The following is a 57,671-nucleotide window of genomic DNA, read 5'->3' as shown; positions in this document are numbered from 1 at the left end:
GGATGGCCGCTTTACTGTGATGATGCCGCATGCGGAACGCGTCTTCCGTACGGCAATTCAATCTTGGCACCCAGATGATTGGGCAGAGGATTCACCTTGGATGCGCGTGTTCCGTAACGCACGTAAGTGGGTGGGGTAATCTGAACGTCCCTGTGTATGTTCGGGGTGAAAAAAGCTCTCATTCTGAGAGCTTTTTTTATTTCTGTAATGATTTTTATCGATGTAAAAAGAAGAGGTACGACGCCACTTCTTTTTACGTTGATCGATAAAATTTATGATTTCGCGTCGTTCATATCCACTTTGATTAGATTGTCGTCCGGTGTTCTGTCAATGTATTTGTTATCTGGATCGATGCCTGCTTTTGCAGGCTCGCCATGAACAAGTAATTTGAACGTCATTATTTTACGATCGATATAATGCCGTTCGCGAATGAGAGAATTGCCATCTTTGTCGTCAACCCCAATGTCAATCCATTCATGCAACAAAACTTCTTTTTCGGCACCAAGCTCATCTGCTTTGAACTTCGCTGCCGCTACCTCAACGTTGACTTCGTATGTGCCTTTACCTAATGGTTTTGCTGATGCGGACAATGCTCTGTTTTCAAACAGAATGATGGAGTTAAATAAATCATCAATTAAACCTTGTTTGTCAGCAGGAGTCACCTTACGAATAGCATCGACCAATACGCGGCTAGTTGGATAAGGTGGTCCTTTATAGGTATATTGCATCACCACTTCATGTAAGGCCTGATTGATCTTGTCTTCACCGATCTGATCCTGCAATAGATACATGACCAAACTGCCTTTTGCATAATGCAGGTATTGCTGGTTTTCATTGAGCGCTAATGGCAATTCCTTTTTGCGTTCTTGGCCGCGTCCCATTAAATAACGATCGAGCTCGAACTTCAAAAAACGACGCATTTTAGCTTCACCATAATGATGTTTCATGACCATCAGGGCGGAGTATTGTGCCAGCGTTTCAGAAAGAACGGTTTCTCCTTGAGAGTTCCCAGCAAGTACCTGATGCGCCCACCATTGGTGTGCTACTTCATGTGCCGTGACGTAAAATGGGTAGTCAATATCTTTCGGATCTTTATCATCTACTTTGGCAATAAAACCGATTGATTCTGAAAATGGAATCGTATTCGGAAACGCTTGTGCAAAGCTCTGATAGCGAGGGAATTCAATAATCCTGACCATTTTGTGCTGATATGGGCTGAAATTTTTTGTGTAGTAATCAAGCGATTCCTGCACGCCTTTGATCATTCGATCGAGGTTGTATTCATGGCCATGCTGATAGTCAATTTCGATATCAACGTCATTCCACTTTGCTGTCTTTACATCAAATTTTCCAGATTGGAATGAGTAAAAATTCCAGATTGGTTTGTCCAGTGTGTAGTGGAAATAGCGACGTCCATCTTTACTCCATTCACGATCAAATTTACCCGGCGCGATCGCCATCTGATCTGCAGAAGTAGAAACGGTTGCGTCAAAGTTAATTAAATCGGCATCGTTTGAAATGTAATTATTTTGTAGTGCTTTGATGTCGTCGCGGCTTGCCATCCGTTCTTTATCTTTCAGGCCGTGCTTGCGTCTATCTTTATCCTCTGTGATTTCGATATGGGATTGGTAACCGATGTGTGGCATCAGGCCACTATTAAAGAAAGTTCCATTGAATAGCACTGTCCCGTTTTTGCTCATACCTAAAAACGTTTTTGGATCCACGCTGAGATCGAAGTGGAGTTTTAGTGTTTCTCCTGACTGTAATGCTTGTTTTAGCGTAAAGCTGTAGAAGCCTAGTTGCTTGTCCTGTATGTCGGCATTACTCTCACGATCAAAAATGAAGTGATTAATCCCCATATCAGTGTCTTCGGTGATAAATATTTTTTGTATTGATGTACTGCTGCGATTGGTCAGGACGTACTCTCCTGAAATGTTGGCGCGGCGGACATTGGGAAAAATATCGACGTTTAATTTAACATCAGTGATACGTGGTTGAGGTGCTCTCTCGAACTGCTTATATTTCGTTTCGTAAGTTGCTTGTTCGCTTTGCTTGTCAAAGGTATTTTTGTAGGTGTTGAGAATATTGTTAAAGTAAAACAACGCGCAACCTGCACTTGCAAAACAGAGTAGACCCATAGCTGCGATGATTGTGATGGAGCGGCTGGTATTTAATTTCGCCAGCCTCAATCTACCCCGCCAGTCACTCGTGGTGCCGCGTACCCAAAACAACATGGACGCAGAAACAAGTATCAAAGCTATGCCAGACCAATAGGTTTGCGTCCAGCGTATTTCAGGTAAGAAGTGACCATATCCATTGATTGCGGAGTAGGTCAGACGAGGAACGTCGCCATAGACCAGCATTGGATGCTCAAAGCCGAGCCCTGGTAACGAGACTTGAGCAATGTAATACGCAATCATCAAAAAATAACCAACATATTTATTGTTGATGATGATTTGTATCGCCATTGCCAATACGGCGATTAGCATGTAATCGGGCCACTGGACCAGAAATAACTGGTAGCTATACTCCGCCAGCTCGTAGTGGTGATATCCCTTTATCGTCTGAAAGAGAATCCCAAAAATCATCAAAACGAATAGTAATAAACCCTGTAACAAAATGAGCGACAATAATTTAGATAGAAAGGGCAGGGAGTTGGGAATTGGTAAGGTATCAAATAATTGCGACATTCTCGCGTCACGCTCACGCCAGACTAACTCGCCAGCATAGAAGGTAGTGATGATTAGCATAAAGAGAGAGAAGGTACCACTCAATACTTCTAATACGGCATACGTGACGGGGTAGGTCGATGTGCCGAACATTTTGGTGATTACGGGCGCAGTTGACGCCATGAATAACACGCCGCAGAGTGCAATTGCTATAAAGTAAATATTCTTAATGGTTTCGCGTAGATTTAAGTTTGTTTGCGCAATAAACATGCGCAGCAAACCACTGGTCGAGAAGTTGGTATGCGCGGTCGTTACTCGTTTTAACGTTATTGCTGGGGCTGGACGCTCTTTTTTTTGCCTACCGGTGCTACTGATTGCGGCAAAATTGAAACGCCAGAAGCACGTTAGCATCATGATGAAACCAAACGCACTCCAAATTAGTCGGTTCGTTAAATAAATGCCGCTCAATGGAACCAGTTTCGTATTTTTATCAGCGACAGACCAATATTCAGTCAGTAGGCTGATTGCTCTGGATCCGAATGGATCCATGAGTGCCGCGAGCGTTTTGTTGTCCAGATCATGTAGCAATGGTCCTGATGCTAGATAACCGATCAGTAAAACGACACTGGCAACATAGACGGGTAGCATGCGTCTGAATAATGCGCCCATGGTGAAAAATAATGCGCCAAAGATAAGAAGATTGGGAATCAGAGAGAATAGATAAGGCAAAATGTAAGAGAGGGGCATGATGGGCCCGAGATGCACCGGTTCTATCCCAGGCAGATAACATCCTAGCCATGCACCAAGTCCGACACTGGAGAAGATGAATAGCAGTGTGAAAAAAGCGCCTAAAAATCGTCCCGCAAGATATTGAAATTTATTGATCGGCGAAGTGTAGAAAAAATGCCAGATATTATGCTCAGTATCTTGTTGTATCGCACGTCCCATCATCGCGGCGACGATGACTATGCCCAAATAACCGAGGAAAGTAATGGTTTGTGAAACAGAGGAGGGGGCGTTGATATGTGTCTTTCCGCCAAAGCTGATTGTCGCTCCTGCAAAAGCGCCACCAGCCGCTGCCATCCACAACATTGCGAGTGCGAAAAACATTAAAAAGTAAACATAAGTAGAGATGCTGCGGAATTTTTGCCGTAGCTCAAAAAACATAATCGTCAACATGGTGGCTCCTTATGCGACGCGAGCGTTGATGTTATGTTCTCTTGCTATCTTTGTTTCCGGAGCATCGAATAGTCCTGCCATGGCAGAAAAATAGACGTCTTCAAGGTTGCCATGCGCCGGCAAGAACCCGTCGGTTGGCTGTTGATCAGCGTAGATATGGATTAGTGTACGTCCAGAGGTCAATCGACTAGAAATGACACGGTAATCTTGTTGGAATTGTGAGAGATCGTTTTTTTCGATAAATCGTTTCCAGATTTTTCCTTGGATCGCCTCGATTAATGCTAATGGTTGTCCTTTTAGGATGACTTTTCCTTGATTAATGACCGCCATGTTATTGCACAGGTCTGCAACGTCTTCCACGATATGTGTCGACAAAATAACGATTTTATCGCTACCAATGTCGGAAAGCAGATTATGGAATCGTACACGTTCTTCTGGATCTAGGCCTGCGGTCGGCTCATCAACGATAATTAATTTTGGATTGCCAATTAATGCCTGCGCAATACCAAAGCGTTGGCGCATCCCGCCGGAAAAGCCACCAACATGTTTATTTTTGACGTTGTATAAATTTGTTTGGTGAAGCAATGCCTCAACAACCTGCTTTCTTTCCTTGTTATTGTCGATTCCCTTAAGTACGGCGAAATGTTCAAGTAAGTCATACGCACTGACTTTCGGATAGAGACCAAAATCTTGTGGGAGGTAGCCTAATGAGCGTCTTACGTCGTCTTTATGTGTGCGAATATCGATAGTGTCGAGATGCGCTGTTCCTGAGTCGGCGTCCTGTAAGGTCGCAAGTGTGCGCATCAGCGTTGATTTTCCAGCGCCATTGGGTCCTAATAGACCAAACATTCCCGCAGGAATAGTTAAGTTAATATCGTCTAAAGCCTGTACGCCATTACTATATCGTTTAGATAAATGTTCAATACAAAGTTCCATGTCGCGTCCCATCATTAATAGTTGGAAGAGGAGTCCCAGTAGCCTATAAAGCTTGTTGAGATATTGATAATTTAATATAAAGCAATAAAATTAACTATCAAATTCAGATCAAACTCATGTTTCAACCGCTTAACCCCCAAAAATTAGTGTTGAAATTCAATTTAATGCGGTCAACATGCGTCTAGAAAGTTATTTCAATCGCGAAATGACTGCACGATCACGGTGCTTTTACGCTATAATTGTGTCTGGCGGGCCCCTGCGCATTGCGGCATGGCCAATCTGGTCAGGTCGGGAACGAAGCAGCCACAGTCATTTACCGCAAGTGCCGCAGATCAGGCTCGCCAACCTTCACTTCTTCGCATCACCCACTTCATTCAATATTTCACCCTCTAGTCATTCGTTTATTTAAAAAATTGCTATCGTCAGTAGCGATCAATATAGCGCTCCTGTTTATTTGTTCTGTTGGTTGTGCAAATAACAATAAGCAATCAACAATCAACAATCAACAATCAACAATCAACAATCAACAATCAACAATCAACAATCAACAATAAGCGATCATTAAGATCTCAAAAGCATGTTTACATCAACGATGTAAAGACTAGGTGCGTCACACCACAATACAGCCGCTTATACTTTGGTATAAAAATACAAACCTGATGTTGGCTAAGCGTTATATCGTGATCCTCCGCAGGCTAGTTTTGGGGCTTTTTATGGCTGCGTGATTGTAGATGTCTGCGCTGTAAGTGCTCAACGTACTGAAAATAATTACCGAAAGCAATTTTGAAGGGGGTAGTGTGAAAAGAAAACGCAAACGTAATTCACTGGGAATGGATGTTTCTCTAATGACGCGGCAATTTTTTTCGTTTTTTTCTCGTCCACTTTTGTTGGCGGGGCTCGTGCTGTCCATTCCAGGGTTTTATTTGCTTTTGGAAGGGGGCTCTGACTTACTCCTTCGCCTTGGTAGATACTGCTATTGGGGAGCCTCGATTCTGATGGCCATTGATACGGTAATCCAATGGTATAAAAATCGTGTTGGACAACATCGTAGTGGTAAATTATTACTCGACGTGGGAATTATTATTGGTTGTATAGGGAGCGGTTGGCTGTCTTTTGTAGAATGGAATCTATTTGAGTGGGTCCTCCGTTTATCTCTTTGCGTCGCTATTCTCTTGCGGCTTGCAACCTTGGTTTTGCAGCACATTACGCCGGGTCACCTCGCACAAATGGTGGTGTTGGCATTACTGATGCTAACGACAGCTGGGGCAGGGTTTTATTGGTTGGAGCCGAATGTTGATAGTTATGCTAATGGCGTATGGCTAGCCTTTACCACCGTTGCGACGGTCGGATATGGTGATATCGTACCTTCAACGCCTGCGTCAAAAATCTTTGCCGTTTTCATTGTGCTATTTGGTTATGCGATGTTTTCCATTGTGACAGCCAATATTGCTGCGTTGTTTCTGGGTGAGGATGAGGCTGAACTTGAGCACGAATTGCATCATGATATCCGAGCCCTTGCCCGTGAGGTTGCAGCGCTGAGGGAGGAATTAAAAGCCCGCGATGCCATTGTTGCCCATCTCGCTCGGCAAGTTGGGTTGGCTCAAGGGATTAAGCAGGAGGGCCATCTTTGATGTTCATCCTGCTTGCCTAGTGATGGTGTGTTAGGGCGTATTTTACTAGTTAGCTTTTTCTTGGGTCGGAAAGGCTCTGTGAATAATGTTTTCTTGTAGTTCACTACTCACTGCGCTGCTTAATGTGCCGTAGACTTTGCCGTTGTGCATATCTGATCTACTGCGGGCAAAGGCTTCGGCAATCGTTGGCGGTGCGAGTTCATGCATCAGATGGCTTTGTGTTGCTAGAACTAATTTTTGCGTGAATCTCCGTGCATTCACTTCTTTTTGTTCCGCTGGTGCAGTGAGTTCGGTTTCCAGATCGCTTGCCATTTGTCTGACACTTGGTGATGAAGAACTGGTGAGTCCGTCAATTAAGAGTTGCATTCCTTCAGGATCCCTCTCGATGGCGCGCCACACGTCAAGGCACATAACATTACCTGAGCCTTCCCAGATCGAATTGACTGGAGACTCTCTATACATTCTCGCCATTGGTCCAGTTTCTACGTAGCCATTTCCACCCCAGACTTCCATGCATTCACCGGTAAATGTCACGGCACGTTTGCAAATCCAGAATTTTGCTGCTGGCGTCAGAATGCGCTTCCAAGCGCGCTGTAGCGGATCATCAGGATAGTCCAGTGCACTTGCCAGTCTTAGCGTCAAATAGGTCGCAGCTTCACTTTCCAATGCCAGATCGCATAGAACATTGCGCATTAAAGGCTGCTCAATCAAGCGTTTTCCGAAAGCCTGTCGGTGTCGTGCGTGATGAATTGCTTGTGTCAGCGCCTGACGCATTAATGCAGCACTACCTATCACGCAATCAAGGCGGGTAAGATTTGCCATTTCGATAATTGTCTGAATCCCTCGTCCCTCAATTCCAACCAGAATGCCGAATGCGTCCATGAGTTCGACTTCGCTACTGGAGTTGGACTTGTTGCCGAGTTTGTCTTTTAGCCTTTGGATATGGATCGTATTTTTACTTCCATCGAATTTCCAACGAGGCACAAAGAAACACGATAAACCTTTTTCAGTTTTAGCTAAGACTAAGTGAGCGTCGCACATCGGCGCAGAAAAAAACCATTTATGGCCGGTCAGGAGATAGCCCTCGCCACGACCTTCCGCGTCAATGGGGCAGGCGATAGTCGTGTTCGTACGAACGTCTGAGCCACCTTGTTTTTCTGTCATACCCATACCGATGAGTATCGATTTCTTTTCTGCAATTGGAAGGTCTCTGGGATCATGTTCACGACTAAATAACTGATCTTTAATACGCTCAAACAGCTTGGGTTCGTTTTGTAATAGAGGGATCGAGGCGAATGTCATGGTCGTTGGACACAGGGAGCCTGATTCAACTTGAGATTGTAAGAAGTAGCCAGCAGCTCTGGCGACGTGTGCGCCAGTTCGGGGTGTTTGCCAAGCGGCGGCGTGAAGGCCTTGCTGTCGCAATAGCCCTAGCAGCTCATGCCAACTTGGATGGAACTCGACCAGATCAATTCGTTGGCCAATCCTGTCATGGGTTTTTAACTCGGGTAAATGTTTATTAGCGAGTTCACCTAATTGCAAGATGCTAGCGCGGCCCAAATTAGCGCCGGCGTCGCTCAAGGTATCTAGTTGCCAATCCGCGCCAAAGTGACCCGTGGCATGAACTAATGCTTCGTCCTGACTAAAAATATTGTAGTCTTGCAGCTCTGGGGTCTGATTGACTACGTCGTGGGTGCGCCATTCCATGTTGTCTCCGTGAGTAATTTTTTTTTGCTTGTGTTAGTACTGCTGCCTAAGAGTGTAGCTGCTAACGCTTTCTGGGGTGTTCGTGTTTGGGGAATGAAAATTTGTGATGAATACAGAGTCTGAACCGTTGAAATCAAGGCGTAAGCCGGTGCAGCAGCGTTCTCGGATAACTCAGGGAGCTATTCTTGACGCTTTTGTTCGGCTTTTGGTCGAGAAGGGTTATGTGCGCTTAACAATCAGGGATATTGCCTTGGTTGCCGGAGTAGGAATCGGTACGCTGTATGAGTATTTTCCCGGTAAAAAATCCATTGCTGCTCATTGTATTGAGCAGCGATTTAGTGATGTCGGAAAGCGTATGGAGGATTGGGGCCGCGATGTTGACGGTCTGCCATTGCAGGTTGTTGTGGAATATTTGCTTGATCAATTGATTAAGATGCACAGCCTTCATAGCAACGAATGGTCTGCGTTAATTTATTTGGAGCGTCTAGTTTCAGATAAGCAGTCTTTTGAAGTGTTGTATCATAAAATAGCGCAAATCTGGCAGCAGGCATTTATCGTCAGTTCGGATTCTGCCGCTTATTCCGATAAATTACCTGAGGTGGTTCACGCTGCTGTGTACGGCGTGCTTTACCAGACGTTAATGTTGTCTCCGGAAAAGTTGATGTATCCGGCGTTTTCCATGCAGTTAAAGGCTTTGGTGATGGGATATTTGCAAATTCCATCGAGCTAAGCACTTTTCCGCTTTCTGAATAGGGTAAAATCTCAGAATGTCTTATCAAGTCCTCGCCCGAAAATATCGTCCCAAAAGCTTTGAAACGCTGGTGGGGCAAGAGCACGTCGTCCGTGCTTTAACTCATGCGCTCGAACAGCAGCGGCTGCATCACGCCTATCTATTCACTGGAACACGTGGGGTGGGTAAAACCACGTTGTCACGTATTCTGGCTAAATCTTTTAATTGCGAAAAAGGTATTACTGCGACCCCATGTGGTGTGTGCGATGCCTGTACCTCCATTGATGCTGGGCGTTTCGTTGACTATATTGAAATGGATGCCGCGTCTAACCGGGGCGTCGATGAAATGGCTTCTCTGTTAGAGCAGGCAATTTATGCACCATCAAATGCACGATTCAAAGTGTATATGATCGATGAGGTGCATATGCTGACCAATCATGCTTTCAATGCGATGCTTAAAACGCTGGAAGAGCCGCCGGAGCATGTTAAATTTATTCTGGCGACGACCGATCCACAGAAGATTCCGGTCACGGTGTTATCGCGTTGTCTCCAGTTTAATCTCAAGCAAATGCCTCCGGGGCACATCGTCGGTCATCTAGAAAATATTCTTGGTCAGGAACAGATCGATTTTGAACAGCCTGCCTTACGTTTATTAGCGCAGGGCGCACACGGATCTATGCGCGACGCTTTGTCTCTGACCGATCAGGCAATTGCTTATGCTGCTGGAAAAGTCAGCCTTGAGGCAGTGCAGGGTATGTTGGGCGCACTGGATCAATCCTATTTAATTCGTCTGCTCGATGCGTTGGCAGGTAACGATGGTAAAAGTTTGCTCGATGTCGCTGATGAAATGGCAGCCCGCAGTTTGTCATACAAAGCCGCATTGCAGGACTTAGGTACTTTGCTGCACCAGATTGCCATTGCGCAAATGGTACCAGTAGCAGTAGGCGATGATTTGCCTGAGCGTGAACACGTTGTGCGACTGGCCACGGTATTTGCCAAAGAAGAAGTGCAGCTCTTTTATCAGATTGCTGTGCATGGTCGCAATGAGCTGGCGTTAGCGCCAGACGAGTATGCTGGTTTTAGCATGACCTTGTTGCGTATGCTGGCGTTCCGTCCAATCGAAGGTGGTGCGTTGTCTTCAGTGGGTGGACCAGGAAATGGTGCCCCGGGTCAGCAATTGCCACGAACACCAGTAGCTGCACCAATGCCCGCAGCGGCGACGGCGCGAACTGTAAATACACCTGCATCAGCTGCGTTATCAGCCACGAACGTAGCCAAAACGACAGTTGCCTCAGTGAGCCCTGTTGCACAAGTTGCTCCAGTTGCGTCTGTAGCAGCATCGAAGCCGATGAGTCCAGCGATGGCGGCATTAGCTGCTGCGCGCGCAGCCAGCGCCGCAAGCGGAAAAAATACGGGGGGCAAACCCGCTGTATCAATACCGGTTGTCGAAAGCAAATCGCCGTCCGAGCCAGTTATACCTGTTGTGACGAATGTCTTGCCAAAAGTAAATACTGAAACATCGGCGCAGCAAGTAATGGAGAGGGCAGCAATAGATGTCGCCCCATCTCTACCTGCAACTCCATCGGCGCCAGTAGCACGAGTTGAGCGTGAACAGCGTCCTGCGACTGCCGTGCCAGAGATGCAGCCTGTTGGCATGGATGATATGCCACCGCCGTGGGATGAAGAGATGTTTGAGACTTCCTCAGTTAATGTTGCTCCGGCGCGGACAACGATGGCGGAGGTAAGGATGCCTGAGCCCATCGCACAGGTTGATGAAGTCAAAGTCACGGAAGTCGCTGTTGCTGATCGGACGTTGTGGCGTGGTCCAGTCCCCGAACTTGAATGGGATGGAAACTGGCCTGATCTCGCAGCGAGCTTGTCGCTACGTGGCGTGGCTCAGCAATTGGCGCAACAGAGTGAGTTAATTCACTGTAAGCAAGAAGGTAATCAATTTATTTTTGATTTACGCGTTCCCCTGTCGACATTATTGTCTTCCGGAAGCGTCGATAAATTATGTGCTGCTCTCAATGAGCGATTTGCTAAAAACACTCGCATTGAAACCAAAATCGGTGCAGTTGAGCAAACGGCTAATGCCAAAGCAATTGCTGATCGTGAAGTGCGCCAGAAACATGCAGAACAGGCGATTCAACATGACTCGTTCGTTCAAACCCTCATGCGGGAGTTTGGTGCAGTGATTGTGACTGGTAGTGTACGTCCAGCATAATCCAAATCCCTTTTTGCAAATTTAACTAATTTTTAACTTATTCCTTTCTTTTTAGGAGATATTTTTATGATGAAAAACCAACTCGCAGGCCTAATGAAACAAGCGCAGGCCATGCAAGACAATATGAAAAAAGCCCAGGATCAATTGGCCTTGATCGAAGTGGAGGGTCAGGCGGGTGCTGGTCTAGTGAAGGTGGTCATGACATGTAAGAACGACGTAAAACGTGTGACTATTGATCCCTCCTTGTTGGCAGATGATAAAGATATGCTCGAAGATCTGGTCGCTGCAGCATTTAACGATGCAGTGCGTAAAGCAGAAGCCACATCACAAGAAAAAATGGCTGGATTGACTGCAGGTATGCCATTGCCACCTGGCTTTAAAATGCCATTCTGAGTGTGAAAAAAACGGGTAGTCTTGAACAGTTGGCAGACGCGTTGAGGCGTCTGCCTGGCGTTGGTCCGAAATCGGCTCAACGTATGGCTTATCATCTCTTACAGCACGACCGTGTTGCGGCCTCTGAATTGGGATATGCGTTGTTAAATGCTGTTGATCGCATCCAGCACTGCGCTTCATGTAACACCTTCACTGAAATCGACGTCTGTGAAACCTGTCAGGATGCAGAGCGTGATCCGCGTTTGCTGTGTGTGGTAGAAACACCCGCTGATCAGATGATGATCGAGCAAACACTGACCTTTAAGGGTCTTTACTTCGTATTGATGGGACGCTTGTCCCCGTTGGATGGGATTGGTCCTAAAGATATTTATCTCGATAAATTGATTACCCGTGCGACCAATGGCTTGGTGGAGGAGGTTGTGCTTGCAACTAATTTTACAAACGAAGGTGAAGCAACAGCGCATTACATCAGTGAAACCCTCAAGTCACGTGGACTCAGAGTGAGCCGTCTGGCGCGTGGTGTGCCTGTTGGCGGTGAGCTTGAGTATGTCGATGCTGGAACAATTGCCCGCGCAATGTTAGATCGTCGGACGACTTGAGCATGCTGCTGCGTGGACTATCCCATCACACCATCCTGTCGCTCGGTTCCCCACGGTAGCAATATTAAGTCGAACATCGCTTGGTTTACTTTTTGACGTCAATTTTCTCAAAAAACGATGACAGCACATAAACATGGCCCATTGGCGGGTATTAAAGTTCTGGAGTTGGGTACCCTGATTGCTGGGCCATTTTGTTCGCGAATGCTGGCCGAATTTGGTGCTGAAGTAATAAAGATTGAATCTCCAGAGAGTGGCGATCCGCTTCGACAGTGGCGGATACTTAAGGACGGTACCTCTTTATGGTGGAGTGTGCAGGCGCGAAATAAAAAGAGCTTAACGCTCAACATGAAAACCGCTGAGGCACAGGAAATCGCTCAACAACTCGCCTTAGAGGCGGACATCATTATTGAAAACTATCGCCCAGGTGTTCTGGAAAAGTGGCATCTCGGATACGACGCGTTGAAGTTAATTAATCCGGCGACGATCATGGTGCGTCTGTCGGGTTACGGACAAACAGGTCCTATGCGCGATCAGCCAGGATTTGGCGCCATCGGTGAGTCAATGGGGGGATTGCGCTATGTTTCGGGTCATCCAGACAGACCTCCCGTGCGTGTTGGTATTTCTATCGGCGACTCTGTCGCTGCCTTGCATGGCGTTATTGGTGTCATGATGGCCTTGCGCCATCGTGACGTTACTGGTGGTCGATGGAACGGCAAGTTAGGCGCAGAGTGTGTTTCAGGTCAAGGGCAAATGGTGGATGTGGCTTTGTATGAGTCTGTCTTTAATTTGATGGAATCTTTAGTGCCTGAATTCGATGTCGCTGGTGTTGTGCGCGAGCGAACAGGTGGCGCATTGCCGGGTATTGTGCCATCTAATACCTACACGACTGGCGATGGTGAAAATATTGTCATTGCTGGAAATGGCGATGCTATTTTCCATCGCTTAATGATCGCCATTGAACGTAAAGACTTGGCGAATGATGCGCAATTAATGCGTAACGATGGGCGTGTTCCGCGGACTCTGGAGATCGACGCTGCGATTCAGGCATGGTGTAGTACGCAAACGATTGATTCTGCTTTGTCTATCCTACAGAAAGCAGATGTACCAGTGGGTAAAATTTACTCCGTTCGCGACATGTTGCATGACCCGCAATTTTTGGCGCGTAATATGTTTGAGCAGCATGCTTTTGACGATGGTACTTCTGTCAAGGTGCCTGCGATTACCCCTAAAATGTCCGAAACTCCTGGTGCTACTCAATGGCTCGGGCCGAAGTTAGGACAGCACAATCAAGAGATTTTGCAGCAACTGGGTTATTCTGAAGAAGAGATCGCACAGTTTGCTGATAAGAAGATTATTTGAAATTTGCTTGAGAGACAGCCAATTCACTCTCTCAACGCTTTAACATGATGAAAATCACGAAGTAAAACCGGGAAGGTAGAAAATGAACCGCCAATTTCTTAAACAATTTTTGTTGGCCATAGCATTATTTTTATTGGGCTATTTCACTTTCAATAATAAGTTGTTTGCTGCGGAAAAACATCATGTTTTACCGCAGCAGCAACAGATCAGTTAAGTGTTTTTAGGTATTCCCTGATACCTGCCAGCAGCATTTCGATTGACATCGCCGCAAGAATCAGTCCCATCAGTCGTTCGAAAGCTGTCATGACATGCGCACCCAGCACCCGTTGCATGCGCTCGGCCCCCAGCAATACTACCAGCCAGACAATCGCAACAGCAGTCAGCGCGCCAAGATGCACCATAATTTCCATATTGTTATCTGATGAAAATAAAAGTACCGTGGCCAGTGCTGAAGGGCCGGCCAGTGCCGGAATCGCAAGCGGAACGATAAACGGTTCATGATTTTCTTCTGTGTCGCCAAACACGCCACCTTCTTGCGGAAATACCATCCTCAAAGCAATCAGAAACAGAATCACACCGCCACCAATACGAATTGATACTTCAGATAGTTGCAGAGCAGTTAAAAAGCTTTTACCGAAGAACATGAACAGGAGCAGCAAAATAAACGCTATCGCACATTCTCGGACGATCACGCGCCAACGGCGCTCTGGAGAAACGTGGGATAGTGCGCTGACGAAAATAGGGACGTTGCCGAAGGGATCGGTCACTAAAATCAATAAAATCAACGTTTGTAAAAAGTCTTTGGCCATGAATTCAGTTTTCTAAAAGAGGTTGAGTAACTGCTATTGATGCGCTTTACGCGCCATCCTTATGGATTGTGCGTCGACACTTCATCAATATTTAGTATGATTGGAAAGCGATTTTGCGATGATGGCGGAAAAACAAACTATTCATCAATAGTCAACTTCGCAAAAAAAAAGCATATTGCAGCAAAAAATGTCCAATTTTCGTGCTTAAAGCTAATTATTGTCAATTATAGTGCAATCAGTGCTGAGAATTGAAACGCCTTATGCAAACGCAGATCAAAGAATTAGCGGTATGATCTCGTTTTTAAAGATGCGAACGTTCGTCTCTTTTGATGTTGATTGGAAATTTATGGTATTGCAAAATGGATAAGGTAAGCGAACGTCCAGATACACCATGTGTCGCGGTCTGTTCGACGACATTTGATGATATTTGCCGTGGTTGTGGCAGAACTGTGGCTGAGGTCGCAGAGTGGGTGTTTATGAGCCCCGATCAGAAAGAAATCGTTTGGGAGCGCATACTTGCTCAGGGATATCCTCGTAGAAACACATAGCAGATCTTATCGCCAGCCTTAGTTTGGTTTGAAAATAAGTTCTGACCCGATTCAGACAAAAATAATACGCAAAGCGGAGACCAGAAATGACTGAAGTGAAAAAACCAGCAAGACGGCGCTTTATTTTGGGCGGCCTTGGTGTTGCCGGAGCCCTCATTGTAGGATGGGGCATTATGCCGCCTCGGCAGCGACTGAATAGTGCGAGCGGCTTGCCAATCGAGGGGGATGAAGTCGCGTTAAATGGCTGGATAAAAATTGCAAAAGATGGCATGGTGACGGTCGCAATGCACAAAAGTGAAATGGGGCAGGGTATTCACACCGCATTGCAAATGTTGGTTGCAGAAGAGTTAGATGTGCCAATGGCTCAGGTAAAAACAATACCAGCCCCCATCGATAAGATATACGGTAACGTGGCAATGTTGGCTGATGGTCTTCCATTTCATCCTGATGATCAGGGAACGATCAAACATGTTGCTCAATGGCTGACATCGAAGACCGCACGTGAGCTTGGCCTGCAAGTGACTGGCGGTTCATCCAGTGTAAAAGACGCCTGGTTGCCGATGCGTGAAGCAGGGGCCACTGCGCGCGCAATGTTGGTCGCAGCGGCTGCGAGCGAATGGTCAGTCCCTGCAAGTGAATGCAAAACGGAAAATGGCTACGTCTTTCATGTAAATGGCAAACGGGTTTCCTACGGTGAGATTGCTGCAAAAGCGCTCGATTCTCGGCCCGGTACTGTCACATTAAAAGATCCTAAAGACTTCCGTGTTATTGGTAGTTACCAATTGCGTACCGATGCCTTAGCAAAAGTGAATGGAAGTGCGCAATTTGGGATTGATGCTCGTCCCGAAGGCCTGCTTTATGCTGCACTTAAGTTGAGTCCAACCATCGGCGGAAAAATCAAAAGTATTGATGATAAGTCGGTATCTGTGATGCCAGGTGTTTTGCATGTAGTTGACTTGTCGAAGCATCTGAGTGAGAGCGCGGTTGCTGGTGCCGCTGTTGTCGCTAACTCATATTGGACAGCAAAAAAAGCTATTGGCGTTTTGGCGGTTGAATGGGACGCCGGTCCGCATAGCCAATTATCCAGTGATGTAGTTTTTAAAGAATTGGCAGAGAAGCTCGACACGGAAGACGGTTTTACGTACTACCAGCGTGGTGATGCAGAGGCTGGATTGTCTGAAAAAAACGGCGGCAAAACAATTGCCGCTGAATATCGTGCGCCTTTTCTTGCTCATGCCACGATGGAGCCCATGAATTGCACGGCACAATTTAAGAATGGACAACTGGATTTGTGGGTGTCGACGCAAGTACCGAGTATTGCCGTTGACGTCGCTGCTAAGCAAGCAGGTATTGCCCGAGAGAACGTCCATTTGCATATGTGCTTTTTGGGTGGCGGCTTTGGGCGCCGTCTTGAGGTGGATATGGTGTTGCAGGCAGTTGTGATTGCAATGAAAACCAGTGGTGCGCCGGTTAAATTGGTCTGGAGTCGCGAGGAAGATATGGGGCATGACATGTATCGCCCTGCTGCCATGGCTCGTTTCCGTGCGACCGTGGATGAAAAAGGGCAGGTTTTGGGTTACCTGAATAAATCTGCTTCTGGCTCCGTCACGCATCAGGTATTAAAACGTACTTTTGGTGTTCCTGGTGCGGGACCTGATAAAACGACAGCGGAGGGCGAGTTCGATACGTCCTACCAGTTCGCGAATCAGAAAATTTCTCATGTCATCGTTCCCACTCCAGTGCCGCTGGGCTATTGGAGGTCCGTTGGTCACTCGCATAATGCATTTTTCAAAGAAAGCTTTATCGATGAATTGGCGTATGCTGCTCATAAAACACCCGCAGATTTTAGGCGTCAGTTACTAGGTACGAATCGCCGCCATTTGACGGTATTAGATACCGCGCTGAACATGGCGGGTAAAGCGCCCGAGGGACGCGCCCATGGTCTTGCATTGCACCGTTCATTTGGTAGCATTGTCGCCCAAGTGGCAGAGGTTTCTGTTGAAAACGGGCAGATTCGGGTGCATAAGGTCGTTTGCGCGATCGACTGTGGTATTGCCGTTAATCCAAATATCATCAAACAGCAAATGGAGTCGGCCATTATTTTTGGACTCAGCGCGGCGTTATATGGCGAAATCACGATCAAAGAGGGTCGTGTGATGCAGAGTAATTTTCATGACTATGCTGTTCTGCGTATGAATGAGGCGCCAGGCATCGAGGTTGAGATTATTAAGAGTGCAGAGCCACCTGAGGGAGTTGGTGAGCCTGGTGTGCCACCAATTGCTCCGGCCGTAGCAAATGCAGTGTTTGTATTAACTGGTCGGCGCTTGCGGAGTTTGCCATTAAAATTAACTTAACCTGATGAACTTACTGGTTGAGTAAAAGTTTCTTGTCTTGATCGCATTGAGATCAGTAATATGCGCTGGTGCCGCTGATGTCGATACTTAGACGGCGTATTCTAGTTTTAACGTTTAACTTCAGGTAATGGTTTTTTTTTGTTATTTTTAAGTTACAAATACGACTAACGCTATATTCACGCTTTATACTGCGAAGCGCATCGGTCCTGGGTCGGTGTCCTTTAATCGAATTTCATTTTATTAAAAGTATTTATGTTGAACTCTGAATCTATCACTGTCTGTGCTCCCCACTCGATGTTAAAACGCTACCGCTCTCGTGGTTTTACGTTGATCGAGATTATGGTAGTGGTGGTAATTATGGGTATTCTGGCCGCCTTAGTTGTTCCGAAATTGATGGGGCGTACTGATGATGCGCGCATTGCTGCAGCTAAGCAGGATATTTCTACCGTCATGCAAGCACTCAAGTTATACCGCTTGGATAATCAACGTTACCCCACAACTGAGCAAGGTTTGCAGGCCCTGATCGCTAAACCAACCTCGGGACCAGTTGCAAATGGCTGGAAATCTGGCGGCTATATTGATAAGTTGCCAAAGGATCCTTGGGGTAATCCTTATCAGTATTTGTCTCCAGGTATTAAGGGAGAGGTTGATGTATTTTCATATGGCGCAGATGGGCAACCTGGTGGTGTTGGAAACGATACAGACATAGGTTCATGGGATCTATAAAGTCAGTTGAATGAAAAATCAACAAAGTCAACGCGGATTTACACTTCTTGAATTACTGATAGTAATGGTAATTGCGGGTGTGATGCTTGGTGTTGTCAGCTTCAATGCATTGCCAAATTCTAGGCAGCGGCTTGAGAATGATGCAAAGCGCCTTGCTCTGTTATTTCAATTGGCAAGGGATGAGGCGATTCTACGTAATATGCCGGTGTCTTTTGATTCTGATCAGTTTGGATATCGTTTTATGGTTCGGGAGGATCGCGTCTGGACCCCCTTGAAAGATGATATGTTGCGGGAGCGTAGTTTTGAGTTATCTCCCCTTGAGCTTGGTATTGACCCACCTCAGAATCAGGCTGGAGTGCACATTGTTTTTGGTCGAGAGCCTGTTGATAAACCCTTTGTCCTTACTCTCAAAGTTCCAGACGCTAGTATAAAAGTCATGGCAGATGGTGTTGGGCATTACTCCGTCGAATGAGATGCGTTATCAATTTTCTTATCAATCTGGCTTTACCCTTCTTGAAGTGCTGGTTGCACTGGTCATTGTGGGTACTGCATTGAGTGCCAGTTTGCGTGCGGTGGGAAGCCTGACTCAAAACAGTAATGACCTTCGCGTCTCTCTAATGGCTACTTGGTCTGCCGAAAACCGATTGGCGCAAATTCGTCTTTCTCGTGAATGGCCGTCGCTAGGTGACAGTAACTTTGAGTGCCCTCAGACAGATTTGCATTTGCAGTGTCTTCAGCATGTTATTGCCACGCCAAATCCCTCTTTTAGACGAGTTGAAGTTGAAGTGTACGAAAATGACAAGTCGGAGCGGCGGATTATCAAGCTGACGCAGGTTGTGCCGAATGCTCTTTAAATCTCGTCGAACAGTTCGTCAGTTGGGGTTCACTTTAATTGAACTGCTGGTAGCCATTAGTATTCTTGGTATCGTGGCTGTGCTCGGTTGGCGCGGTCTTGACGCTATTGTACGTGCGCGCGAAACACTCAATGAGGAAATGTTGCAGACGCGCGGAGTGCAATTAGCCTTTGCTCAAATCGAAAACGATTGTGCGCATTTGATGGATCCAACAATGCTGTCTGGTCAGAGCGTCTTGACCGCTGCAGGTAGTAAATTAATGTTGATCCGATCATTTTTTGATGAAACTCAACCAGTGTTATTTCAGGTTGTTGTGTATAACGTAATCGATGGTGTGCTTGCTCGCCGCGAATTGACACCAACTCGAGAGAGATCTGTACTGCTAGCTGAGTGGCAGAGCGCCGCTCAGGATACGGATGGTACGCCTGTCATCCCACTTCAAAAGTCGACCAAGGCATTCACTTTTCGAACATGGAAGCAAGGTGAGACGGGTTGGCGAATGAATGGTGATGATACGTTAAATACGTCTGATACCAGCGGGCAAGCCGTTAATAATCCAACGGCGTTATCGCAAAAAACACCGACCCTTGCCGGCTTAGAAGTTTCTATGCAAATACAAGGTCGGGAAGGCTCGATGACAAAGATTTTTCTACTGGGGGCGAATTGATCTTGCCAGTAAATAAAATGAAAAGAGAGCGCGGAGTGGCAGTGGTCACCGCGCTGTTATTAACCACGTTGGCAATTACGATTGTCGCTAGTTTATTCTGGCAGCAACAAGTGCAGGTGCGTTCGATTGAAAATCAACGGATGCAACTGCAAAAAAAATGGATTTTACGTGGTGCAATCGATTGGGCGAGGTTGATTCTGCGCGAGGATGCAAGGCATTCCACGGCTGATTATCTTGATGAGCCGTGGGCCGTGAAACTCGAAAATACGAAGCTCGATCAGTACGTTGAAGAAGATAAGCAGGACGCTGAGAACAATGATGCGACACTTTCAGGACAAATTGTGGATGCACAGGCTTCCTATAATTTGAATAATTTGGCGACAAATGGTATTGCAGACCCACGCGAGGTTGCTGTATTTTCGCGCTTACTTACCAATTTACAGATGTCTTCAAGTCTTGCGGAAGCGACAGCGACGGTTATCGCGCAGACACAGGCAAAAGTGGCGAGCTCTTCCGCTTCCACAAACCCCAGCGTCCCAGCGAGTAGCGGTGCAGAAACAAATTCAGTGTCTTCTGGAAATAGTGCTAAAGTGCAATTTTTGCGATTTACTCAAGTTGACGATTTACTTGCGGTACCCGGCTTTACGCCAGATATGGTCGCAAGTTTACATCCTTATGTTGTTGTTTTGCCGCGAAATGGTAGCGTGACGCCAGTGAATTTCAATACCGCCACTGCCGAAGTGATTGCTGCGCGGATTGATGGTATTAGTATGGGCGATGCGGCACTAATTATTGCTAGCAGAAAGACGGCATATTTTAATAGTGTTCAGGATCTTCAGCAGCGATTTTCTAATAAGATTAGTAATCAGATGCTTCCTTACGTTGATATTAAAACAGGATATTTTATTGTCAATGGAAAGGTGAAAATGAATCGTTCGGCGCTGGACGTGAGTGCTCTTGTGGCGAGAACGAGTGATGGTGCAACAGCGTTACTTTGGGTAAGAGAAAATTAAACGAAAATGGCAAGCACACTTTTTATTTCTATGCCCGCAAGGGGAATGATTCACACGAAACCGGACTGGGTATCGGAAGCACTGCCTTTTGCGTTGTTTTCTATTGAGGGGCAATTGCTTGAGCAGGGGGAAAGGACACTTGCCGATTTGAAAAAGTTAGCGATCGACGTACGACAGCTGAGTCTGCTTATAGCAGCCAGTGATGTGAGCTTGCTAACAACAAAAGTACCCCCAATGTCGCCTTCTAAATTCAAGGCCGCTTTACCCAATTTACTCGAAGAGCAAATTACTGGTGATCCATCAAGCGTAGTGCTGGTGGCAAGTCCGGTTGTTGGGGGGGAGTCAACTGTTGCCGTTGCTGATCGTGAATGGGTGGAGCAACTTGCGGTGATCGTGAAGGATTGGCCGGTTAGAAAAATAGCCGCCTATCCAGCGCAACTCGCATTGCAGATGACCGTTGACAATGAACATGTATCCGCCATTGTTGAGAATCGCGATGAGTGCGCCAGCCTGACACTGAGGCAAGGAGTATCTCAGGGGCTTGGGTTTGATCTTGCATCGGCAGATCATGAGGATGTTATCCGTACGATCACTTTACTCGCGCCCGAAAAACAAATTGTTTTATACGTCGCCAATAATGAGAAGGATCGTTATGAGGCGTTGATCAGCGCGCAAAAGAAAGACGTTGAAATTACGATTCTGCCACTTTCGTGGCTTGAAAGAATCGGTGGTGTGAATGCGCAAACCCCGGATCTGATGTCGGAAGTTTCAGCAATTCATAAGCCTGCGATTGACTGGAACTTATGGCGTTGGCCTTTGCGTCTTGTTGCGATGATTTTACTAGTCAATATCATTGCATTAAATCTCGAATGGTTTAATTTGAAAAGAACAGCTAAGAGCCTTAACGATGTCTTGGTGGCGACTTATAAGACTAGTTTCCCAAAAGAAACTACCATCCTTAATCCGTTGGCGCAGATGAGGCAAAAAGTTAATTTGACGAAAAAAATGGCGGGACAGTTTGCTCCTGATGACTTTGTGGTTTTGGCGTCTGAGTTTGCTCAGGTATGGGATCGAGTTGTTGTTGGTAGAGCTGCGTCAGTCATGTCGGTCGATTATAAAGATCACGGATTAGAGGTGAGAGTGAAGTCATTAAGTACCATTCCGATGGATCAACTCAAGTTGGCATTATCGGAGCGATCATTGCGCTTAACGACGACATCCGATGGTGTTCTTCACATTACGCAATCAGAGGTGAAGTGATGAAACAACAATTAATGCAGCAATTTGGATTGTTTTGGAATGAGCGTGACACGCGCGAGAAGAAAATGCTCGTTTCTGCGACGCTAGTGGTTATTGCTGCTCTGCTTTACATTATTTTTCTCGATCCAGCCATCTCTGGGCGAGCAAAATTAGAGAAACAGATTCCTGAATTGCACCAACAGGTTGCGGAGATTTCCGCATTGAGTAGCCAGCAGGCTAGACTTGCTTCAAGTCTTAATCAAATTATCGATCCTGTCACGAAAGAATCAATAGAGACAAGTTTATCAGCACGAGGGATCAAGTCCCAAAGCCTGAGTGTCACGGATGATATCGTGAGAATTCAGATTCAGACAGTCGCTTATTCAAATATCATGGATTGGCTGCTCGAGTCTCAGCGGGCTTCTCGCCTTACAGTAGAAGAGGCGCGTCTGGTTGCATTGCCTGAAAATGGGCAGGTTTCTGTGACGTTAATGCTGAAGCAGCAACGTGGCGGGCTTTAATATGTTGCTGGAGGGGTTTTCTCGGAAATTATTATGGATAGGTACCGCGATACTGAGCCTGATATTGACGATACTTTTTTTACTGCCAGCAAGTTGGATGGGCGTTTTAATAGAGCGTCAGACTCATGGTCGTTTGTGTTTGGGGGATGTGCAAGGTTCGTTCTGGAGCGGGTCAGCGTTTGTCGGTGTGGCTGCAACTGCTAATGATCCCGTGACGCCGTTGTTTCCTGGTCGTTTCTCTTGGGAAATTTCGCCATTGATTTTGTTGACGCAGATAGATCTTGAATTGCAGAATAGTGAATCGTTGTCTGCTCCCCTTAAGGTCTCAGGTAATTTTTCTGAGTGGCATGTGAGTCCCGCTTCCATTGTTTTGCCAACAGAGCGTCTGGAAGGTTTGGGGGCGCCATTAAACACGATTGGGCCATCCGGTAATTTACATTTATCATGGAATAACTTGCAGTTCACTCGTGAAGGTACTTTATTGAGTGCGCAAGGGCAATTGCAGTTAGACTTGGCGGAAATGGCTTCGCGCCTTTCTCCTGTTCGTCCGTTGGGAAGTTATAAGATGTCGTTCGATTTGCATGGTACAAGCGCTGATGTCAACCTCATTACTCAAACGGGACCAATGATGTTGAGTGGGACGGGGGCATTGAATAGTGGACGTTTCCAGTTTTCTGGAAAAGCATGGGCACAAGAGGGGCAAGAAACAAAGTTGGCAAATTTGTTGAATTTGCTAGGGCAACGCCGTAAAGATGGCGATAAGGATGTAATCGCGTTAGAGTTCAAATGAAAACATTTCCATTAAAAAGCAGGGCAGCTATGATCCGCAATTCCTTAGGCAAACCAAGGTTTTACTTTTCCGTCATCGCAGGGGCGGTCATGTTGAGTACCGGCTGTTTTATCAGTAACGTCGCGGTGGCGCAATCACCAGATAAAAATACAGCTGATTTAAACTTTGTCGGTGCGGATATTGAATCTGTAGTGAAGGCAATTGGACATTATACTGGGACAACATTTATTATCGACCCAAGGGTAAAGGGGCAGGTGAATCTTGTCTCTGAAAAGCCTCTTACAAAAGAGCAGGCATTCAAGCTGCTGACATCCACGCTGCGCTTGCAGGGCTATGCGGTTGTTTCTGCCGATGGTTATTACAAAGTTGTGCCAGAGGCCGATGCAAAATTACAACCAGGCCCGACCAAGACGCTGCAAAATGATAAAGGCGAAACAGTCAAAGGCGATCAGGTTGCGACGCAGATATATCGCTTAAATTATGAGTCTGCGGCGAATATTGTGACGGTTTTACGTCCGTTGATTTCGCCGAATAATACGATCAATGCGAACCCTGGTAATAATTCGGTAGTCATTACTGATTACGCAGATAATTTAAAACGTCTGGATAAAATCATTGCGGGTCTTGACGTTCCAGCGAATGTCGATCTAGATGTCATACCTCTGAAATATGCGATGGCATCAGACATTGCTGCGATGGTCATTAAACTCACCGAAAATAACGTTGCTGGCGCAAACGATGCTGGTCACGCCGTTCTTATGGCTGACCCGCGGACAAACTCATTGCTGTTGCGAGCCCCATCGCAGGCGCGTGCAAATTTGATCAAATCGTTGATTTCAAAACTTGATCAACAAACAAGCTTACCTGGAAACGTACATGTCGTGTATCTACGTAACGCTGAGGCGGTAAAGTTGGCGCAGACGCTGCGATCCATCGTCAATGGAGATACTTCTGAGCAGCCCGCCAGTAGTGGATTGTCTAACACAAGCTCGACGACAGGTTCTACTGCAAATGGTTCTTCTCAGAATGGGTTTAGCATTGGCTCAAATAGTTCCGCTTTAGGAGGTAATACGTCCTCATCGGGCGCGAATGCGAAAACAAGTAGTTCTGGTGGTGGTGCGGCTGGCTTTATTCAGGCTGACGCGGCAACTAACACGCTGATTATTACTGCAAGTGAAGCTGTATATAAAAATTTAAGGACCGTTATTGACCAATTGGATGCACGTCGTGCTCAGGTCTATATTGAGGCATTAATTATTGAAGTAAATGCTGATAAAGAAAATGATTTTGGTGTGCAGTGGGCTGGTTTGTCAGGCAACTCAAATAGTGATTACCGAATTGGCGGGGGTACCATTTTCTCTTCCGGCGCTAATAATTTGGCCACGCTCGCTACGAGTTCAACGAGCTTGCCAAGTAATGGCCTCTCCATCGGCGTGTTTAAACAAATTGGTGGAAAACTCGGATTAGGTGCATTGGCACATCTGGTAGATAGCGGCAACGGAACAAATATTTTGTCGATGCCGAATCTGGTCACCCTCGACAACGAAGAAGCGAAAATTGTTGTTGGTCAGAACGTACCGTTTATTACTGGTTCGTACGCAACATCCGCGTCGACAAGTACCGCTGGTGTTAATCCGTTCCAAACCATCGAACGCAAAGACGTTGGTTTGAAATTAACCATTAAGCCGCAGATTTCAGAGGGGGGTACAGTAAAACTTGCCATCTACCAAGAGAGTTCGGCTGTGGTTGCAAGCTCTGCGACGAACTCTTCTGGACCGACCACAACGCAACGATCTATTTCTACGAATGTCCTTGTCGAAGATGGCGAAATCTTAGCGCTCGGCGGATTAATTTCTGACACAGTTGCTGATACGACAGAGAAAGTCACAGGTCTCGCTGATATTCCAATTATCGGCAACTTGTTTAAGTACCAGACTGCCACAAGAAATAAGACGAACTTGATGGTATTTTTGCGTCCAACGGTGATTCGTACTGCATTGGATAGTAACAACGTTTCAGTTGATCGTTACGATTACATGAGGACGCAAATGCCAGTTCCAAAAGGTGGTAGTGCCGCTGCGTTGTTGCCTGAAATGGAAAAGGGCAAGTTGATGACGACACCGATGACAATTTCTGCTCCAGCATCCAAGACAGTTCCTGTTGAAGGTAAGTAAGTTATGTTAGAAAACCGCTTGTTACCTTATGGGTTTGCGCGTGACTTTCTGGTGCTTGCGAGTCGGGATACCTCGATTCCTGGTGCACCAGTGGAAATATCTGTATCTCAAAAAACGACACCTTCTGCAATAGCTGAAGTTGGTCGAAAATTTGGAAAAATTAAACTTAATGTCATTTCACCAGATGCGCTCGATGAATTGATTGCCAAGGCTTATGCTGGCTCAGGCGGCGATGCGGCTGATGTTGTTGGGGAAGTTGAATCTGATCTTGATCTGGCAAAACTATTGATGGATATGCCAGCGATAGAAGATTTACTAGAGTCTGCAGATGATGCTCCTGTGATTCGGATGATTAACGCACTCTTGACGCAGGCATTGCGTGATGGTGCATCGGATATTCATATTGAGCCATTTGAACAAATTTCAGTGGTGCGTTTTCGCGTTGATGGTGCATTGCGAGATGTGGTGAGACCACGGAAGGCGATTCATGCATCGTTAATCTCGCGTATCAAGATCATGTCCCAGCTTGATATTGCAGAAAAACGTCTGCCACAAGATGGCCGCATTACATTGCGTATTGGTGGAAAGCCCGTGGATGTGCGTGTATCTACATTACCTACTGGGCATGGAGAGCGGGCTGTACTCAGGTTGCTCGATAAAGAGGCGGGACATCTGAATCTGAGTAACCTAGGAATGAGTGACGATGTGCTGCATAGTTTTGATAAGCTCATTTCACAGCCGCACGGTATTGTGCTGGTGACTGGCCCAACTGGCTCAGGCAAAACCACTACGCTATACGCTGCGTTGTCCAGATTGAACGCAGGCACCACTAATATTCTGACGGTTGAAGATCCGATTGAATATGAGCTTGCCGGCATTGGGCAGACTCAGGTGAACGCACGGATAGATATGACGTTTGCTAAAGCATTGCGTGCGATTTTGCGTCAAGATCCGGATGTCATTATGATCGGTGAAATTCGTGATCTGGAAACCGCACAAATTGCGGTACAGGCTTCGTTAACGGGTCATTTGGTTCTCGCGACGTTGCATACCAATGATTCAGCCGCCGCCGTCACGCGTCTGCTTGATATGGGGATTGAGCCATTCCTGTTGTCTTCTTCATTGCTAGGTGTAGTTGCGCAGCGCTTAGTGCGCAAGTTGTGCACACATTGCCGCGTGCAAGAGGCAGGGCGTTGGCATGCTGTTGGATGCGAACATTGTGGACATACGGGATATCAGGGACGACTTGGCGTATATGAGTTGTTGCAGACAACCGATGAAATTCGGGCGCAGATTCACCAGCATTCTTCTGAAGCTGATATTCGTATTGCGGCGCAAAAAAATGGAATGTTCACCATGCGAGAAGATGGAGATCGTTGGATCAGAAGCGGTGTCACGACGCAAGAAGAAGTTTTGCGCGTAACTAAGGAATAAAGCCGTGCCAGCATTTCGATATGAGGCGATTAGCGCCGAGGGTGTAAGCAGTAAAGGCGTACTCAACGCAGATAGTGCGCGAGCGGCTCGTAGTGAATTGCGTTCACAAGGACTTGTGCCGCTGAGTGTTGAATCTATCCGTAACCAGTATGATGCGGATGGTGGAAAAAAACGACCTCTGTTCGCAGAACGATTGTCTAGTGTGGAACTGGCATTATTCACGCGTCAGCTCGCAAGTTTGCTAGAGGCAGGGTTGCCGTTGGAGCAGTCTTTGTCTGCACTATTAGAACAATCTGAGCGGACTTTTATTCGCGATATTATCGCCTCGATCAGGTCGGAGGTTATTGCTGGTGCGGCATTATCTGATGCATTAAAGCAGCATCCGAATGATTTTGCTGAGATTTACTGTGCGCTTGTTGCGTCAGGCGAGCAAATTGGTCATCTTTCTCGTGTTTTATCTCGCTTGGCTGATTACATCGAACGTCGGAATGCATTGGTGCAGAAGGTGAAGCTAGCTTTCACTTATCCTGCCATTGTCACGGTAGTGGCATTTGCGATTGTGATTTTTCTTCTGACTTATGTTGTGCCGCAAATTGTTTCTGTGTTCGCGAACACGAAACAGAAATTACCTTTTTTGACGGTCATGATGCTGGCGATTTCCGATTTTGTGCGAAGCTACGGCTGGCTGGTTGCACTGATCTTCGTTGTCGCTTTCGCTGCTTGGCGTTCGGCGTTGAAAAACCCCGATGTGAAAATGCGCTGGCATAAATGGTTGTTAACTGCGCCAGTCTACGGAAAATTTGAGCGTAGTCTCAATACCGCCCGTTTCGCAAGTACATTGGCGATCACAACCGGCTCAGGGGTTCCGATTTTACGTGCATTGCAGACCAGTCGCGAAACCTTGTCCAATGTCGCAATGCGTGAGCAGGTTGAGGAAGCGACAGCAAGCGTCCGCGAAGGTGTAGGCTTGGCTCGCGCCTTGGCTGCTCATAAGCATTTCCCGCCTATGCTAATACACATGATCAGAGCTGGCGAAGTGACTGGTGAGTTGCCAACGATGTTGGAACGTGCGTCAAGTGCACAAGAACAGGATCTGGAGCGCCGAGCTTTAACGATTGCCGGTTTGCTTGAGCCGGTGTTGATTTTAGCCATGGGTGGTGTTGTGCTTTTGATCGTGCTGGCGGTATTAATGCCAATTATTGAAATTAATCAGCTGGTACGCTGACAGGGAAGAAGATGAAGCGATTACCTTTATTATGTGGTTTTATGGCGTTTATATTACTTTGTATGTCGCTGAGTTTTTGGGGAGTGCGTGTATTTAAACCCATGAATCGTAGCGTCGCCGATGTTCCGTTAAAGGGGCGTATTGAGCCTGGTTCAGGTCAATGGGGTGGCATATTCGGTGGCACACAGACAGCACAGATCAACGCAGCCAACTATGATCTCAAGGGTATTATTATTGCCAGGAAAAATGAAGAAAGCCTCGCCATCATCTCCGCCAACGGAAAGCCAGCGCAGACCGTTGCACTCAACTCCGAAATTGCGCCAGGGATTATTCTTAAGGAAATCCATGAGGGTTACGTAATGATTTCTGAGTCTGGAGTAATGCGCAGGGCTTCTTTGCCAGAAAATACGATAGCTAAAATTTCTTCCACGACTGCTCGTAATCCAAGTAATGAGTTACCTCAGGTGTCACCGGTGGCGCCAGTCGGGTTTCCACCACGTGCTAGCCAAGGAATTCCCCCCTCATCCAATCCGCCAATTGTACCGACTGCGCCAATTGTTTTGCCGGGTTTTCCTGGGCCATCAAATCCACAAACGGGATCGGTTGCTGAAAAATGAGTAGTGCAGTTTCCTTCTTGCCTACTGAGATCTGTAGAGGGCTGGATCTCGTCCATCCGTCTTGGTGCGATACGATAGTGACTGGACTGGCAGCAATGCATCAGGCGGATCCATCGTATTTTTCTCAATTATGTGTTGAAGAATTTTTGCCCTCAGAAGGTCGCTTATTTGCAGCCTTTAGTCTTCCAATGGATGAGGTAAGATTTATCTTGGTGGGAGAGGGGCCTTACCCCAGAGCGGAAAGTGCGACTGGTGTGTGCTTTATGGATGGCGCAGTCCAAGAAATATGGGCGAACGATGGTCGTGGTTTGTCCAAGCGGGTTAATCGTGCAACGTCTCTGCGAAATTTCGTTAAAATGTTGTTAGTGGCGGATGGTCAAATAGAAGAGGAAAACACGTCTGGTACAGCGCTGGAAAATATAGCATCAAGAGCTATTGAGCCTGGATCTGAATATTTACAGACATTGCCTGAGATGCAGCAAAAATTGCTTGATCATGGCTTCCTTTTATTGAATGCGTCGTTGGTTTTCAGAAAGCATGTTGCTCCGGTAAAAGACGGACGTTCGTGGCAGGTGTTTTTTCGCCATGTTTGTATTGCATTGCATAACCACCACTCGGTGGTGTCCGGATGCATGCCAGCTTTGATTTTGTGGGGGAAGATTGCAGAATCATTAAAAAAAGTTCCAGAAGTTGCATTATTTCCGCAAATTTCCTCCGAACATCCCTATAACCTGAGTTTCATTAAAAACCGCCAAATGCAAGAGCTTTTCAGGCCGATGAAGCTATTACTGAAGAGCGAGATAGAAAAAAATTGTTAGAGTGCATGTGTTTTTGATGGCGTAGTTGACGGCTTTGCTGAATAATTCATGTGTAGCGTTTGAGTAACGTCGCCTAACAGTATATTTCCTAAGTAGTTTATGCTAAAAAAAATTGATATTTCACAACTAATACTTGGTATGTACGTCCACGAGCTTTGTGGGTCGTGGATGGATAGTCCATTTTGGAAGAAGTCGTTTCTTCTCACTGAACAAAATGAGTTGGCAGAAATTCAAAAAACAAAAATAAAGGAAGCTTGGATTGATAGCAGTAAGGGGCTGGACGTCTATCAAGCTACTGAGAGTTCGCCGCTTGCACCGGAGGAGCCTGAAGTTCAGTTTGTGAAAACAGTCGTTGTTTCTGACATAGGACCGGTCTCCATGGGCGACGAACTCGGGCGCGCATCGCGAATCGTTAGCAAGTCGAAAGAAGCCGTGTTTTCCATGTTCTCCGAGGCTAGGATGGGAAAAGCCGTTGACGTGGGGAATGCAAAAGAGATAGTGGAAGAAATTGCTGATTCAGTCATGCGAAATCCCGGTGCCTTAATTGGGTTAGCTCGACTCAAAACAAAAGATGACTACACGTACATGCACTCCGTAGCGGTATGTGCGCTGATGGTGTCGCTTGCTAAACAGTTAGGTTTGGGTGAGGAGGATGCCCGCGAGGCTGGGCTCGCAGGCTTGCTGCACGATATCGGTAAAATGATGATCTCAAGTGACATTCTCAATAAGCCCGGAAAATTGACAGATGATGAGTTCGCATCTGTAAAACTGCATCCGACAGCCGGGTATAAAATGCTCCTAGCGTCAGATGGCGTAAGTCAAGTTGCGCTGGATGTATGCTTGCATCATCATGAAAAGATGGATGGCACCGGTTATCCTAAGGGTCTTAAGGGTGAGCAGATTAGTCTGCTTTCGAGAATGGGAGCTGTTTGTGACGTATATGATGCAATTACGTCAAATCGTCCATACAAACAAGGTTGGTGTCCTGCTCAGTCGATTCGTAAAATGGCTGAATGGAGCAAGGGGCATTTTGATGAAAAAATATTTCAGGCTTTTGTTAAAAGTATCGGTATTTATCCAGTCGGGACGCTGGTTCGTCTTGAGTCAGGTCGCTTAGGTGTCGTTATTGAGCAGCAAATTGGAAAGTCTCTTTTAGCGCCAAAAGTTAGAGTATTTTTCTCGGTCAAATCGATGGCGTATATTGTGCCAGAATTGTTGGATCTCGCTGGCCCCGGTTTGCAAGATAGAATTGCCAATCGCGAAGACCCAGGTAAATGGGGTATTAAAGATATCAACCAGTATTGGTTAGGTGACGCTGCCCCGTTCTGACAAACGACACAATCGCACCAAAGCGTTTGTCACCATGCCCTAAGTCTTAATAGAAACTCCACCTCGTTTAGGTGGTGTCTCTATAGGCGATGTTTTGTTATCTGTCTGGGTGAATAACAATTTTTCCAGTCACTTTTCGAGCGACCAGATCATTGAGTGCGGATGCTGTTTCTTTCAGCGCATAGGTTTTGGAAATATGAGGTTTAATTTTGCCATCATTGAGCCAGCCCATTAACTCTCTCATTGCCTCCAAATTATGTTTTGGCTCTCGCTTGGCAAATTCGCCCCAAAAAACACCGACTAATGATGCACCTTTAAGCAATGTCAGATTGAGTGGCAACTTGGGTATTTCTCCATTCGCGAAGCCAACAACGAGATAGCGACCGCGCCAAGCAATCGAACGAAATGCTGGTTCAGCGTAGATACCACCCACAGGGTCATAAATTACATCAGGACCTTTGCCTTCCGTTGCTGTTTTTATGGCTTCCCGCAAATCAGCTGTGGTGTAATTAATTAAGATATCGGCGCCATGCTGGCGGCATATTTCCAGTTTTTCGTCAGTAGAGGCGGCGGCAATAACTCTGGCGCCTAGTGCTTTACCTATCTCGATCGCTGCTAGACCAACACCTCCTGCTGCGCCAAGTACCAGCATGGTTTCGCCTGCTTTAAGTTGAGCACGATCTGCGATAGCATGATGTGAAGTGCCATAGGTCAGTGTGATGGCTGCTGCTGTGTCAAAATCCATTCCGGGTGGCATTGGCATGACGGCAGCAGCGGGCGCGATCACTTGTTGCGCAAAGGCGCCGTGACCAATGAACGCAATGACTCTATCGCCTTTTTTCAGGTGTGTAACGCCTTCGCCAACGGCGTATATCTCGCCCGAAAGTTCACTGCCCGGAGAAAAGGGAAGCTCAGGTTTAAACTGATACTTGTTTTGTATGATTAAAACATCGGGGAAGTTGACCCCTGCAGCTTTTACCTGGATGCCAACTTGCCCCGCTCCAGGAACTAAATCCGGCAATTCCATGATCTCGAGTGTATCTGGTATGCCCCATGCTTTACATACAGCAGCTTTCATTTTTTTTGGTCTCCGTTTTAAAAATAGTACGATCGTTTATTTTTATTATGCCGTAAAAAAGTCACATCGGTAGAAATTTGTTTTTGTGCTTCGGTTAGAATGTGGATTATGAAAATCTTAATTAGTAATGATGACGGTTACCTCGCTCCCGGAATTGTGGCTCTGGCGCAAGCTCTTGCTGCATTTTCTGATGTGACGGTAGTGGCCCCGGATAGCAATCGGTCTGGTGCTTCGAATGCCTTGACCTTGGATCGTCCATTGTCAGTCCAGCGTGCAGAGAACGGATTTTATTTTGTGAATGGCACGCCATCTGACTGCGTGCATGTTGCGCTCACTTCAATCTTGAAGGAAGCCCCCGATCTCGTTGTTTCAGGCATTAATCAGGGGCAGAACATGGGGGATGATACGTTGTATTCCGGCACTGTTGCTGCGGCTACCGAAGGTTTTTTATTTGGCGTTCCAGCGATTGCATTCTCACAGGTTAATAAAGGATGGGATCATCTAGATGCGGCAGCAAAATTTGCTGCCGATCTGGTTAGGTATGGCTTTCCTGAGTTGCCAAGACCTTTTCTACTCAATGTGAATATCCCTAATCTACCCGTTAATGAGATTAAAGGGGTGCGAAAAGCGCGCTTAGGGAAGCGGCATGCGTCTGAACCAGTGATTTCGATGCGTGATCCACATGATCGTGAAATATTCTGGATTGGACCGCCAGGTGCTGTTCGCGATGGCGGGGAAGGAACTGACTTTGATGTCACAGCGAAAGGATATGTTTCTGTGACCCCATTGCAAGTAGATTTAACCAACCACAAACAATTAGGCATGCTAGACATGACTTTCAAATGACAGAGCCAAAAGAGAAGCGGTTTCCGCTCACTTTATCCTCGGTCGTCGAAAGAAAAGAGAATGTCGGTAGAAATCGTATTGCGGCCAGTGTTTCCACGCAGACTGCGATGCAAAATCTCGGCCGTGACGCGAGCGCGCAAGCAAGATCTCATCAGGTTTCTGGATGGAGTCCTGCTAAAGAGCAAAAAACTGCCATTATTAATACCTCCCAGAGTCCTCTGGTTTCTGAGGCGGTACGTCGTGCCATGGTTGCCAGGATCGCTCAGCAGGGAGTGAAAGACCAAGTTGTTCTCGAAGCGATGAGGGTAGTGCCTAGACACTTATTTTTAGATTCCGGACTTGAGAGTCAAGCGTATATTGATGCGTCATTGCCCATTGGGCACCATCAGACCATTTCTCAACCCTATATCGTAGGTCGGATGCTAGAAATTCTTCGTAATCAGGTGAAGCTAGATAAAGTACTGGAAATTGGCACCGGTTGTGGATATCAGGCTGCGGTGTTGTCTTTGATCGCGAACGAAGTGTATTCAATTGAGCGTATAAAAGCGCTGCATGATCTTGCTAAAAATAACCTGCGTCCTATGCGTATCGGTAATATCCGCTTGCATTACGGAGATGGCATGTTAGGAATGCCTCAGGCGGCACCATTTGACGGTATCATACTAGCTGCTGCAGGAATGGAAGTACCACACACATTGCTGACGCAACTTAAAGTAGGTGGAAGATTGATTGCGCCAGTAGGCGGTCGGCATCAAGTTTTACAATTGATCGAGCGTATTTCAGATGCCGATTGGAAGAGTGTGGTTGTTGAGAGTTGTCATTTTGTGCCTTTGCACCCCGGTATTGTCTAAATATTGAGGTAATTGTGCGTGTTTTATATGGAAAAAAATTGAGACCAGAATTTACTGGCGATCTTGTAATGAGAATGAAAAAAATAAATGACGTAAAGAACTTAATTGGTCTTGGTTGTGTTGGCCTGATTTTGTCCGCCTGTAGTACGACACCAAATAAAGCGCCAGTTGTTGAGCGTGGCCCACTGCCAGTCTCAACAGAAGGGAATAAAGTGATCCCTGTCGCGAAGCCCGTAGCTAAGTTGCCAGAAAATACCAAAGGGAATTATGTCGTAAAACGTGGTGATACGTTGTACCGGATCGCGCTGGATCACGGTCAGAGTTACAGTGATCTTGTTGTATGGAATAATTTAAAAAATCCCAACGATATCAAGGTAGACCAGGTTTTACGAGTTGCTGCGCCGGATGTTGGTACTACGCAAACTTTGCAAGGGGCGCAAACGTTGGCAGTTGTGCCAGCTTCGGCGATCGAAGTAAAACCATTGGCAAATACGTTATCTGTCAATAAAAACGGACCCAAAGGGGATAAGCGCCCATATTCTGAAGGTGTCCTCGCAGAGCTGCAGAAGTCTGATAGTGGTGTCCCTGCTTTAGCTAAAAGCGATGCTGTTACCGCAGTCAAAATGCCGGAGAAGGTGGCTGACAAGAATGTGAGTGACACAGAAACCGTGGATTGGATGTGGCCAAGTGATGGTAAGGTACTAGCAGGCTTTGATGATGCTAAAAACAAAGGATTGGATTTGGCCGGCAAATCAGGGCAGGACGTCCAAGCAGCAGGTGCAGGTAAAGTTATGTACGCCGGTAGCGGAATTCGTGGCTATGGGAATTTGGTCATCATTAAACACAGTGCTAGCTTACTTTCTGCTTATGCTCATAATAAGACGATACTTGTAAAAGAAGGTCAGACAATTGCCAAAGGTCAAAAAATTGCTGAGATGGGGAACTCTGATAGTGATACTGTGAAGTTGCACTTTGAAATACGTTTGCAGGGAAAGCCAGTTGATCCCATGAAGTATCTGCCGCCACGTTAGTTTGCGCTCGATCCTATTTTTTAGGACGAACTGAATTTACAAATTGTTCGTAATAATTTGGTAATGGTTGTAAGATGAAGTTACGTAAGTGTAGATGTAGGTGTAGGTGAATAATAGTCGTTGATGCGCTTCGGGGTTTAAACATATTGAGTATTCACACCAGACAGAGCTATGCAAAAAAATGCGTTCAACCAAAAGTTAGACGTTCCCACATTCGGCAATGCTGAGCCCTCATCGTTGGAGGGTGTTGAGGGTGTTGATGATGGCATTGATGCTGAGGGCGTCACCGATACTGTAGATATTGATGTCGATGGTGGAGATGCTCAAGCAGTAGATCCTGTTTCGTTAATTGTTGCACCTATCGACGAGCTAAAAAACGTTCTTGCAGCAGAGTTATCGACAGATACGACGCAATATTATCTCAATCAAATCGGTACTCGACCGCTCTTTGATTCAAAAGAAGAGTTGCACTTTGCTACGTTGGCCAAGCAGGGTAACTTTGAAGCCAGGCAAAAAATGATTGAGCATAATTTGCGCCTTGTCGTCTCTATTGCAAAGCATTATATCAATCGTGGTGTGGCCCTCTTAGATATGATTGAAGAGGGGAATCTTGGTTTAATGCACGCAATTGATAAATTTGAACCTGAGCGTGGCTTTCGATTTTCAACTTATGCTACATGGTGGATTAGGCAAAGTATTGAGCGTGCAATCATGAATCAGGCGCGTACCATCCGTCTTCCTGTACACATGGTGCGTGAATTGAATCAGATACTCCGAGCAAAATATCACCTTGAGTCTCAACGTCGTGATGGTAGGGACGCAAATCTAGAAGATATTGCACTGCTAGTGGATAGGCCTGTTGATGAGGTGCAAGATATTCTAGCCCTGTCTGAGCATGCCACGTCGTTGGATACGCCGTTGGATAACGATCCGCAATCAAGTTTAATGGATATGTTGCCAGGTGATAATGAAGACGGTCCCGATGTACGTGCAGAGCATCATGAAATGACGGTGCTGGTCAGGGATTGGCTTTCTAAATTGCCTGATAAGCAACGTATTGTGGTGACCCGCAGGTTTGGGTTGGATAATGATGATCCTGCAACTTTAGAGACGCTGGCTGATGAAATGGGGATAACCCGAGAGCGCGTCCGCCAGATTCAGCAAGAAGCACTGATCAAGCTGAAGCGTTCTTTCTTGTCGCGCGGCGTCGGCAGAGACGCGCTTATCTGATTAAGTTTCCACTTTTTCGAGAATAGCTCGGGTCGACGCTTCAATTCTTTTATAATTCCGTTTTTGAATTTTTTCTTTTAGATGGCGCAACCTCGCTTGCCGCCGAAATTCCCATGAATAAAATAGAAATACGTTCTTTTGATATGGACGCACGCGGTGTTGGTCATTTGCAAAATGAAGATGGCACTCAAGGAAAAGTAGTTTTTGTTGAGGGCGCGTTGCCAGGTGAACTCGTCACCTTTAGTTCCTACAAGAAAAAGCCGAGTTGGGAAGTTGCAACTTTGTCTGAAGTTCACCGTAAGTCATCGCAACGCGTAGAGCCAAAATGTGAATTCTTTGGTACTTGTGGTGGTTGCTCCATGCAGCATCTTGAGCCGGATGCACAGGTTGCTATGAAACAGCGCGTGCTTGAAGATAATTTATGGCATATCGGCAAGGTGAAAGCTGAGACGATGATGCGTCCCATCTATGGTCCAACCTGGGGATATCGTTACCGTGCGCGCTTATCGGTGCGTCATGTGATCAAAAAAGGCGTGGTACTGGTTGGTTTTCATGAAAAAAAGTCGCGTTATGTCGCGAATATGGAAACTTGCAAAATATTGCCGCCACATGTGTCAGCAATGTTAATGCCTTTGCGTGAGCTGATTGCCTCCTTGTCCATTATTGAGCAGTTGCCTCAAATCGAGCTGGCGATTGGTGAGAGTGTGACTGCAATGGTCTTGCGTATCATGGCGCCGTTAAGTGCTGATGATGAAGTTAAACTAAAAATGTTTGCTGATAAACATCAGGTTCAGTGGTGGTTGCAAACTAAAGGGCCGGAAACCGCTGAACCATATTACCCAGCAACGAGTGATCTGCATTACCTGTTGCCAGAGTTTGGGGTGAAAATGCCTTTCAAGCCAACGGACTTCACGCAGGTGAATCATCATATTAATCGTGTATTGGTAGCCAAAGCACTGCGTTTGCTGGGCGCGAAAAAGAATGAGCGCATTGCTGATCTATTCTGCGGTCTGGGTAACTTTACGCTGCCAATCGCTACGATGGCAAAAGAGGTGGTTGGGATCGAAGGAAGCTCTACGTTGACTGACCGTGCGCTGGAAAATGCAGTTCACAATGGATTGTCTGAAAAAACGTCCTTTAGTACGCGTAATTTGTTTGAGGTAGCTGCTGACGATTTTGTTAAACTGGGTAAATTTGATCGCTTTTTGATCGATCCACCGCGTGATGGTGCAATGGCGGTGTGTCAGGCATTGGCTGATCTGACGCAGGTTGCGCCTGACTTGAAGCCGAAACGTCTGGTCTATGTTTCTTGCAGTCCATCAACACTGGCCCGTGATGCCGGCATTTTGATTCATCATGCGGGTTACCGTTTAAGTTACGCAGGTGTCGTTAATATGTTTCCACATACCTCTCATGTTGAGTCAATGGCGGTATTTGACTTAATTTGATTTCATTGCTTGGCGGAAAAATTCTTGGTATTTTTGATGTCTTTCTTTAAAGACATGTTGTGCCAAGTGTTTCATGCTAAAATCTAGGGTTAGATGAATTCTTGAGTTTTTGTCTTAACCCTTTCTTTTTATTGGAGTTTTTAGATGGCTATCGAACGTACATTATCTATTATTAAACCTGACGCAGTTGCAAAAAACGTGATTGGTCAAATTGTCAGCCGTTTTGAAACTGCTGGTTTGAAAGTTGTTGCTGCTCGTTTGACGCAATTATCCCGCGCTGAAGCTGAAGGCTTCTATGCTGTTCACGCAGCTCGTCCATTCTTCAAAGATCTGGTTGACTTCATGATCTCCGGTCCAGTATTTGTTCAAGCATTGGAAGGCGAAGGCGCGATTTTGAAAAACCGCGACCTGATGGGTGCAACCGATCCTAAGAAAGCAGAAAAAGGCACAATCCGTGCAGATTTCGCTGAATCTATCGATGCAAACGCAGTTCACGGCTCTGATGCTGCTGAAACAGCTGCAGTTGAAATCGCTTACTTCTTCCCAGCCTTGAACGTTTATTCACGTTAATTTATTCTGGGTTGTATTTAAAGTACTAAAGTAATTGTTACCCCGTTTCGCACTGTTGTGAAGCGGGGTGTAAGAAAGAAACACATGACGGCACTCATAAATTTATTGGATTTAGATCCTGAACAGCTCGTTGCGTATTGTGGCGAATTGGGTGAGAAGCCGTTTCGTGCGAAGCAATTGCAACGTTGGATACATCAATTTGGTGCAAGCACCTTTGATGAAATGACGGATCTCGCAAAGTCTTTACGAGAAAAACTGGCTACCAGAGCGGTGATAACTGCTCCCGCAGTAATAAGTGATCATACTTCACTTGACGGTACCCGTAAGTGGTTGGTGGATGTTGGACAGGGGAATGCTGTTGAGACAGTGTTTATTCCTGAAGAAAATCGGGGTACCTTATGTATCTCAACCCAAGCTGGATGCGCGGTAAATTGCCGCTTTTGTTCTACCGGTAAGCAAGGATTTAATCGTAATCTGACCGTGGCAGAGATCATCGGTCAGTTATGGATGGCTGAGTTTGAATTGCGTCGTACGAAAGGTGTTCCGATGGGCCCTAAGGGGGATCGTCAGATTACTAACGTGGTGATGATGGGTATGGGTGAGCCGTTACTCAATTTTGAACCCACAGTAACTGCCTTGCGTCTGATGTTGGATGATAATGCGTACGGTTTGTCTCGCCGTCGTGTGACATTATCAACGAGCGGTGTTGTGCCCATGATGGATAAATTGTCTCAGGAATGTCCGGTGGCGCTGGCGGTCTCATTGCATGCGTCGAACGATACGTTGAGAGATGGTTTGATTCCTTTGAACAAGAAGCACCCGTTGTCAGAATTGATGGCAGCATGCAAGCGGTATCTGGAATTTGCGCCACGTGACTTTGTGACTTTTGAATATTGCATGCTTGATGGTGTCAATGATACAGATGCCCATGCAAGGGAATTGATTCAGTTGGTAAAAGATGTTCCTTGTAAATTTAATTTGATTCCATTCAATCCGTTTCCTGAATCAGGATTGAAGCGATCTGCGAATCCTAGAATTAAAGCCTTTGCGCAGGTTTTATTGGATGCTGGAATTGTGACGACTACGCGAAAAACACGCGGTGATGATATTGATGCTGCGTGTGGCCAGTTAGCTGGTGAAGTAAAAGATAGAACCCGCGTGCAGGAGCGTATGCAGAAGATGGCGGAGTATCAGAAAAAATTTGGCGAAAATTTTGGAAAGATCGTGGAGATCACTCAGTGAAAATTTTTGGATCTAATCGTTGGTTGAGGAGAGTGATTCTCCTTTCTCTTGTGTTTGTTTTGTCTGCCTGTGCCTCAAAACATCTGGAGGGACCATCGGATGATTCAAAATTATCAGCTGAAAAATTGGATGCGCAAAAGCGTGCATCGATCCGTATGCAACTCGCAATCGGTTACTATCAGCAAGGCCAATATAAAGTGGCGCTTGATGAGGTTAAGCACGCCATTTCTATTTCTCCCGAATTGGTTGACGCTTACAGTGTAAGGGCGCTCATTTTCATGGATATGGGAGAGTTGCAGGCTGCTGAAGATAACTTTCAGTATGCGCTGAAACTAGCGCCGGATGATTTGGTTGTTGAGAATAATTATGGTTGGTTTTTGTGTCTGAATAAGCGAGAAAAACAAGGCCTGGTGTATCTCAATAAAGTATTGCAAAATCAGAGTTACGCTGCATTATCGAAAGCATACAATGCTGCTGGTGTTTGTAGCCTGAAGATGAAAGATAATGCTGCAGCAGAAAAATATTTCACCCAAGGATTCAAAGTTGATCCTTCAAATGGTGACTTAAATAAAAATCTGGCGCGGACATTGTATCAACGAGGTGACTACCTTAATGCCCGATTTTATATGACTCGTGTTATACAGCAGGATTTACTTACTGCTGAAGTATTGTGGTTGGCGATAAAAATTGAGCGCAAAATCGGAAATGATGCTGCGTTGAATAGTTTATCTGCCCAATTACGCAAGCGTTATCCAGATTCTACTGAATATAGTCTCCTGCAGAGAGGTTCTTTTGATGAGTGAGGTGGGTATTAATCTTTCGCCTGAGCCTTTGGTGCCCGGTAACGATGATGTTAATTTGGTCGCAACTGATGATTCTGCTGGGGCGCGTCTATCAGATGCTCGTCAAGCCTTAGGGTTGAGTATTGATCAGGTCGCTGAACAACTTAAACTGTCTTACAGGCAGATTACTGCACTTGAAGGTAATGAGTACGATAAGTTGCCTCAGATGGTGATCGTGCGTGGGTTTGTTCGTTCCTACGCTAAATTGTTGAAAATCGATCCTGCCCCTATCATTGCGCGTCTTCCAGCTGAACATGCAGAGGCTAATCTAGATGCAGATTTACGCCCGACGCTTGCGACACCATTTATGGAGTCTAAGTCCCCATTTTTGGGGAGAGCTGATAGTAATAAAAAATACCTGCTTGGTGCTGGATTATTAGCGATTGCTGCTTTACTTTTTGTTGTTGCTCAGCATTTTGAACGGTCGGAGTTATTTAAAGAAATTTTTGCTCATGCTGATCAAGCTAAATCTGAGGTGGTAGATTCTACGTCCTTGCCGCAGTTCGGTGTAGCATCGATGGTTGATGCTTCACACGATGCTTTTCCGCCAGACTCCCCTCAGCAAACGCCAACGGTGGTTGAGCGATCTGCAGCATCGACATCAGAAATAATTGCAACGCAGTCTGCCGCATCGACAGTTGTTGAAGTAAAGCAGGTACAACCCGTTCAATCGGTGCAGTCCTTGGAAGCTGCGGCAATGGCTGTCGCGGCAACGGCTGCGACTTCCTCTGCTAAGCCCGGTAACAATCAATTGCATTTGAAATTCCGTCAGGACTCATGGTTACAAGTGAAGAAGGAAACGGGGGAGGTTGTGACTTCGCATCTCGCCAAAGCTGGTTCGGAAGAGTTCTTTGAAGTGAAAGAGGGACTGCAACTCCGGCTTGGAAATGCGCATGGTGTCGATGCGTGGCTGCGTGGTGCAGTAATGGATATCGTACCTCCAAAAGATACGAATGTTGTTAATTTAAACGTGAAGTAAGCATGAAACCATTTTTGTCTGAAATCGCTTCTGGGCCTGTTGCGCGGCGTTCAAGCCGGATAGCAAAAGTAGTGTACGGTAAGCGCGAGGTATTGATCGGCGGTAATTCTCCTGTTGTTGTGCAGTCGATGACGAACACCGACACCGCTGACGCAATCGGAACAGCGATTCAAATTAAAGAGCTGGCACGTGCGGGTTCTGAGCTTGTTCGTATTACAGTTAATAACACTGAAGCTGCCGCTGCTGTGCCTGCAATTCGCGAGCAACTTGATAAGATGGGTGTTGATGTGCCGTTGGTCGGTGATTTTCACTATAACGGACATACATTGCTGAAGGACTTTCCGGACTGCGCTCAGGCATTATCCAAGTACAGGATAAATCCAGGGAATGTTGGGCAGGGTGCGAAGCGAGACTCTCAATTCGCACAAATGATAGAAATGGCATGTCGCTACGATAAGCCAGTACGCATTGGTGTTAACTGGGGTAGCCTTGATCAGGCATTGTTGGCCCGTATTATGGATGAGAATGCCAAGTCGTCTAATCCGTGGAGTGCGCAATCGGTGATGTATCAGGCATTGATTACGTCCGCAATTGAAAACGCGCAACGTGCTGAGGAATTGGGTCTCGCTGGCGACAAAATTATTCTATCTTGTAAGGTATCTGGCGTGCAGGATTTGATCGCTGTTTATCGGGAACTTTCTGCTCGCTGTGATTATCCATTACATCTCGGGTTAACAGAGGCTGGGATGGGGAGTAAAGGTATTGTTGCCTCGACTGCTGCGCTTGGTGTTTTGCTGCAGGAGGGTATTGGCGATACAATCCGCATTTCGCTTACCCCTGAACCTGGCGGTGATCGTTGCCGTGAGGTGATTGTCGGGCAGGAGATTTTACAAACAATGGGGTTGCGTAAATTCACTCCAATGGTTATAGCGTGCCCAGGTTGTGGTAGAACAACGTCAACGGTATTTCAAGAGTTAGCTGACGATATTCAGACTTATTTGCGCGACCAGATGCCAGTTTGGAAAAAACAATATCCCGGCGTAGAAAATATGAATGTCGCTGTTATGGGCTGTATTGTTAATGGTCCAGGTGAATCTAAGCATGCCAATATCGGAATTAGTTTGCCTGGTACTGGGGAATCCCCTGCAGCACCGGTATTTATCGATGGGGTTAAAGCAATGACGCTGCGTGGTGATAAGATCGCTGAGGAATTCCAGGCTATCGTATTGGATTATGTCCAAAAGCGCTATACGAGTTCAGTTGATGTAGTAGGTAATTAAATTAGGCTGGTCATGTCGGAAAATAAAAAAATAGAAAAAATTGTTGGTGTAAAAGGGATGAATGACCTTCTTCCATCCGATTCTCCTTTGTGGGAGTTGTTTGAGAATACAGTCCAGTCCGTCTTGAAAAGCTATGGCTTTCAGCAAATCCGTACTCCTATCGTTGAAGCAACGCCGCTGTTCTCGCGTGGTCTCGGTGAGGTAACCGATATTGTCGAAAAAGAGATGTACTCTTTCGAAGATTCGATGAATGGTGATAAGTTAACTCTAAGGCCTGAGGGTACGGCTGGTATCGTGCGCGCGGCTATTGAGCACAATCTCGTTTATGATGGTCCTAAGCGCCTGTGGTACACCGGTCCTATGTTTCGCCATGAGCGTCCTCAGCGTGGTCGCTATCGCCAGTTCCATCAGGTTGGTGCAGAAGCGCTGGGCTTTAGCGGGCCGGATATTGATGCGGAACTGATTATGTTGTGTCAGCGCCTATGGGACGACCTAGGGTTGCAAAATATCCGTCTTGAACTAAATTCAATTGGTAATGCTGTTGAACGTAATGCCCACCGCGCTGCATTGATTTCCTATTTTGAGGCTCACCTAGAATTGCTTGATGCAGAAGCACAGCGCAGGCTTCACGCGAATCCGTTGCGTATTTTGGATACTAAAAATCCAGCGATGCAGGATTTGGTGAACGCGGCTCCTAAGCTCCTAGATTATTTGGGTGAGGAGTCGTTAGCACATTTTGACGGTGTGCAGAAGATCCTGAGAACAAACAGTATTCCATTTACGATTAATCCACGCTTGGTTCGTGGTATGGATTATTACAATTTGACGGTATTTGAATGGATTACTGACGAACTAGGTTCGCAAGGCACAGTTTGTGGCGGTGGACGTTATGATTCTTTATTCTCCACATTTGGCGGTAAAGCGACGCCTGCATGTGGCTTTGGGATGGGTATCGAGCGTTTGGTCGAGTTGATGAAAGTCGCTGGCGACGTTAATGATGCGTCTCTTTGTGATGTCTACCTTGTTCATCAGAGTGCAGAAGCGCAGATGCAGGCTTTTGTGATTGGTGAGAGATTGCGTGATGCAGGGCTGGATGTTGTGTTACATTGCGCAACTGCGACAGGTGTCGGCAACTTTAAATCGCAAATGAAGAAGGCGGATGCCAGTGGCGCCGCCTACGCAGTAATCATTGGCGAGGATGAGCTGAGTAAAAACGCCGTCACTATCAAATCCATGCGGTCAGATAGTCAAGAAAGTAATCAACAAAGCGTTCCTTTCGATACAGTTGTTGATTATCTGGTTGATCAGATCGCCGGTGTTGGGGATGGAGCAGAATGTTGCGATGACCCAAATCATATTCATATTCACCATTAAAATACATATAAGAACATGGCTTACGATCTTGAAGAGCAAGAACAACTGGCAACCCTTAAAGCAGTTTGGAAGCAATATGGTAATTTGATTACCTGGATTCTAATTGTTGCGCTTTTAGCTTATGCTGGATGGACGCAATGGAGTAACTATCAGAATAATCAGTCTGGACAGGCCTCTCAGTTGTATGAGGAAATGCAAAAGTCAGTTGTTTCCAAAGATGATGCAAAAGTCCAGCGTGCAGCAAATGATTTGGAGCAAAAATTTCCTTCAACTTCTTATGCGTCTATGTCAGCTTTAGTTGCCGCGAAAAGCGCCTTTGATGCAAATGATCTGAAAGTAGCAAAGTCGCAATTGCAGTGGTTGATCGATTCGGGTAAGAGCGACGACTACAAAGCACTTGCAAAAATTCGTCTGGCTGCGATTGCCTTAGATGAGAAAGATTACGATGCTGCGTTATCTCAACTTTCGGGTGATTTCCCTGATGATCTGCAGGCTCAGGTATTTGATCGTAAGGGTGATATTTATGTAGCTCAGGCAAACATTGATGCCGCGCGTAAGGCTTATCAGTCTTCTATCAATAAAATGTCCGAGAAAAGCCCAGCTCGCCAGTTGGTTCAGATTAAATTAGATGCTATTGGTGGTTCCGTGACTGATGCAGTTGTTGTTGGTAAATAACAGGAGTTGTTCATGCAATTTTCCGCCAAACTAATTTCGGTGGCTGTGTTTTGTTTGTTGTCAGGATGCGCATCTTTAAACCCATTCGCATCGAAGCCTGACCCAAAAAAATTACCAGCGCCACTGGTAGAGATTAAGCAAGCGCTTTCTGTTAAACAGGTCTGGTCGGCTCTTGTAGGAGCTTCAGCTAAGTATGTGTTTGCACCAGCTGCAGACGGTAATGATTTGTATGCAGCTGCTGCAGATGGTACAGTGATCAAAGTTGATGCTCAGACGGGCCGTATTCAATGGAGAATCAATGCTGGTGTTGGTTTAACTGGCGGAGTTGGTGCTGGCTCCGGGTCTGTGGTGGTTGCTGGTGAAAAAGGTAATTTGCTTGCTTTTGATGCTGATGGCAAGGTTCTTTGGAAAATCCAGCAATCTTCAGAGGTATTGTCTGCCCCCGCAATCGCGAGAGGGTTGGTCATTGTGCGTAGTAATGACAATAAAATTACTGCCTATGATCAACAAAATGGTGGCAAGAAGTGGTCTGTGGAGCGCCCACTGCCATCCTTGATTTTGCGAGCAGTGCCAGGATTGGTTATTGATGGCGATCAGGTATTGGTTGCTTTGCCAGGCGGCCGCATGGCGAGTCTGTCCGTTAAAAATGGCGGATTGCGCTGGGAGGCTGTTGTTGGTGAACCAAAAGGTAACACTGAACTCGAGCGTGTAGCTGATGTCTCGGGTTTCCCAGTGGTGTATGGTAAGGATGTCTGCGCTACATCCTATCAAGGACGTGTTGGCTGTTTTGATTTAAATACAGGCTCACCTCGCTGGTTGAAAAATATTTCCAGTGAAGTCGGCGTTAGTGTTGATGAGCGCTTTGTCTTTGCTGCCGATAATGCTGGTGTAGTTAATGCGTTTAACCGCGATGGCGGATCAAGCGCGTGGCGTAATGATAAGCTCGCTAGACGGCACTTATCTGCGCCTATTTCTTTCGGTCGCTCCGTTGCGGTTGGCGACTTTGAAGGTTACGTTCATTTTCTCTCAAGAGAAGATGGTTCTTTCATTGGTAGACATGCTACCGATGGTAGTCAGATTTTAGCTGCACCTATTTTGGTTGGCTCTAATTTGATTGTTCAAACAAAATCAGGATTAGTGATTGCGTTCGCAATCGAGTAATACAAATGAAGCCGGTTATCGCACTTATCGGCCGACCTAACGTCGGCAAATCCACGCTGTTCAATCGGCTTACCCGTTCACGCGACGCGCTTGTGGCAGACCTTCCAGGTCTGACTCGTGATCGCCACTATGGTGAAGGTCGCATTGGGGAGAGACCCTTTCTTGTAATTGATACTGGCGGTTTTGAGCCGGTAGCAAAAGAAGGGATATTGCATGAAATGGCCAAGCAAACCAAACAAGCGGTTGCTGAAGCTGATGTGGTTATTTTTATCGTTGATGGTCGCCAAGGCTTAACGCCGCATGACAAAACGATTACCGACTTTTTGAGAAAATCTGGTCGTTCTGTGATGTTAGTTGTCAACAAAGCAGAAGGAATGAGATATTCAGCCGTCACCGCTGACTTCTATGAGCTTGGAATGGGTGATCCTTATGTTATTTCTGCTGCGCACGGTGATGGCGTGGTCGATTTGGTCGAAGAATCGCTGAACATTGCTTTTGCTCAACGTCCTCCTGAAATGGAGGAACCCGTCGATAAGGTTCGTGGTATTAAAATAGCGATTGTTGGGCGTCCGAATGTTGGTAAGTCCACGCTGGTTAATACACTTCTGGGTGAAGATCGTGTGATTGCGTTTGATATGCCGGGGACAACCCGCGACTCCATTGAGATTCCATTTGAGCGTGATGGTAAGCATTATTCGTTGATTGATACCGCTGGTATCCGTCGTCGGGGTAAGGTGTTTGAAGCGATTGAGAAGTTTTCTGTTGTTAAAACCTTGCAGTCGATTTCAGAGGCGAACGTTGTTTTATTGCTGTTAGATGCGCAACAAGATATTTCTGAGCAAGACGCTCATATTGCAGGATTTATTCTGGAATCTGGTCGCGCTTTGGTCGTCGGCGTTAATAAATGGGATGGACTGCAGAGCGATCGCAGAGATGAGATTAAATTTGATATCGAACGTAAGCTAAATTTCCTTACTTTTGCAAAGTTCCATTTCATTTCGGCACTAAAATCGACCGGTATTGGTCCGTTGATGAAGTCAATTGATGCTGCTTACGAGGCGGCGATGGCAAATTTATCGACGCCAAAACTGACGCGTGCTTTAATAGAGGCGGTTGAGCATCAGCAGCCTAAGCGTAAAGGTTCCATTAGGCCGAAGTTGCGTTATGCTCATCAGGGTGGCCAAAATCCACCTATCATCGTTATTCACGGTAATGCACTGGATGCCGTTGGTGATGTGTATAAGCGCTACCTTGAAAAGCATTTCAGGGAGACTTTTTCTCTCACGGGAACACCGTTGAGAATTGAGATGCGCTCGGGTAAAAACCCGTTTGATAAGTCTAAGTAAAGAGTTGATGCTGTTTGCAGTGAAGGTGACGGCATCATCATTAGACGTTTGGTAATAAAATTGGTTACAGTTTTTTGTAATTATTAACGGATTGCTTGATTTTTTTCAAACGATCCCCAACTCCTGATCACAACAACACAACGGAGCCGTTATGAGTAATAAAGGGCAACTTTTACAAGACCCATTTTTAAATGCACTTCGTAAAGAGCATATCCCCGTTTCCATATACTTGGTCAACGGTATTAAATTGCAGGGGCACATCGAATCGTTTGATCAATACGTTGTTCTGCTAAGAAATACCGTTACGCAAATGGTGTACAAGCACGCGATCTCAACGGTTGTTCCGGCACGTGCAGTCAGCATTAATACTGAATCTGAAGCCGAGTAAATTCTTGGCTTTTAATATTACCTACAAATGTCTTTGAGTATGCGGGCCGCCCTGGTTGGCGTTGATTTTGGTAAGGGCGATTTTGCATCAGGTTTAGAAGAACTTTCTTTACTTTCGCAATCGGCTGGAGCGGAACCCATTGCAATAATTACCTGCAAGCGCTCTAGGCCAGATGCAGCTTTGTTTATAGGCTCTGGAAAAGCGACAGAGTTAGCAGACCTGATTGTTGATGATCAACTCGATTTAGTTATATTTAACCACGCTCTTTCTCCGGCGCAGCAGCGAAATCTTGAGCGCCACCTGAAAGTGAGGGTTGTTGATCGTACGAGTTTGATTCTGGATATTTTTGCCCAGCGTGCTAAAAGTCACGAGGGTAAAGTGCAGGTAGAGCTTGCACAATTGCAGCATCTGGCAACGCGATTGATCCGTGGTTGGACTCACCTTGAACGTCAAAAGGGCGGTATCGGACTTCGTGGACCTGGTGAGACGCAGTTAGAAACGGACCGGCGCCTCCTTGGTGAGCGCGTCAAGATGCTTAAAGCACGTCTTGAGAAATTGCAGAAACAGAGAGAAACGCAACGCCGATCTCGTGATAGAAGTAAAACGTTCTCGATCTCGTTGGTTGGATACACAAATGCTGGGAAGTCAACGCTGTTTAATACGTTGACCAAGGCTGGTGCATATGCTGCTAACCAGTTATTTGCGACGCTCGACACCACATCAAGGCGTTTATATCTTGGTGAGGCGGGTAGTGTAGTGATTTCTGATACTGTCGGATTTATTCGCGATTTGCCGCATCAACTGGTTGCTGCATTCAGAGCAACCCTAGAGGAAACGATTCATGCAGATTTATTGCTGCATGTTGTCGATGCAAATAGTCCTGTTAGATCTGACCAGATAGAGCAGGTGAATGATGTCTTGAAAGAGATTGGCGCTGATCACATTCCACAGTTAATGGTCTTTAATAAAATAGATCTCGCTTCTCTTGAGCCATTAATTCAGTTAAATGAGTGTGGTAATATCGACAGAATATTCGTCAGCGCTAAAACAAGTGCAGGACTCGATTTGTTGCGGCAATCTATTGCAGATTTTGCCATCAAGAAGGCGTCGGAAACAGAGGGGCCGAAAGTTGCTCCCGACGAAGATGATGCTCGATTTAATATTTAGTAGCTCAACCTTCTATTCATTGGAAATCAAGAGAATGATTGGTTCATTTCTAAAAAGAATTGGTGTGACAGTGTCATTAAACGATCCTCAATGGGGCCGCGGCTCTAAAAATAGTAATCAGGATGATAAAAAATCTCCAGATTCACCTCCTGATCTTGAGCAGATATGGAAAGACCTGAATCAACGTCTGTCCAAATTCCTCGGCCAGAATGGTGATAGTAATGGTGATAAAGGCGGCAATTTTAATCCTGACTCTGTTAACGCCAAACTCGGTGTTGGCGTGATTGTCATTGTGTTTTGTTTTGTGTGGCTTATCAGTGGCGTCTTTATCGTTCAGGAAGGACAAACAGCTGTCATTACTACCTTTGGTAAGTACACGCATGTGACCGGTGCCGGAATGAACTGGCGTTGGCCTTATCCTATACAAAATCACGAAATTGTTGATGTGTCGCAAGTGCGTACGGTTGAGGTTGGATATCGTTCTAACATCAGAAACAAGCAGGCGCGTGAGTCTTTAATGTTGACCGATGATGAAAATATTATCGATATTCAGTTCGCAGTTCAATATAAATTGAAAAATCCAGTTGAGTGGCTCTACAACAATCGCGAACCTGATGAAATGATCCGTCAAGTTGCCGAGACAGCGATTCGTGAAATTGTTGGTAAAAATAAGATGGACTTTGTGCTTTATGAGGGACGTGAGAAGGTGGCTGCAGACGTTGGCGCACTCATGGAGCAAATTCTGAATCGCTACAAAGCAGGCGTTCAGATCGCTAATGTAACAATGCAGGGTGTTCAGCCCCCAGAGCAGGTGCAGGCGGCATTTGATGATGCTGTTAAGGCGGGGCAGGATAAAGAGCGTCAAAAAAATGAAGGTCAGGCGTACGCCAATGATGTCATTCCTAAAGCGCGTGGTGAAGCCTCTCGTTTACTGCAAGAAGCCGAAGGTTACAAGTCGCGGGTTGTTGCCAATGCCGAAGGTAATGCGTCACGATTTAAGCAGGTTTTGAGTGAATACCAGAAAGCGCCTGTTGTTACGCGTGATCGTATGTATCTGGAGACTATGCAGCAAATTTTTGCAAGCACCAGTAAAGTGATGATGGATACCAAGGCCGGTAACAATATGGTGTATCTGCCGCTCGATAAAATGATCTCACAAGCTGAAGTTTCTGCTAAACCAAATAGTGCAAATGCGACGCAGTCAGTCGCTTTGCCATCCGTTCAAATTGTAGAGCAGGCACCAGCAACCGAGTTACGCAGTCACAAAGATGATAGTAGATCGAGAGATAGCCGTGATTCACGCGATAGAGAGGTGCGCTAAAATGAATAAGATCATATCGTTTCTCGCCTTATTTGTCGGTATCTTGTTGGTTGCTTATTCGACAATTTTTGTTGTGGATCAAAAAAGTTTTGCAATAGTTTTTGCATTTGGTGAGGTGAAATCTGTGATCCAGGAGCCAGGGTTGCATTTCAAGCTGCCCCCGCCGTTTCAAAATGTGTTGTTCTTGGATAAACGAATTTTGACGATCGACACTGATGAGGCTGATCGTTTCATCACTGCGGAAAAGAAAAATATCCTAGTGGATTCCTATGTAAAGTGGCGTATTTCTGATCCTAAATTGTATTACGTTAGTTTTGCTGGCGACGAGCGTGGAGCTAAAGATAGATTGTCACAGATCGTGAAGGCTGCGTTGAATGATGAAATAACAAAACGCACTGTACGTGATGTTATTTCTGGTGAGCGCGGTAAAGTGATGGAGGCGATTCGTGGCAAGGTTAGTGAAGAAGCCAAGCAAATCGGTGTGGCTATCGTCGACGTCCGGTTAAAGCGGGTTGACTATGTTGAACAAATTAATAATTCTGTCTATGACAGAATGAAAGCGGAGCGTCTGCGTGTTGCAAACGAATTGCGTTCTACAGGAGCTGCTGAGTCTGAGCAAATTAGAGCGGATGCAGATCGTCAGCGCGTTGTAGTGCTTGCTGAAGCATATCGTGAGTCAGAAGAAATGCGTGGTGCTGGCGATGCTGAAGCTTCGCAAATTTATGCTAAAGCTTTTGGTCAGAATCCCGAATTTTATAAGTTTTACCGTAGTCTTGAAGCTTATCGTGCGAGCTTTAAGAATAAGAGTGACTACGTAGTGGTTGATCCAAGTTCAGACTTTTTTAAATATTTTAAAACCCCTGGAGTATCAAGTGGTGGGGTGAATGCGGTAAAATCCAAGTAATTTAAAAATATCTCCAGCAAACAGCGATCTGTGCCAATTGCGGTACAGATCGCTGTTTGCTGGTCGAATGCTGTAAAAAATATATTTCTTCTTTAATTTTTTTGATTGTTTTTCATGCCGAATTGGCTCCTTCCTGAGAATATAGCTGACGTCTTGCCGTCCGAGGCGCGTAAGATTGAAGACTTGCGCCGAGTTTTTCTTGACCATTTCAGATCATACGGCTATGAGTTGGTTATGCCGCCGATGCTAGAGTACATTGAGTCCTTATTGACTGGCGCAGGTCAGGATATGGATTTGCGTACCTTTAAACTGATTGATCAAGTATCTGGTCGCACCATGGGGTTGCGTGCGGACATGACCACGCAAGTGGCCAGGATTGATGCACATTTGCTCAACAGGGCATCGGTAACGAGACTATGCTACGCAGGTAACGTGTTGCAGACCAAACCTTCTGGTCTGCATGCGACCCGCGAGCCGATTCAAATCGGTGCGGAGATTTATGGTCATGCTGGTTTGGAAGCGGATGCGGAAATTCAAGAACTGGTACTCGGTTGCCTCGCCTTAGCTGGTATCAACGAAGTTCGGCTCGATCTATGCCATGTAGGTGTATTGCGGGCAATCCTTGATCTGGATGCGGACGCAAAAAAGCAAGAGGATGTGCTTTTTTCTTTGCTGGAGTCCAAAGATTTACCTAGTATAGACAAGCTGACTCGAAACTTTTCTCCTGAGGTGCGCTCTGCATTAATGCTGCTGCCAACCTTGTATGGGGATGTTTCAGTTTTAAAAATAGCGCGCGAAAAGCTGCCGGCTGTAAGCGGTATTGTTGATGCGTTGTCGGAATTAGAATACCTTGCTGGTCTTGTTGGGCCTGCACAGCTCACTATTGATCTGGCTGATTTGCGTGGTTACCACTATCACAGCGGTGTGATGTTCAGTGCGTTTGTTCCTGGTTTGCCGAATGCAGTGGCCAGAGGTGGTCGCTATGATCATGTAGGTGAGGCTTTTGGTCGTGCGCGTCCGGCAACCGGATTCTCTCTCGATTTGCGGGAATTGGCTCGATTGATGCCTATCGCGGAACGCAAGGATGCGATCCGTGCACCGTGGAGTCGCGATGCAGCATTGCTGCAAAAAATTTCTGAATTACGTCAGCAAGGGGAGGTCGTTATTCAAAACTTCCCGGGGCATGAAAACGAACAAGACGAATTCGACTGCAACAGAGTGGTCGTATTCGATGGTGATCAATGGATTCTTCAAAATGTAGGTTGAGTGATGTCAAACAATAAAACTCCAAAAAATGTCGTTGTAATCGGAACCCAGTGGGGTGACGAAGGTAAAGGTAAGATCGTTGATTGGTTGACCGATCATGCACAAGGTGTTGTGCGTTTTCAGGGTGGTCATAACGCTGGTCATACCTTGGTTATTGGTGGGCAAAAGACCGCCTTGCAATTGATTCCTTCTGGCATTATGCGCGAAGGTACTGCTTGCTACATCGGCAACGGTGTTGTGTTGTCTGTACCTGATTTGTTGCGTGAAATTGATAAATTGCAGGCAAATGGCGTTGAAGTGGTGTCCCGCCTGAAAATCTCTGAAGCATGTCCAGTAATTTTGCCTTATCACACTGCACTTGATGCGGCGCGTGAAGTTGCACGTGGTGCAGCTAAAATCGGCACTACGGGTAAAGGTATTGGCCCAGCTTACGAAGATAAAGTTGCGCGTCGCGCAATTCGTGTCGCTGACTTGCTTAATGCAGAACGATTTGCTGAAAAATTAAAAGAAAATCTGGATTACCATAATTTCGTATTAACGAATTACCTGAAGGCTCCTGCGGTTGACTATCAGAAGACGCTTGATGATGCCCTAGCATTGGTGCCGCGTATTCGTCCGATGGTGGCTGATGTTTCCAGTGCGTTGTATGCTGCCCATAAAGCAGGTGCTAATTTGTTGTTTGAAGGCGCGCAGGGTAGTTTGCTGGACGTTGATCATGGAACGTACCCATTCGTAACCTCTAGCAACTGTGTTGCTGGTAATGCGGCAGCAGGTGCTGGTGTGGGTCCAAATATGCTGCACTATATCCTTGGTATCACGAAGGCGTACACTACGCGCGTTGGTTCTGGTCCATTTCCATCTGAGTTGCCGACGGATCAAGGTGTCGGTAAACATCTGGCCAGCATTGGTCATGAGTTTGGTACGGTGACTGGTCGTGCTCGTCGTTGCGGTTGGTTCGATGCAGCGTTGTTAAAGCGCTCCGTTCAGATCAACGGCGTGTCTGGTATGTGTCTGACAAAGCTGGATGTGTTGGACGGTATTGAGACACTGAAGCTGTGCACTGGCTATAAGCTGGGCGATAAAGTTGTTGACATCTTCCCAGTCGGCGCAGAAGAAGCGTCATTGTGCGAAGCGATTTACGAAGAAATGCCAGGATGGTCCGAGTCAACGGTTGGCGCGAAATCGATGGAGTCGTTGCCAGTGAATGCTCGTAACTATATCAAGCGCATTGAGGAGCTGGTTGGCGTGCCGATTGACATGGTTTCGACTGGCCCTGACCGCGAGGAAACTATTGTTCTGCGTCACCCGTTTGTTTAAAGAAGGAAAAATAGAAATATGAATACACCTGCCTCTACAGATAAAGATTTGTGGGTCTCTTGGGATGCTTACCATCGCTCGGTTGAGCAGTTGGCGCTGAAGGTGCACGAGTCTGGATGGAAGTTTGATCAGGTGCTTTGCTTGGCGCGTGGCGGCTTGCGCCCAGGTGACATTTTTTCCAGAATTTTCGATGTGCCGTTGGCAATTTTGTCGACTAGTTCTTATCGTGAAGATGCTGGCACTGTTCAGGGATCTCTGGATATTGGCAAGTACATTTCAATGACGAAAGGTACTTTGCAAGGGCGTGTTCTCGTGGTCGATGACCTAGTTGATTCTGGTGTTACTCTTGAGCGTGTCTTGCATCATTTGCGCGAAAACTTCCCTTCCGTTACGGATGTTAAATCAGCTGTGATCTGGTATAAGGCATGTTCTTCCGTTGCGCCAGATTATTATCTCGACTATTTATCTACGAATCCATGGATTCATCAACCTTTTGAAGAGTACGATAGTATCCGTCCTCATCAACTAAATGCTTGGTTGAAAAAAGGCGAGACTGCGTAAGGAAAAACGGAAGCGATAATGCTTCCGTTTTTTTATTCTGTCCGTGTAATTTTTTGAATTTTAATCTGATTGATGCTGTCTTGCTCTGATAATGTTATTTAATGCTGTGTTTGGATTTTGGCTGGTTATCAATGCAAAAAGGCCCGTTGAATAATCAACGGGCCTTTAAATGCTGTGGTGCCCACGGAGGGACTCGAACCCCCACACCTTGCGGCACATGGACCTGAACCATGCGCGTCTACCAATTCCGCCACGTGGGCAACAGAAGGCGTTATTATAGATGAATTGAGGTCGCTTGGGGAGATAATTAAAATATTTAGATATTTACTCTAAAACGAGTAATTCTAAAGGGAGTAATTACTGTCTGGAAGTGCGCAACAAAAAGGCCCGTTGAATAATCAACGAGCCTTTGAATGCTGTGGTGCCCACGGAGGGACTCGAACCCCCACACCTTGCGGCACATGGACCTGAACCATGCGCGTCTACCAATTCCGCCACGTGGGCAACGGAAGCCAGAATTATAGAGTGTTTATCAATAGTGTCAAGGGCTGCTGAGGATCATGTTGAAGAATTGTTAGGCAATTGACGTTTGCTCCGGTAAACTAGGCATATGTCTTGTATAGTCAGGACGTGAAATAACTTTTAAAGAAATTTACATCATTTGAATAAGCATTTATATCCCATTCCCAGCCGTGAAGAGATTCTGGGCGTCCTTCGTACGAATAAGGTCAAACTGACTGCAAATGACATTGCGGAAATGTTAGGCGTGAAACCCGAGGAGTTTGATGGCATGACGCGAAGATTGAACGCGATGGAACGCGACGGGCAAATTAAGCCAGATCGTACTGGAAATTATACGCTCGCTAATCAAGAGAACTTTATCTCAGGGAAAGTCAGCAGTCACCGTGACGGTTATGGATTTTTAATCCCCGATGATGGTACCGACGACCTATATCTCCCTGAGCGGGAAATGCAGAAAGTACTGCATGGTGATCGAGTAACTGCACGCGTTGTCGGTACTGATCGCCGCGGTCGTTTAGAAGGTAGCATCATTGAAATTGTAGAGCGCGCTAATACGCACGTGATTGGTCGTCTGCTCAACGAAAATGGGGTCTGGGTCATCGCCCCTGAGGATAATCGCTTCAGTCAGGATATCTTGCTGGCTGGATCGCCAGGAAAGGCGAAGGCTGGGCAAGTAGTCAGTGTTGAGCTGACAGAGCAACCGACACGCTATTCCCAAGCTGTAGGTAGGATCGTTGAAGTCTTGGGTGACATTGATGATCCAGGGATGGAGATTGAGATTGCCGTAAGAAAATTTGGTGTGCCTCATGAGTTTTCTGAAGCAGCCAAAAAAGCTGCTGCAAAGTTACCATCAGAAATTCGTCCTAAAGATCTCGATGATAGAGTCGATTTGCGTGATATTCCGTTGGTGACCATTGATGGTGAAGATGCCCGAGATTTTGATGATGCTGTTTACTGTGAGCCAGTAAAAATTGGTCGTACCAAGGGATATCGTCTGTTGGTTGCTATTGCTGACGTCAGTCACTACGTGACGCCAAATGATGCGCTGGACGAGGATGCGTTATTAAGAAGTACCTCGGTTTATTTCCCGCGCAGAGTAATTCCAATGCTGCCGGAAAAGCTATCAAACGGCTTGTGCTCGTTAAATCCGGACGTTGATCGTTTGACGCTGGTTTGTGATATGGTCATCACACAAGACGGCGTAGTTAATGCCTACCAATTTTATCCGGCAGTGATTCACTCTGCTGCCCGATTTACCTATACTGAAGTCGCTGCAATTCTTGGTAATACAAAGGGTCCCGAAGCGGCAAAGCGTTTATCGCTGGTTCCACATTTGACGCATTTTTATGAAGTATTTCAGGCATTACTTAAAGCGCGGCATGTACGTGGCGCAATCGATTTTGAGACAACAGAAACGTATATTGTTTGTAATGCGGCTGGCAAGATTGAAAAAATTATCCCGCGCACACGCAACGATGCGCATAAGTTGATCGAAGAATGTATGTTGGCGGCCAACGTCTGTGCAGCCAATTTGCTTGAAACTTATAAGCACCCAGGCACGTATCGGATTCACGCCGGACCAACTAAGGAAAAACTGACGCAGGTTCGTAACTTCCTTAAACAAGTCGGTTTGTCATTGGGCGGTGGTGACACACCGTCCGCTTCTGATTATGCGGCATTGATGCAAAAAATCAAAGGTCGTCCCGACTCACCTTTATTGCAAACCATGTTGCTTCGTTCAATGCAGCAGGCGGTCTATAGTCCGGACAATATCGGTCATTTTGGTTTGTCCTATGAAGCCTATGCCCATTTTACAAGCCCAATCCGTCGCTATCCCGACTTGTTGACCCATAGAGCGATTAAAGCGATTCTGGCAGGTAAAGTGTACGAGCCTAAAGGCATTGATTTAAGCTTGCTAAATACTACGATTTCAAATTCTGCGCGCAAACAATTGATTGCCGATAAGGCAGCGGGAAAGAAAAAAGTAGAGAAAGATCCTACGATCTGGGATGCTTTGGGAACGCACTGTTCGGCAAATGAGCGTCGTGCAGATGAGGCATCGCGCGATGTGGAAGCTTGGTTGAAATGTTATTTCATCAAAAATAAATTGGGTGAAGAGTTTGTTGGAACGATTTCTGGTGTGACTCAATTCGGTATTTTTGTACAACTCGATGATATTTACATTGAAGGTCTGGTCCACATCACTGACCTCGGTGCAGATTATTTTCAGTTTGATGAAGCGCGGCATGAATTACGTGGAGAGCGCACAGGCAAGCGTTATCAACTGACTGATAAAGTGAATGTTCAGGTGAGCCGTGTTGATCTCGATGCCCGTAAAATAGATCTTAGTATTGTCCAGTCGGGCGGCGGTGTTGCTCCGGTGCGTGGTGGTGTTGCGGATAAGGCGAAAAAGCAAATCCCAGCGACACCTACCAATAAGAGTGCTAAAGCAGTCAAGAATGCATCTAAGCCTACTTCTGGTGTGAAAAAATCTTTTGCGCCTGAGAGACAAGAAAAGTACAAAGGCTCGAATTCTGAAGGCAGGGCAGGTGGTGCCAGACAAAAGAGTTCAGACGGTGGCAAGAAACCCGCTGCTATCGCTGCTAAAGCAGCAGGAAAGCCTGCAAGAAAGAGACGTTAAAGACGTAAGGTTGTGGGCTGGTACAGGCTTTGCTGCGACTTTTCGACGAATAGTCGCTCGCTGTAGTCTGGTTAGCAGAGTAGTCCTGGGATGGCTTTGTACTTGCCCTGAAGTTGAATTAAATTAATAAAGAGTAATATGAAAAGTAAAATGATTTTTGGTTTCCACGCTGTCACTTCAAGGATTCGTCACGAGGCGTCATCCGTTGAGGAGATATACGTGGATGCAGAGCGAAACGATCGCCGTATGCAAGATCTGTTATCTGCAGCAAAAGCGGCTGGCGTCCGCATTATTCATGCTGATGATCAACGGTTGTCAAATATTGTTGGTACGCGTCGTCATCAGGGTGTCGTTGCTAAAGCGGGTGAGTTATCTCTTGCGCGTAATCTTGATGAATTGCTTGATGCCATTGACGGGCCACCATTGCTGTTAGTACTTGATGGGATTACAGATCCTCATAATTTAGGTGCGTGTTTACGTGTCGCCGATGGCGTTGGTGCGCATGCGGTCATTGCACCTAAAGACCGCGCAGTTGGTTTGAATGCAACGGCAGCAAAAGTTGCTAGTGGTGCGGCAGAAACGGTGCCATATATCACCGTCACGAATCTTGCTCGCACGTTAAGAGAGCTGAAGGACCGTGATATTTTGCTGGTCGGTACATCTGACGATGTTGATGGTAAAACTATTTACGACGTTGATTTTACAGGTGGCTGCGCTATTGTTATGGGCTCAGAAGGCGAGGGCATGCGTCGCCTGACACGTGAGACTTGCGATGTGCTGGTGAGTGTCCCGATGTATGGGACTGTTGAGAGTTTGAACGTTTCTGTGGCATCGGGCGTTTGTTTGTATGAGGCGCGCCGCCAACGATTGCCTAAATCCGTGTAAGGTAAGCTCTCATAGACTAACGAAATGTTACCATTTGAAAAACTTGCAAAAAATGCGCTTCGGCGCATTTTTTTTAGGGCGTGTTGACATTTATTTTAACCAAAGCATCGAAGCTGCAATTGCCACAAATGAAGCAAATCGTTCAGCGAGTTTGTCGTATCGCGTTGCAACCCGCCTAAATTGTTTGATGTGAGCAAAGAA

General features: G+C 46.2%; 51 protein-coding genes, 2 tRNA genes, 1 other RNA gene and 1 pseudogene (1 of these 55 running past the window's edge). 47 read left to right on the top strand and 8 right to left on the bottom strand.

Going from position 1 to position 57,671, the window contains the following annotated elements; translation table 11 throughout:
- A protein-coding gene (purL, locus tag ACO0KV_RS00275) for a phosphoribosylformylglycinamidine synthase (protein WP_423039061.1) crosses the window boundary here: on the top strand, window positions 1-139 show its 3' portion. It extends 3,863 nt beyond the left edge of the window; 139 of the gene's 4,002 nt are visible here — the last part of the coding sequence; its start codon lies off the left edge, out of view; it ends in the stop codon at window positions 137-139.
- Window positions 140-272: 133 nt separating this feature from the next.
- On the opposite strand, the gene ACO0KV_RS00270 is transcribed toward purL, so the two are convergent.
- Together ACO0KV_RS00270 and ACO0KV_RS00265 are read right to left on the bottom strand one after the other, a co-directional pair.
- Window positions 273-3,848 carry a M1 family aminopeptidase gene (locus tag ACO0KV_RS00270; RefSeq protein WP_423038734.1) on the bottom strand — a complete coding sequence of 1,192 codons (3,576 nt, stop codon included), beginning with the start codon at window positions 3,846-3,848 and terminating at the stop codon, window positions 273-275.
- 9 nt (window positions 3,849-3,857) lie between these two features.
- Window positions 3,858-4,784 carry an ABC transporter ATP-binding protein gene (locus ACO0KV_RS00265; protein WP_423038732.1) on the bottom strand — a complete coding sequence of 309 codons (927 nt, stop codon included), beginning with the start codon at window positions 4,782-4,784 and terminating at the stop codon, window positions 3,858-3,860.
- A 247-nt stretch (window positions 4,785-5,031) separates the two neighbouring features.
- On the opposite strand from ACO0KV_RS00265, the gene ffs reads away from it, so the two are divergent.
- Both ffs and ACO0KV_RS00255 read left to right on the top strand, forming a co-directional pair.
- Window positions 5,032-5,130: signal recognition particle sRNA small type (gene ffs / locus ACO0KV_RS00260), an RNA gene on the top strand.
- Between the two features lie 649 nt (window positions 5,131-5,779).
- Window positions 5,780-6,415, top strand: coding sequence for a potassium channel family protein (locus tag ACO0KV_RS00255; RefSeq protein WP_423038730.1), 636 nt, complete (start codon window positions 5,780-5,782; stop codon window positions 6,413-6,415).
- Between the two features lie 45 nt (window positions 6,416-6,460).
- Here the strand turns inward: ACO0KV_RS00255 and ACO0KV_RS00250 are convergent, their stop codons facing one another.
- Complete coding sequence (locus ACO0KV_RS00250; protein WP_423038728.1) at window positions 6,461-8,122, bottom strand: isovaleryl-CoA dehydrogenase; 1,662 nt, start codon at window positions 8,120-8,122, stop codon at window positions 6,461-6,463.
- Between the two features lie 106 nt (window positions 8,123-8,228).
- On the opposite strand from ACO0KV_RS00250, the gene ACO0KV_RS00245 reads away from it, so the two are divergent.
- From ACO0KV_RS00245 to ACO0KV_RS00225, 5 genes are all read left to right on the top strand, one after another.
- Window positions 8,229-8,852 (top strand): TetR/AcrR family transcriptional regulator, encoded by a 624-nt coding sequence (locus tag ACO0KV_RS00245; protein ID WP_423038726.1) that lies wholly within the window; start codon window positions 8,229-8,231, stop codon window positions 8,850-8,852.
- A 37-nt stretch (window positions 8,853-8,889) separates the two neighbouring features.
- Window positions 8,890-11,076 (top strand): DNA polymerase III subunit gamma/tau, encoded by a 2,187-nt coding sequence (locus ACO0KV_RS00240; RefSeq protein WP_423038724.1) that lies wholly within the window; start codon window positions 8,890-8,892, stop codon window positions 11,074-11,076.
- 66 nt (window positions 11,077-11,142) lie between these two features.
- The gene (locus ACO0KV_RS00235) at window positions 11,143-11,469 is read left to right on the top strand and encodes a YbaB/EbfC family nucleoid-associated protein (RefSeq protein WP_423038722.1); all 327 of its coding nucleotides are present in this window, start codon (window positions 11,143-11,145) and stop codon (window positions 11,467-11,469) included.
- 2 nt (window positions 11,470-11,471) lie between these two features.
- Window positions 11,472-12,068, top strand: coding sequence for a recombination mediator RecR (gene recR / locus ACO0KV_RS00230; protein WP_423038720.1), 597 nt, complete (start codon window positions 11,472-11,474; stop codon window positions 12,066-12,068).
- A 117-nt stretch (window positions 12,069-12,185) separates the two neighbouring features.
- Entirely contained in the window at window positions 12,186-13,427 is a 1,242-nt protein-coding gene (locus ACO0KV_RS00225; RefSeq protein WP_423038718.1) for a CaiB/BaiF CoA transferase family protein, read from the top strand.
- 206 nt (window positions 13,428-13,633) lie between these two features.
- Here the strand turns inward: ACO0KV_RS00225 and ACO0KV_RS00220 are convergent, their stop codons facing one another.
- Window positions 13,634-14,236: a MarC family protein gene (locus tag ACO0KV_RS00220; RefSeq protein ID WP_423038716.1), complete on the bottom strand. Its 603-nt coding sequence runs from the start codon at window positions 14,234-14,236 to the stop codon at window positions 13,634-13,636.
- 359 nt (window positions 14,237-14,595) lie between these two features.
- On the opposite strand from ACO0KV_RS00220, the gene ACO0KV_RS00215 reads away from it, so the two are divergent.
- The 16 genes from ACO0KV_RS00215 (at window position 14,596) to ACO0KV_RS00140 (ending at window position 30,545) form a co-directional block, all read left to right on the top strand.
- Window positions 14,596-14,784, top strand: a complete 189-nt coding sequence (locus ACO0KV_RS00215; RefSeq protein ID WP_423038714.1) for a DUF1289 domain-containing protein — start codon at window positions 14,596-14,598, stop codon at window positions 14,782-14,784.
- An 86-nt stretch (window positions 14,785-14,870) separates the two neighbouring features.
- Window positions 14,871-17,138, top strand: a complete 2,268-nt coding sequence (locus tag ACO0KV_RS00210) for a molybdopterin cofactor-binding domain-containing protein (RefSeq protein ID WP_423038712.1) — start codon at window positions 14,871-14,873, stop codon at window positions 17,136-17,138.
- Window positions 17,139-17,390: 252 nt separating this feature from the next.
- Window positions 17,391-17,864: a type II secretion system major pseudopilin GspG gene (gene gspG, locus ACO0KV_RS00205; RefSeq protein ID WP_423038710.1), complete on the top strand. Its 474-nt coding sequence runs from the start codon at window positions 17,391-17,393 to the stop codon at window positions 17,862-17,864.
- Window positions 17,865-17,874: 10 nt separating this feature from the next.
- Window positions 17,875-18,336 (top strand): GspH/FimT family pseudopilin, encoded by a 462-nt coding sequence (locus tag ACO0KV_RS00200; RefSeq protein ID WP_423038708.1) that lies wholly within the window; start codon window positions 17,875-17,877, stop codon window positions 18,334-18,336.
- Window position 18,337: 1 nt separating this feature from the next.
- A complete protein-coding gene (gspI, locus tag ACO0KV_RS00195) occupies window positions 18,338-18,718 on the top strand; it encodes a type II secretion system minor pseudopilin GspI (RefSeq protein WP_423038706.1) in 381 nt (126 codons plus the stop codon).
- Window positions 18,708-19,385 carry a PulJ/GspJ family protein gene (locus ACO0KV_RS00190; protein WP_423038704.1) on the top strand — a complete coding sequence of 226 codons (678 nt, stop codon included), beginning with the start codon at window positions 18,708-18,710 and terminating at the stop codon, window positions 19,383-19,385. The genes gspI and ACO0KV_RS00190 overlap by 11 nt, the downstream gene beginning before the upstream one ends.
- A 17-nt stretch (window positions 19,386-19,402) precedes the next feature.
- On the top strand, window positions 19,403-20,398 hold the full coding sequence (gene gspK, locus ACO0KV_RS00185) for a type II secretion system minor pseudopilin GspK (protein WP_423038702.1): 996 nt from the start codon (window positions 19,403-19,405) through the stop codon (window positions 20,396-20,398).
- Between the two features lie 6 nt (window positions 20,399-20,404).
- A complete protein-coding gene (gene gspL, locus ACO0KV_RS00180; protein ID WP_423038700.1) occupies window positions 20,405-21,658 on the top strand; it encodes a type II secretion system protein GspL in 1,254 nt (417 codons plus the stop codon).
- On the top strand, window positions 21,658-22,158 hold the full coding sequence (gspM, locus tag ACO0KV_RS00175) for a type II secretion system protein GspM (protein ID WP_423038698.1): 501 nt from the start codon (window positions 21,658-21,660) through the stop codon (window positions 22,156-22,158). The genes gspL and gspM overlap by 1 nt, the downstream gene beginning before the upstream one ends.
- Window positions 22,145-22,948: a type II secretion system protein N gene (locus tag ACO0KV_RS00170; RefSeq protein ID WP_423038696.1), complete on the top strand. Its 804-nt coding sequence runs from the start codon at window positions 22,145-22,147 to the stop codon at window positions 22,946-22,948. The genes gspM and ACO0KV_RS00170 overlap by 14 nt, the downstream gene beginning before the upstream one ends.
- Entirely contained in the window at window positions 22,945-25,122 is a 2,178-nt protein-coding gene (gene gspD, locus ACO0KV_RS00165; protein ID WP_423038694.1) for a type II secretion system secretin GspD, read from the top strand. The genes ACO0KV_RS00170 and gspD overlap by 4 nt, the downstream gene beginning before the upstream one ends.
- Before the next feature lie 3 nt (window positions 25,123-25,125).
- Complete coding sequence (gene gspE, locus ACO0KV_RS00160) at window positions 25,126-26,556, top strand: type II secretion system ATPase GspE (protein WP_423038692.1); 1,431 nt, start codon at window positions 25,126-25,128, stop codon at window positions 26,554-26,556.
- A gap of 4 nt (window positions 26,557-26,560) precedes the next feature.
- Complete coding sequence (gene gspF, locus ACO0KV_RS00155; RefSeq protein ID WP_423038690.1) at window positions 26,561-27,781, top strand: type II secretion system inner membrane protein GspF; 1,221 nt, start codon at window positions 26,561-26,563, stop codon at window positions 27,779-27,781.
- An 11-nt stretch (window positions 27,782-27,792) separates the two neighbouring features.
- Window positions 27,793-28,398 (top strand): type II secretion system protein N, encoded by a 606-nt coding sequence (locus ACO0KV_RS00150; protein WP_423038688.1) that lies wholly within the window; start codon window positions 27,793-27,795, stop codon window positions 28,396-28,398.
- Window positions 28,395-29,216, top strand: coding sequence for a uracil-DNA glycosylase (locus ACO0KV_RS00145; protein ID WP_423038686.1), 822 nt, complete (start codon window positions 28,395-28,397; stop codon window positions 29,214-29,216). The genes ACO0KV_RS00150 and ACO0KV_RS00145 overlap by 4 nt, the downstream gene beginning before the upstream one ends.
- A 99-nt stretch (window positions 29,217-29,315) precedes the next feature.
- Window positions 29,316-30,545, top strand: a complete 1,230-nt coding sequence (locus tag ACO0KV_RS00140) for an HD-GYP domain-containing protein (protein ID WP_423038684.1) — start codon at window positions 29,316-29,318, stop codon at window positions 30,543-30,545.
- Window positions 30,546-30,642: 97 nt separating this feature from the next.
- Here the strand turns inward: ACO0KV_RS00140 and ACO0KV_RS00135 are convergent, their stop codons facing one another.
- Window positions 30,643-31,623 (bottom strand): NADPH:quinone oxidoreductase family protein, encoded by a 981-nt coding sequence (locus ACO0KV_RS00135; protein ID WP_423038682.1) that lies wholly within the window; start codon window positions 31,621-31,623, stop codon window positions 30,643-30,645.
- 108 nt (window positions 31,624-31,731) lie between these two features.
- On the opposite strand from ACO0KV_RS00135, the gene surE reads away from it, so the two are divergent.
- The 21 genes from surE to ACO0KV_RS00030 all read left to right on the top strand — a co-directional run bounded on the left by surE (window position 31,732) and on the right by ACO0KV_RS00030 (window position 53,422).
- Window positions 31,732-32,469 carry a 5'/3'-nucleotidase SurE gene (surE, locus tag ACO0KV_RS00130; protein ID WP_423038680.1) on the top strand — a complete coding sequence of 246 codons (738 nt, stop codon included), beginning with the start codon at window positions 31,732-31,734 and terminating at the stop codon, window positions 32,467-32,469.
- Entirely contained in the window at window positions 32,466-33,320 is an 855-nt protein-coding gene (locus tag ACO0KV_RS00125; protein ID WP_423038678.1) for a protein-L-isoaspartate(D-aspartate) O-methyltransferase, read from the top strand. Before surE ends, ACO0KV_RS00125 begins: the two co-directional genes overlap by 4 nt.
- A 74-nt stretch (window positions 33,321-33,394) precedes the next feature.
- Window positions 33,395-34,351, top strand: a complete 957-nt coding sequence (locus ACO0KV_RS00120) for a peptidoglycan DD-metalloendopeptidase family protein (protein WP_423038676.1) — start codon at window positions 33,395-33,397, stop codon at window positions 34,349-34,351.
- Between the two features lie 171 nt (window positions 34,352-34,522).
- Complete coding sequence (rpoS, locus tag ACO0KV_RS00115; protein ID WP_423038674.1) at window positions 34,523-35,581, top strand: RNA polymerase sigma factor RpoS; 1,059 nt, start codon at window positions 34,523-34,525, stop codon at window positions 35,579-35,581.
- A 113-nt stretch (window positions 35,582-35,694) separates the two neighbouring features.
- Window positions 35,695-37,029 carry a 23S rRNA (uracil(1939)-C(5))-methyltransferase RlmD gene (gene rlmD / locus ACO0KV_RS00110; protein WP_423038672.1) on the top strand — a complete coding sequence of 445 codons (1,335 nt, stop codon included), beginning with the start codon at window positions 35,695-35,697 and terminating at the stop codon, window positions 37,027-37,029.
- Window positions 37,030-37,173: 144 nt separating this feature from the next.
- Window positions 37,174-37,599: a nucleoside-diphosphate kinase gene (gene ndk / locus ACO0KV_RS00105; RefSeq protein WP_423038670.1), complete on the top strand. Its 426-nt coding sequence runs from the start codon at window positions 37,174-37,176 to the stop codon at window positions 37,597-37,599.
- A gap of 84 nt (window positions 37,600-37,683) precedes the next feature.
- The gene (gene rlmN / locus ACO0KV_RS00100; RefSeq protein WP_423038668.1) at window positions 37,684-38,841 is read left to right on the top strand and encodes a 23S rRNA (adenine(2503)-C(2))-methyltransferase RlmN; all 1,158 of its coding nucleotides are present in this window, start codon (window positions 37,684-37,686) and stop codon (window positions 38,839-38,841) included.
- Entirely contained in the window at window positions 38,838-39,644 is an 807-nt protein-coding gene (gene pilW / locus ACO0KV_RS00095) for a type IV pilus biogenesis/stability protein PilW (protein WP_423038666.1), read from the top strand. Before rlmN ends, pilW begins: the two co-directional genes overlap by 4 nt.
- Before the next feature lies 1 nt (window position 39,645).
- The gene (locus ACO0KV_RS00090) at window positions 39,646-40,662 is read left to right on the top strand and encodes a helix-turn-helix domain-containing protein (protein ID WP_423038664.1); all 1,017 of its coding nucleotides are present in this window, start codon (window positions 39,646-39,648) and stop codon (window positions 40,660-40,662) included.
- A 2-nt stretch (window positions 40,663-40,664) separates the two neighbouring features.
- Window positions 40,665-41,942, top strand: a complete 1,278-nt coding sequence (gene ispG / locus ACO0KV_RS00085) for a flavodoxin-dependent (E)-4-hydroxy-3-methylbut-2-enyl-diphosphate synthase (protein ID WP_423038662.1) — start codon at window positions 40,665-40,667, stop codon at window positions 41,940-41,942.
- Between the two features lie 12 nt (window positions 41,943-41,954).
- Window positions 41,955-43,316, top strand: a complete 1,362-nt coding sequence (gene hisS, locus ACO0KV_RS00080; protein ID WP_423038660.1) for a histidine--tRNA ligase — start codon at window positions 41,955-41,957, stop codon at window positions 43,314-43,316.
- 15 nt (window positions 43,317-43,331) lie between these two features.
- Complete coding sequence (locus ACO0KV_RS00075; RefSeq protein WP_423038658.1) at window positions 43,332-43,991, top strand: YfgM family protein; 660 nt, start codon at window positions 43,332-43,334, stop codon at window positions 43,989-43,991.
- Between the two features lie 12 nt (window positions 43,992-44,003).
- A complete protein-coding gene (bamB, locus tag ACO0KV_RS00070; RefSeq protein WP_423038656.1) occupies window positions 44,004-45,152 on the top strand; it encodes an outer membrane protein assembly factor BamB in 1,149 nt (382 codons plus the stop codon).
- 5 nt (window positions 45,153-45,157) lie between these two features.
- The gene (der, locus tag ACO0KV_RS00065) at window positions 45,158-46,498 is read left to right on the top strand and encodes a ribosome biogenesis GTPase Der (protein ID WP_423038654.1); all 1,341 of its coding nucleotides are present in this window, start codon (window positions 45,158-45,160) and stop codon (window positions 46,496-46,498) included.
- Between the two features lie 151 nt (window positions 46,499-46,649).
- Window positions 46,650-46,886, top strand: a complete 237-nt coding sequence (gene hfq, locus ACO0KV_RS00060; protein ID WP_186946602.1) for an RNA chaperone Hfq — start codon at window positions 46,650-46,652, stop codon at window positions 46,884-46,886.
- A gap of 39 nt (window positions 46,887-46,925) precedes the next feature.
- The gene (hflX, locus tag ACO0KV_RS00055) at window positions 46,926-48,053 is read left to right on the top strand and encodes a GTPase HflX (protein WP_423038652.1); all 1,128 of its coding nucleotides are present in this window, start codon (window positions 46,926-46,928) and stop codon (window positions 48,051-48,053) included.
- A gap of 34 nt (window positions 48,054-48,087) precedes the next feature.
- Entirely contained in the window at window positions 48,088-49,374 is a 1,287-nt protein-coding gene (gene hflK, locus ACO0KV_RS00050) for an FtsH protease activity modulator HflK (RefSeq protein WP_423038650.1), read from the top strand.
- Window position 49,375: 1 nt separating this feature from the next.
- Complete coding sequence (gene hflC, locus ACO0KV_RS00045) at window positions 49,376-50,278, top strand: protease modulator HflC (protein ID WP_423038648.1); 903 nt, start codon at window positions 49,376-49,378, stop codon at window positions 50,276-50,278.
- 114 nt (window positions 50,279-50,392) lie between these two features.
- Complete coding sequence (locus ACO0KV_RS00040; RefSeq protein ID WP_423038646.1) at window positions 50,393-51,544, top strand: ATP phosphoribosyltransferase regulatory subunit; 1,152 nt, start codon at window positions 50,393-50,395, stop codon at window positions 51,542-51,544.
- 3 nt (window positions 51,545-51,547) lie between these two features.
- Complete coding sequence (locus ACO0KV_RS00035; RefSeq protein WP_423038644.1) at window positions 51,548-52,861, top strand: adenylosuccinate synthase; 1,314 nt, start codon at window positions 51,548-51,550, stop codon at window positions 52,859-52,861.
- An 18-nt stretch (window positions 52,862-52,879) separates the two neighbouring features.
- Entirely contained in the window at window positions 52,880-53,422 is a 543-nt protein-coding gene (locus ACO0KV_RS00030; protein ID WP_423038642.1) for a phosphoribosyltransferase, read from the top strand.
- A 175-nt stretch (window positions 53,423-53,597) separates the two neighbouring features.
- Here the strand turns inward: ACO0KV_RS00030 and ACO0KV_RS00025 are convergent.
- Window positions 53,598-53,682 (bottom strand) — tRNA-Leu (locus ACO0KV_RS00025).
- Between the two features lie 159 nt (window positions 53,683-53,841).
- Window positions 53,842-53,926, bottom strand: a tRNA-Leu gene (locus ACO0KV_RS00020).
- A gap of 157 nt (window positions 53,927-54,083) precedes the next feature.
- Between ACO0KV_RS00020 and rnr the strand changes: the two genes are divergently transcribed.
- Window positions 54,084-56,585, top strand: coding sequence for a ribonuclease R (rnr, locus tag ACO0KV_RS00015; protein WP_423038640.1), 2,502 nt, complete (start codon window positions 54,084-54,086; stop codon window positions 56,583-56,585).
- Between the two features lie 138 nt (window positions 56,586-56,723).
- Entirely contained in the window at window positions 56,724-57,470 is a 747-nt protein-coding gene (gene rlmB, locus ACO0KV_RS00010) for a 23S rRNA (guanosine(2251)-2'-O)-methyltransferase RlmB (protein WP_423038638.1), read from the top strand.
- 90 nt (window positions 57,471-57,560) lie between these two features.
- On the opposite strand, the pseudogene ACO0KV_RS00005 reads toward rlmB, so the two are convergent.
- Window positions 57,561-57,671 (bottom strand): annotated as a pseudogene (locus tag ACO0KV_RS00005) (IS5/IS1182 family transposase); the annotation flags it as partial.

The organism is Undibacterium sp. RuRC25W (genome assembly GCF_049339825.1).
In the GTDB taxonomy this organism is placed as follows: Bacteria; Pseudomonadota; Gammaproteobacteria; order Burkholderiales; family Burkholderiaceae_D; genus Undibacterium.
Note: the sequence above shows the minus strand (reverse complement) of the source record. Positions and strands in the feature narration are given on the sequence as shown.

What these genes read in the sequence shown, in the direction of transcription:
- ACO0KV_RS00270 (WP_423038734.1), bottom strand. Translation starts at nt 3,848, where the DNA reads ATGTTGACGATTATGTTTTTTGAGCTACGGCAAAAATTCCGCAGCATC.
- ACO0KV_RS00265 (WP_423038732.1), bottom strand. Translation starts at nt 4,784, where the DNA reads ATGGAACTTTGTATTGAACATTTATCTAAACGATATAGTAATGGCGTA.
- ACO0KV_RS00255 (WP_423038730.1), top strand. Translation starts at nt 5,780, where the DNA reads ATGGCCATTGATACGGTAATCCAATGGTATAAAAATCGTGTTGGACAA.
- ACO0KV_RS00250 (WP_423038728.1), bottom strand. Translation starts at nt 8,122, where the DNA reads ATGGAATGGCGCACCCACGACGTAGTCAATCAGACCCCAGAGCTGCAA.
- ACO0KV_RS00245 (WP_423038726.1), top strand. Translation starts at nt 8,229, where the DNA reads ATGAATACAGAGTCTGAACCGTTGAAATCAAGGCGTAAGCCGGTGCAG.
- ACO0KV_RS00240 (WP_423038724.1), top strand. Translation starts at nt 8,890, where the DNA reads ATGTCTTATCAAGTCCTCGCCCGAAAATATCGTCCCAAAAGCTTTGAA.
- ACO0KV_RS00235 (WP_423038722.1), top strand. Translation starts at nt 11,143, where the DNA reads ATGATGAAAAACCAACTCGCAGGCCTAATGAAACAAGCGCAGGCCATG.
- ACO0KV_RS00225 (WP_423038718.1), top strand. Translation starts at nt 12,186, where the DNA reads ATGACAGCACATAAACATGGCCCATTGGCGGGTATTAAAGTTCTGGAG.
- ACO0KV_RS00220 (WP_423038716.1), bottom strand. Translation starts at nt 14,236, where the DNA reads ATGGCCAAAGACTTTTTACAAACGTTGATTTTATTGATTTTAGTGACC.
- ACO0KV_RS00215 (WP_423038714.1), top strand. Translation starts at nt 14,596, where the DNA reads ATGGATAAGGTAAGCGAACGTCCAGATACACCATGTGTCGCGGTCTGT.
- ACO0KV_RS00210 (WP_423038712.1), top strand. Translation starts at nt 14,871, where the DNA reads ATGACTGAAGTGAAAAAACCAGCAAGACGGCGCTTTATTTTGGGCGGC.
- gspG (WP_423038710.1), top strand. Translation starts at nt 17,391, where the DNA reads ATGTTGAACTCTGAATCTATCACTGTCTGTGCTCCCCACTCGATGTTA.
- ACO0KV_RS00200 (WP_423038708.1), top strand. Translation starts at nt 17,875, where the DNA reads ATGAAAAATCAACAAAGTCAACGCGGATTTACACTTCTTGAATTACTG.
- gspI (WP_423038706.1), top strand. Translation starts at nt 18,338, where the DNA reads ATGCGTTATCAATTTTCTTATCAATCTGGCTTTACCCTTCTTGAAGTG.
- ACO0KV_RS00190 (WP_423038704.1), top strand. Translation starts at nt 18,708, where the DNA reads ATGCTCTTTAAATCTCGTCGAACAGTTCGTCAGTTGGGGTTCACTTTA.
- gspK (WP_423038702.1), top strand. Translation starts at nt 19,403, where the DNA reads ATGAAAAGAGAGCGCGGAGTGGCAGTGGTCACCGCGCTGTTATTAACC.
- gspL (WP_423038700.1), top strand. Translation starts at nt 20,405, where the DNA reads ATGGCAAGCACACTTTTTATTTCTATGCCCGCAAGGGGAATGATTCAC.
- gspM (WP_423038698.1), top strand. Translation starts at nt 21,658, where the DNA reads ATGAAACAACAATTAATGCAGCAATTTGGATTGTTTTGGAATGAGCGT.
- gspD (WP_423038694.1), top strand. Translation starts at nt 22,945, where the DNA reads ATGAAAACATTTCCATTAAAAAGCAGGGCAGCTATGATCCGCAATTCC.
- gspE (WP_423038692.1), top strand. Translation starts at nt 25,126, where the DNA reads ATGTTAGAAAACCGCTTGTTACCTTATGGGTTTGCGCGTGACTTTCTG.
- ACO0KV_RS00150 (WP_423038688.1), top strand. Translation starts at nt 27,793, where the DNA reads ATGAAGCGATTACCTTTATTATGTGGTTTTATGGCGTTTATATTACTT.
- ACO0KV_RS00145 (WP_423038686.1), top strand. Translation starts at nt 28,395, where the DNA reads ATGAGTAGTGCAGTTTCCTTCTTGCCTACTGAGATCTGTAGAGGGCTG.
- ACO0KV_RS00140 (WP_423038684.1), top strand. Translation starts at nt 29,316, where the DNA reads ATGCTAAAAAAAATTGATATTTCACAACTAATACTTGGTATGTACGTC.
- ACO0KV_RS00135 (WP_423038682.1), bottom strand. Translation starts at nt 31,623, where the DNA reads ATGAAAGCTGCTGTATGTAAAGCATGGGGCATACCAGATACACTCGAG.
- surE (WP_423038680.1), top strand. Translation starts at nt 31,732, where the DNA reads ATGAAAATCTTAATTAGTAATGATGACGGTTACCTCGCTCCCGGAATT.
- ACO0KV_RS00125 (WP_423038678.1), top strand. Translation starts at nt 32,466, where the DNA reads ATGACAGAGCCAAAAGAGAAGCGGTTTCCGCTCACTTTATCCTCGGTC.
- ACO0KV_RS00120 (WP_423038676.1), top strand. Translation starts at nt 33,395, where the DNA reads ATGAAAAAAATAAATGACGTAAAGAACTTAATTGGTCTTGGTTGTGTT.
- rpoS (WP_423038674.1), top strand. Translation starts at nt 34,523, where the DNA reads ATGCAAAAAAATGCGTTCAACCAAAAGTTAGACGTTCCCACATTCGGC.
- rlmD (WP_423038672.1), top strand. Translation starts at nt 35,695, where the DNA reads ATGAATAAAATAGAAATACGTTCTTTTGATATGGACGCACGCGGTGTT.
- ndk (WP_423038670.1), top strand. Translation starts at nt 37,174, where the DNA reads ATGGCTATCGAACGTACATTATCTATTATTAAACCTGACGCAGTTGCA.
- rlmN (WP_423038668.1), top strand. Translation starts at nt 37,684, where the DNA reads ATGACGGCACTCATAAATTTATTGGATTTAGATCCTGAACAGCTCGTT.
- ispG (WP_423038662.1), top strand. Translation starts at nt 40,665, where the DNA reads ATGAAACCATTTTTGTCTGAAATCGCTTCTGGGCCTGTTGCGCGGCGT.
- hisS (WP_423038660.1), top strand. Translation starts at nt 41,955, where the DNA reads ATGTCGGAAAATAAAAAAATAGAAAAAATTGTTGGTGTAAAAGGGATG.
- ACO0KV_RS00075 (WP_423038658.1), top strand. Translation starts at nt 43,332, where the DNA reads ATGGCTTACGATCTTGAAGAGCAAGAACAACTGGCAACCCTTAAAGCA.
- bamB (WP_423038656.1), top strand. Translation starts at nt 44,004, where the DNA reads ATGCAATTTTCCGCCAAACTAATTTCGGTGGCTGTGTTTTGTTTGTTG.
- der (WP_423038654.1), top strand. Translation starts at nt 45,158, where the DNA reads ATGAAGCCGGTTATCGCACTTATCGGCCGACCTAACGTCGGCAAATCC.
- hfq (WP_186946602.1), top strand. Translation starts at nt 46,650, where the DNA reads ATGAGTAATAAAGGGCAACTTTTACAAGACCCATTTTTAAATGCACTT.
- hflX (WP_423038652.1), top strand. Translation starts at nt 46,926, where the DNA reads ATGCGGGCCGCCCTGGTTGGCGTTGATTTTGGTAAGGGCGATTTTGCA.
- hflK (WP_423038650.1), top strand. Translation starts at nt 48,088, where the DNA reads ATGATTGGTTCATTTCTAAAAAGAATTGGTGTGACAGTGTCATTAAAC.
- hflC (WP_423038648.1), top strand. Translation starts at nt 49,376, where the DNA reads ATGAATAAGATCATATCGTTTCTCGCCTTATTTGTCGGTATCTTGTTG.
- ACO0KV_RS00040 (WP_423038646.1), top strand. Translation starts at nt 50,393, where the DNA reads ATGCCGAATTGGCTCCTTCCTGAGAATATAGCTGACGTCTTGCCGTCC.
- ACO0KV_RS00035 (WP_423038644.1), top strand. Translation starts at nt 51,548, where the DNA reads ATGTCAAACAATAAAACTCCAAAAAATGTCGTTGTAATCGGAACCCAG.
- ACO0KV_RS00030 (WP_423038642.1), top strand. Translation starts at nt 52,880, where the DNA reads ATGAATACACCTGCCTCTACAGATAAAGATTTGTGGGTCTCTTGGGAT.
- rlmB (WP_423038638.1), top strand. Translation starts at nt 56,724, where the DNA reads ATGAAAAGTAAAATGATTTTTGGTTTCCACGCTGTCACTTCAAGGATT.